The sequence below is a fragment of the Baia soyae genome (assembly GCF_004341445.1).
Classification (GTDB): domain Bacteria; phylum Bacillota; class Bacilli; order Thermoactinomycetales; family Thermoactinomycetaceae; genus Baia; species Baia soyae.
In genome coordinates this window covers 115,343-173,013 of record NZ_SLXV01000001.1, presented here as the reverse complement: position 1 = coordinate 173,013, position 57,671 = coordinate 115,343, and the positions used below count along the sequence as shown (strand labels likewise).

General features: G+C 43.3%; 58 protein-coding genes, 1 pseudogene and 1 riboswitch (2 of these 60 running past the window's edge). Of the genes and pseudogenes, 14 read left to right on the top strand and 45 right to left on the bottom strand.

The genetic code is table 11. The annotated features are described in order from the left end of the window. Positions 1–180, top strand: partial view of a YdcF family protein gene (locus EDD57_RS00845; protein WP_131847378.1) — the 3' end only. Its footprint begins 534 nt before the window's first position; the window shows 180 of its 714 coding nt (coding positions 535–714); its start codon lies beyond the left edge, outside the window; its stop codon occupies positions 178–180. Between the two features lie 15 nt (positions 181–195). After that, positions 196–756 (top strand): NUDIX hydrolase, encoded by a 561-nt coding sequence (locus EDD57_RS00840; RefSeq protein ID WP_131847376.1) that lies wholly within the window; start codon positions 196–198, stop codon positions 754–756. Positions 757–1,047: 291 nt separating this feature from the next. Here the strand turns inward: EDD57_RS00840 and EDD57_RS00835 are convergent, their stop codons facing one another. From EDD57_RS00835 to EDD57_RS00820, 4 genes are all read right to left on the bottom strand, one after another. Further along, positions 1,048–1,338: a hypothetical protein gene (locus EDD57_RS00835; protein ID WP_131847374.1), complete on the bottom strand. Its 291-nt coding sequence runs from the start codon at positions 1,336–1,338 to the stop codon at positions 1,048–1,050. 466 nt (positions 1,339–1,804) lie between these two features. Beyond that, on the bottom strand, positions 1,805–2,128 hold the full coding sequence (locus tag EDD57_RS00830; protein WP_131847372.1) for a YxeA family protein: 324 nt from the start codon (positions 2,126–2,128) through the stop codon (positions 1,805–1,807). Positions 2,129–2,295: 167 nt separating this feature from the next. Next, on the bottom strand, positions 2,296–2,925 hold the full coding sequence (locus EDD57_RS00825) for an acetylglutamate kinase (protein ID WP_131847370.1): 630 nt from the start codon (positions 2,923–2,925) through the stop codon (positions 2,296–2,298). An 86-nt stretch (positions 2,926–3,011) separates the two neighbouring features. Then, a complete protein-coding gene (locus EDD57_RS00820) occupies positions 3,012–3,878 on the bottom strand; it encodes an SDR family NAD(P)-dependent oxidoreductase (RefSeq protein WP_131847368.1) in 867 nt (288 codons plus the stop codon). 176 nt (positions 3,879–4,054) lie between these two features. Here EDD57_RS00820 and EDD57_RS00815 point away from each other — a divergent pair. The 3 genes and pseudogenes from EDD57_RS00815 to EDD57_RS00805 all read left to right on the top strand — a co-directional run. Then, positions 4,055–4,438, top strand: a pseudogene (locus tag EDD57_RS00815) (MerR family transcriptional regulator); the annotation flags it as partial. A gap of 130 nt (positions 4,439–4,568) precedes the next feature. Beyond that, the gene (locus EDD57_RS00810; protein WP_131847364.1) at positions 4,569–5,105 is read left to right on the top strand and encodes a VanZ family protein; all 537 of its coding nucleotides are present in this window, start codon (positions 4,569–4,571) and stop codon (positions 5,103–5,105) included. A gap of 133 nt (positions 5,106–5,238) precedes the next feature. Then, positions 5,239–5,730 (top strand): SpaA isopeptide-forming pilin-related protein, encoded by a 492-nt coding sequence (locus tag EDD57_RS00805; RefSeq protein WP_131847362.1) that lies wholly within the window; start codon positions 5,239–5,241, stop codon positions 5,728–5,730. A 118-nt stretch (positions 5,731–5,848) separates the two neighbouring features. Here the strand turns inward: EDD57_RS00805 and kdpDN are convergent, their stop codons facing one another. From kdpDN to EDD57_RS00725, 16 genes are all read right to left on the bottom strand, one after another. Next, on the bottom strand, positions 5,849–6,976 hold the full coding sequence (gene kdpDN / locus EDD57_RS00800) for a KdpD-like non-kinase potassium sensor (protein WP_131847360.1): 1,128 nt from the start codon (positions 6,974–6,976) through the stop codon (positions 5,849–5,851). Between the two features lie 4 nt (positions 6,977–6,980). Continuing rightward, positions 6,981–7,547 carry a potassium-transporting ATPase subunit KdpC gene (gene kdpC, locus EDD57_RS00795; RefSeq protein ID WP_131847358.1) on the bottom strand — a complete coding sequence of 189 codons (567 nt, stop codon included), beginning with the start codon at positions 7,545–7,547 and terminating at the stop codon, positions 6,981–6,983. A gap of 20 nt (positions 7,548–7,567) precedes the next feature. Then, entirely contained in the window at positions 7,568–9,604 is a 2,037-nt protein-coding gene (kdpB, locus tag EDD57_RS00790; RefSeq protein WP_131847356.1) for a potassium-transporting ATPase subunit KdpB, read from the bottom strand. Positions 9,605–9,623: 19 nt separating this feature from the next. Further along, entirely contained in the window at positions 9,624–11,309 is a 1,686-nt protein-coding gene (gene kdpA / locus EDD57_RS00785; RefSeq protein WP_131847354.1) for a potassium-transporting ATPase subunit KdpA, read from the bottom strand. A 28-nt stretch (positions 11,310–11,337) separates the two neighbouring features. Further along, positions 11,338–11,406, bottom strand: coding sequence for a K(+)-transporting ATPase subunit F (kdpF, locus tag EDD57_RS15065; protein WP_424204978.1), 69 nt, complete (start codon positions 11,404–11,406; stop codon positions 11,338–11,340). Between the two features lie 288 nt (positions 11,407–11,694). Further along, positions 11,695–11,854, bottom strand: a riboswitch (cyclic di-AMP (ydaO/yuaA leader). A gap of 204 nt (positions 11,855–12,058) precedes the next feature. Further along, positions 12,059–13,240, bottom strand: coding sequence for a NupC/NupG family nucleoside CNT transporter (locus tag EDD57_RS00775; protein ID WP_131847411.1), 1,182 nt, complete (start codon positions 13,238–13,240; stop codon positions 12,059–12,061). Between the two features lie 173 nt (positions 13,241–13,413). Then, positions 13,414–14,532 (bottom strand): M20/M25/M40 family metallo-hydrolase, encoded by a 1,119-nt coding sequence (locus EDD57_RS00770; RefSeq protein ID WP_131847350.1) that lies wholly within the window; start codon positions 14,530–14,532, stop codon positions 13,414–13,416. Between the two features lie 70 nt (positions 14,533–14,602). Continuing rightward, entirely contained in the window at positions 14,603–15,622 is a 1,020-nt protein-coding gene (locus EDD57_RS00765) for an alpha/beta hydrolase (RefSeq protein WP_131847348.1), read from the bottom strand. A gap of 146 nt (positions 15,623–15,768) precedes the next feature. Continuing rightward, positions 15,769–18,450 carry an alpha-helical endospore appendage domain-containing protein gene (locus tag EDD57_RS00760; protein ID WP_131847346.1) on the bottom strand — a complete coding sequence of 894 codons (2,682 nt, stop codon included), beginning with the start codon at positions 18,448–18,450 and terminating at the stop codon, positions 15,769–15,771. 135 nt (positions 18,451–18,585) lie between these two features. Beyond that, positions 18,586–19,209, bottom strand: a complete 624-nt coding sequence (locus tag EDD57_RS00755; RefSeq protein ID WP_243649387.1) for an FkbM family methyltransferase — start codon at positions 19,207–19,209, stop codon at positions 18,586–18,588. Positions 19,210–19,492: 283 nt separating this feature from the next. Next, entirely contained in the window at positions 19,493–19,708 is a 216-nt protein-coding gene (locus EDD57_RS00750; protein ID WP_207896776.1) for an NINE protein, read from the bottom strand. Between the two features lie 26 nt (positions 19,709–19,734). Next, positions 19,735–21,666 carry an ABC transporter permease gene (locus tag EDD57_RS00745; protein ID WP_131847342.1) on the bottom strand — a complete coding sequence of 644 codons (1,932 nt, stop codon included), beginning with the start codon at positions 21,664–21,666 and terminating at the stop codon, positions 19,735–19,737. 208 nt (positions 21,667–21,874) lie between these two features. After that, complete coding sequence (locus EDD57_RS00740) at positions 21,875–23,419, bottom strand: acyl-CoA carboxylase subunit beta (protein ID WP_131847409.1); 1,545 nt, start codon at positions 23,417–23,419, stop codon at positions 21,875–21,877. An 11-nt stretch (positions 23,420–23,430) separates the two neighbouring features. Then, positions 23,431–23,850: a methylmalonyl-CoA epimerase gene (gene mce / locus EDD57_RS00735; RefSeq protein ID WP_131847340.1), complete on the bottom strand. Its 420-nt coding sequence runs from the start codon at positions 23,848–23,850 to the stop codon at positions 23,431–23,433. Beyond that, positions 23,847–24,290: a cobalamin B12-binding domain-containing protein gene (locus tag EDD57_RS00730; RefSeq protein WP_243649386.1), complete on the bottom strand. Its 444-nt coding sequence runs from the start codon at positions 24,288–24,290 to the stop codon at positions 23,847–23,849. Before EDD57_RS00730 ends, mce begins: the two co-directional genes overlap by 4 nt. Positions 24,291–24,314: 24 nt before the next feature. Next, a complete protein-coding gene (locus EDD57_RS00725; RefSeq protein ID WP_131847339.1) occupies positions 24,315–25,952 on the bottom strand; it encodes an acyl-CoA mutase large subunit family protein in 1,638 nt (545 codons plus the stop codon). Positions 25,953–26,306: 354 nt separating this feature from the next. Between EDD57_RS00725 and EDD57_RS00720 the strand changes: the two genes are divergently transcribed. Beyond that, on the top strand, positions 26,307–26,492 hold the full coding sequence (locus tag EDD57_RS00720) for a hypothetical protein (RefSeq protein WP_131847337.1): 186 nt from the start codon (positions 26,307–26,309) through the stop codon (positions 26,490–26,492). A 46-nt stretch (positions 26,493–26,538) separates the two neighbouring features. Here the strand turns inward: EDD57_RS00720 and lipB are convergent, their stop codons facing one another. The 9 genes from lipB to EDD57_RS00675 all read right to left on the bottom strand — a co-directional run bounded on the left by lipB (position 26,539) and on the right by EDD57_RS00675 (position 38,204). Then, complete coding sequence (lipB, locus tag EDD57_RS00715) at positions 26,539–27,270, bottom strand: lipoyl(octanoyl) transferase LipB (RefSeq protein WP_131847335.1); 732 nt, start codon at positions 27,268–27,270, stop codon at positions 26,539–26,541. 717 nt (positions 27,271–27,987) lie between these two features. Further along, complete coding sequence (locus tag EDD57_RS00710; protein WP_131847333.1) at positions 27,988–29,310, bottom strand: dihydrolipoamide acetyltransferase family protein; 1,323 nt, start codon at positions 29,308–29,310, stop codon at positions 27,988–27,990. A gap of 41 nt (positions 29,311–29,351) precedes the next feature. Further along, positions 29,352–30,335 (bottom strand): alpha-ketoacid dehydrogenase subunit beta, encoded by a 984-nt coding sequence (locus EDD57_RS00705; protein WP_131847331.1) that lies wholly within the window; start codon positions 30,333–30,335, stop codon positions 29,352–29,354. Positions 30,336–30,349: 14 nt separating this feature from the next. Beyond that, complete coding sequence (locus EDD57_RS00700; RefSeq protein ID WP_131847405.1) at positions 30,350–31,288, bottom strand: thiamine pyrophosphate-dependent dehydrogenase E1 component subunit alpha; 939 nt, start codon at positions 31,286–31,288, stop codon at positions 30,350–30,352. A gap of 62 nt (positions 31,289–31,350) precedes the next feature. Continuing rightward, positions 31,351–32,775, bottom strand: coding sequence for a dihydrolipoyl dehydrogenase (gene lpdA, locus EDD57_RS00695; RefSeq protein WP_131847329.1), 1,425 nt, complete (start codon positions 32,773–32,775; stop codon positions 31,351–31,353). 17 nt (positions 32,776–32,792) lie between these two features. Beyond that, positions 32,793–33,875, bottom strand: a complete 1,083-nt coding sequence (gene buk / locus EDD57_RS00690) for a butyrate kinase (RefSeq protein ID WP_131847327.1) — start codon at positions 33,873–33,875, stop codon at positions 32,793–32,795. 30 nt (positions 33,876–33,905) lie between these two features. Then, positions 33,906–35,000 (bottom strand): Leu/Phe/Val dehydrogenase, encoded by a 1,095-nt coding sequence (locus EDD57_RS00685; RefSeq protein WP_131847325.1) that lies wholly within the window; start codon positions 34,998–35,000, stop codon positions 33,906–33,908. A 21-nt stretch (positions 35,001–35,021) separates the two neighbouring features. Next, on the bottom strand, positions 35,022–35,942 hold the full coding sequence (gene yqiS / locus EDD57_RS00680; RefSeq protein ID WP_131847323.1) for a phosphate butyryltransferase: 921 nt from the start codon (positions 35,940–35,942) through the stop codon (positions 35,022–35,024). A 201-nt stretch (positions 35,943–36,143) separates the two neighbouring features. After that, positions 36,144–38,204 (bottom strand): sigma 54-interacting transcriptional regulator, encoded by a 2,061-nt coding sequence (locus tag EDD57_RS00675; RefSeq protein ID WP_131847321.1) that lies wholly within the window; start codon positions 38,202–38,204, stop codon positions 36,144–36,146. Positions 38,205–38,337: 133 nt separating this feature from the next. Between EDD57_RS00675 and EDD57_RS00670 the strand changes: the two genes are divergently transcribed. The 4 genes from EDD57_RS00670 to EDD57_RS00655 all read left to right on the top strand — a co-directional run bounded on the left by EDD57_RS00670 (position 38,338) and on the right by EDD57_RS00655 (position 41,013). Beyond that, positions 38,338–38,655, top strand: a complete 318-nt coding sequence (locus EDD57_RS00670) for a DUF2627 family protein (RefSeq protein WP_131847319.1) — start codon at positions 38,338–38,340, stop codon at positions 38,653–38,655. 119 nt (positions 38,656–38,774) lie between these two features. Further along, complete coding sequence (locus EDD57_RS00665) at positions 38,775–39,533, top strand: TylF/MycF family methyltransferase (RefSeq protein WP_131847317.1); 759 nt, start codon at positions 38,775–38,777, stop codon at positions 39,531–39,533. 142 nt (positions 39,534–39,675) lie between these two features. Beyond that, positions 39,676–40,650 carry a superoxide dismutase gene (locus tag EDD57_RS00660; protein ID WP_243649385.1) on the top strand — a complete coding sequence of 325 codons (975 nt, stop codon included), beginning with the start codon at positions 39,676–39,678 and terminating at the stop codon, positions 40,648–40,650. A 102-nt stretch (positions 40,651–40,752) separates the two neighbouring features. After that, complete coding sequence (locus EDD57_RS00655; protein ID WP_131847313.1) at positions 40,753–41,013, top strand: hypothetical protein; 261 nt, start codon at positions 40,753–40,755, stop codon at positions 41,011–41,013. Position 41,014: 1 nt separating this feature from the next. Here EDD57_RS00655 and EDD57_RS00650 read toward each other — a convergent pair whose 3' ends face one another. The 4 genes from EDD57_RS00650 to EDD57_RS00635 form a co-directional block, all read right to left on the bottom strand. Next, positions 41,015–42,544 (bottom strand): YifB family Mg chelatase-like AAA ATPase, encoded by a 1,530-nt coding sequence (locus EDD57_RS00650; RefSeq protein WP_131847311.1) that lies wholly within the window; start codon positions 42,542–42,544, stop codon positions 41,015–41,017. 138 nt (positions 42,545–42,682) lie between these two features. Further along, the gene (locus tag EDD57_RS00645) at positions 42,683–43,408 is read right to left on the bottom strand and encodes a class I SAM-dependent methyltransferase (protein ID WP_131847309.1); all 726 of its coding nucleotides are present in this window, start codon (positions 43,406–43,408) and stop codon (positions 42,683–42,685) included. Position 43,409: 1 nt separating this feature from the next. Further along, positions 43,410–44,540, bottom strand: a complete 1,131-nt coding sequence (locus tag EDD57_RS00640) for a DegT/DnrJ/EryC1/StrS family aminotransferase (RefSeq protein ID WP_131847307.1) — start codon at positions 44,538–44,540, stop codon at positions 43,410–43,412. Positions 44,541–44,585: 45 nt separating this feature from the next. Next, positions 44,586–45,557: a glycosyltransferase family 2 protein gene (locus EDD57_RS00635; protein WP_131847305.1), complete on the bottom strand. Its 972-nt coding sequence runs from the start codon at positions 45,555–45,557 to the stop codon at positions 44,586–44,588. 286 nt (positions 45,558–45,843) lie between these two features. On the opposite strand from EDD57_RS00635, the gene EDD57_RS00630 reads away from it, so the two are divergent. From EDD57_RS00630 to EDD57_RS00615, 4 genes are all read left to right on the top strand, one after another. Next, complete coding sequence (locus tag EDD57_RS00630; RefSeq protein ID WP_131847303.1) at positions 45,844–46,584, top strand: SDR family NAD(P)-dependent oxidoreductase; 741 nt, start codon at positions 45,844–45,846, stop codon at positions 46,582–46,584. Continuing rightward, positions 46,581–47,615, top strand: coding sequence for an S-adenosylmethionine:tRNA ribosyltransferase-isomerase (locus tag EDD57_RS00625; RefSeq protein ID WP_131847301.1), 1,035 nt, complete (start codon positions 46,581–46,583; stop codon positions 47,613–47,615). The genes EDD57_RS00630 and EDD57_RS00625 overlap by 4 nt, the downstream gene beginning before the upstream one ends. A gap of 16 nt (positions 47,616–47,631) precedes the next feature. Beyond that, positions 47,632–48,021 (top strand): VOC family protein, encoded by a 390-nt coding sequence (locus tag EDD57_RS00620; protein ID WP_131847299.1) that lies wholly within the window; start codon positions 47,632–47,634, stop codon positions 48,019–48,021. Positions 48,022–48,110: 89 nt separating this feature from the next. Beyond that, a complete protein-coding gene (locus tag EDD57_RS00615) occupies positions 48,111–48,743 on the top strand; it encodes a helix-turn-helix transcriptional regulator (protein ID WP_131847297.1) in 633 nt (210 codons plus the stop codon). A gap of 50 nt (positions 48,744–48,793) precedes the next feature. Here EDD57_RS00615 and EDD57_RS00610 read toward each other — a convergent pair whose 3' ends face one another. The 12 genes from EDD57_RS00610 to smc all read right to left on the bottom strand — a co-directional run. Beyond that, positions 48,794–49,159, bottom strand: a complete 366-nt coding sequence (locus tag EDD57_RS00610) for a YraN family protein (protein WP_131847295.1) — start codon at positions 49,157–49,159, stop codon at positions 48,794–48,796. 87 nt (positions 49,160–49,246) lie between these two features. Continuing rightward, complete coding sequence (locus EDD57_RS00605) at positions 49,247–50,023, bottom strand: ribonuclease HII (RefSeq protein WP_131847293.1); 777 nt, start codon at positions 50,021–50,023, stop codon at positions 49,247–49,249. Then, positions 50,016–50,909, bottom strand: a complete 894-nt coding sequence (gene ylqF / locus EDD57_RS00600; protein ID WP_131847291.1) for a ribosome biogenesis GTPase YlqF — start codon at positions 50,907–50,909, stop codon at positions 50,016–50,018. Before ylqF ends, EDD57_RS00605 begins: the two co-directional genes overlap by 8 nt. 21 nt (positions 50,910–50,930) lie before the next feature. Further along, positions 50,931–51,542: a signal peptidase I gene (gene lepB / locus EDD57_RS00595; RefSeq protein ID WP_131847289.1), complete on the bottom strand. Its 612-nt coding sequence runs from the start codon at positions 51,540–51,542 to the stop codon at positions 50,931–50,933. A gap of 86 nt (positions 51,543–51,628) precedes the next feature. Continuing rightward, entirely contained in the window at positions 51,629–51,982 is a 354-nt protein-coding gene (rplS, locus tag EDD57_RS00590; RefSeq protein WP_131847287.1) for a 50S ribosomal protein L19, read from the bottom strand. A 93-nt stretch (positions 51,983–52,075) separates the two neighbouring features. Continuing rightward, positions 52,076–52,819 (bottom strand): tRNA (guanosine(37)-N1)-methyltransferase TrmD, encoded by a 744-nt coding sequence (trmD, locus tag EDD57_RS00585; protein WP_131847403.1) that lies wholly within the window; start codon positions 52,817–52,819, stop codon positions 52,076–52,078. A gap of 9 nt (positions 52,820–52,828) precedes the next feature. Beyond that, positions 52,829–53,356: a ribosome maturation factor RimM gene (rimM, locus tag EDD57_RS00580; protein ID WP_131847285.1), complete on the bottom strand. Its 528-nt coding sequence runs from the start codon at positions 53,354–53,356 to the stop codon at positions 52,829–52,831. 34 nt (positions 53,357–53,390) lie between these two features. Next, positions 53,391–53,642, bottom strand: a complete 252-nt coding sequence (gene rpsP / locus EDD57_RS00575; RefSeq protein WP_072330238.1) for a 30S ribosomal protein S16 — start codon at positions 53,640–53,642, stop codon at positions 53,391–53,393. 50 nt (positions 53,643–53,692) lie between these two features. Further along, complete coding sequence (gene ffh, locus EDD57_RS00570; RefSeq protein WP_131847283.1) at positions 53,693–55,039, bottom strand: signal recognition particle protein; 1,347 nt, start codon at positions 55,037–55,039, stop codon at positions 53,693–53,695. 25 nt (positions 55,040–55,064) lie between these two features. Then, a complete protein-coding gene (gene ylxM / locus EDD57_RS00565; protein WP_131847281.1) occupies positions 55,065–55,397 on the bottom strand; it encodes a YlxM family DNA-binding protein in 333 nt (110 codons plus the stop codon). Positions 55,398–55,607: 210 nt separating this feature from the next. After that, positions 55,608–56,600, bottom strand: a complete 993-nt coding sequence (gene ftsY / locus EDD57_RS00560) for a signal recognition particle-docking protein FtsY (RefSeq protein ID WP_131847279.1) — start codon at positions 56,598–56,600, stop codon at positions 55,608–55,610. Between the two features lie 11 nt (positions 56,601–56,611). Beyond that, positions 56,612–57,671 carry the final stretch of a chromosome segregation protein SMC gene (gene smc, locus EDD57_RS00555; protein WP_131847401.1) on the bottom strand. 2,534 nt of this gene lie beyond the right edge of the window, so 1,060 of the gene's 3,594 nt are visible here — the last part of the coding sequence; its start codon lies off the right edge, out of view; its stop codon occupies positions 56,612–56,614.

Genomic DNA, 57,671 nt, shown 5'->3' with positions numbered 1-57,671 from the left:
CGTACCTATCTCACTTTCGCAAAAGTCTTTCAGTCACATGGAATCGAAATCACTAACTTCTATGCAGACACGGGGGAATGGCATCCAGCAACTTGGTTTTTATCGAAGGAATATCGTAATTTAGTAAGTAGTGAAGTATCGAGAATTAAAATCTACCGAGAAAAAGGGGATCTTTTGTAGTAAAGGGGATGAAATATGAACAAGGAACTTTACTTCCAATACCAGTGGCGATATACCAAAGATGATTTAAAGTACTGCCCTCGATGTGGGCATCTTTTTTCGTTAGAAGACCTACATATCCCGAACCAACCACAGCTTCTGTGCCATAACTGTCAATTTGTCTTCTATTTAGATCCAAAGCTCGCTGTAGTGGCAGTTGTATTAAATAGGGATCGAAGTAAAGTTCTTTTATTACAGCGAAATGAAGAACCCGGAAAGGGCCTATGGGCATTTCCGGGTGGACATGTGGAACGAGGACAAGACCTTTTTGAAACGATCAACAATGAAATCGAAGAAGAAACAGGACTTACTGTTGAAGTGAAAGAGATTATCGACACATTTTCCTTCCCAGCAGAGGGGCTAATCCAGTTGGCTTATGAAGCGATCTCAACTCATGAAGAAGTTGTGGTCAACATAGAAAGCCAAAAGGGCTATTTCTTCCCCTTCCATGAAATTCCTTGGGATCACTTGGCCTTCCCTACAACAAAACAGCTGTTATGCTTATATACAAATGAAGGTTCTACCCTTAGAGAATAGCACCTTTTCTATGTCGTTCTTACTAATAAAATCTAAAAATACGTATTTTAGACAATAATCAATAAACAGAACAAGTAAAAAAAGAGTGGCTTACTCACTACCCTCTTTTTGCTTAAATAGTAATATGAAAATACTTGTGCTTTCCAACACGAATCGAAGCAAAAAAGCAATTAGGGAGTTATCTAGTTGCTTTAGAAACAAAGCATCTTGATGATGGATTAAAAGAACGAGAGCATTTTGAACGAAAGTACTCCAAACGTGAAATCACTGCAAATGATTGCATTCAACTCCCTACCACGCGGTGAAGTCGCCAATAATGAAATCAATGTGATGGCCAGCTCTTGCAAATTGATTGAGCAAAAGAAGGGGCACAATATGTCCTAAATGGATTTCGGCACCTGTTGGGTCAATCCCTAACTTTACCCGCAATTGTCTACCCTCTGAAAGTAACTCTAACAAACGATCCTGAGTTAAAATTTCTTGGCATTTCGTACGAACAAAAGATAAGAGCTCCTTAGGAGAGATCCCAACCCATGATTCTTGACTTCTTTTAAAGAAATGTTGATCATATCTCTTTTCCATCAAACATTCACCTCCAAGATGACTAGTTACATTTGTCCTGATATCAGTTTACTTGTTATGAAAGTGGAAAATCAACTTATCAAAGGAGAATTTTTTTGAATAGTATTAAAATTCTGACGGAGAAAGGGTTTATTTTAAAAGTAATCGGTGATTTTAGAGAACCTTTATATCCGGCTCTTGTTGTCTGGGCTCGTAATCAACCAAAGAAGCTTTTCCGTTGCCATGTGGCACTATCAAAAAACCGTTATCAGCACTTGTTTTTCAGAAGTTCACCCAAGAGCAGGACATTAAAGATTATATAGAGGGACTAGAAGTCACTTGAGAAATTGTAAGTAGTAGGCAAAACTGGCGGAGTGTGAGTAGAAATGAAAACAGTATTACTCCTTACCAGTTTCGTATTACTCTTACTACTAATCATTTGGTTAGCCTTCTATATAAATTTGGCTGACTCCTTAAAAGGTATTATTTACCATTTGATATTTTTAGGTACCTCATCTGGTTTAAGCTTTGTCCATTCCGCAGTATAAGAACCTTTAGCCAATACTTTTAGATAAGTCCCTTGTGACAATTCAGTACTTGTGGTAAAAACAACCTCTTTCTTTTCTCCCTTTTCGTTATAGCCAGTCAGTTCATACTTAAACCTATGATCCTCTAGTTTTGGTTTCTTATCATTAATTTGGACATATACATCCTCTTGTTTCAACAGCGGATTGAATTGATCGGGTGTAAGAAAATAGCAAAGCAAAGCGAGAGTAGCCCAAGCTAGTATTTTTATCATACCTTTTTTCATATTTTATCTTCCTTTCCTGATATCTAATGTATTACTAGGTCATCATATCAAGGGGTAAATTTCACCTACCATAGATTTATCTTAATGAAAGCTTACTCTTTTGTAATATTGACATAGAGAAGGTGCTACTCGTAAATCGTAGCACCTTCTCTATGTCATCATCTCTATTAAAATATCTGAGGAAATTGCTTCTCTATAGCAGCTGTCATTTGATCGGCCATCATTAACGCTTCCTGTTCAATTCTGTCGTACAATTGGATACTCGTTTGATAATCTTTTCTAAGAATCGCTTCAACTTCGGCTTTAATTAAAGCAAGATGACTGTGAAGCATTCTCTTAAACTCATTTTTTGATAAGGGTGGGAGTATCTTCTTTAAAAAGGTAGCAATTTCGTCTGCATTGGCATACCACTTTCGTTCTGCTATGGCTACATCTAATTTATCCCCTGCTTTTGCTGCCTTAACGAGGTCTGCGGCAAGGACAAGATGTTCTCTGATCAATTCGCTAAATCTCCGAGCCACTTTTTCACCGTATAGGGATTCTAGCATATCTCCCATATCGTGGGCATTTCTCAGAAGTCGTGTGGTAACAAATTTCGTATCGGGTAAATCAAACAGAAGACTAATGATCGTCATTCGGGTCCAAGCAACATGTTGCTCCCACAAGGAACGCATTTTGTTGCTCAGATCCATTCGATGCTGATGATCCTTTACAGGAACATGTCTATGCCCATATACATCTTTACCTGCATAGTAAGAATCGTAAGGATAATGATTGGGTTGCCAATATTGGTACATAACATAACCGCCCTTCCGCTTAGTTATATATCACAATATGACAAACACCCGTCTATCGTTCGGGCGCGCGCCCTTGGTAAGAGAACTTATGAAATCAGAGACTGGGTTTCAAGAAATTCATGCTCATAAATCACATGAACCCTTTCTAACACATTCCTCGCTTGATCACTAAATTTTAATCCCGTAACCCGATCTTTCTGTAGAAATACGCCCGTCTTATTACGATATTTCCCGAGAGCTCCTTCATATAACTGACTTGCACCGTGAGTAGGCGGTGCGTAAAAAAACTTCATCAACGGTTCGAGCCATATGGGTAGTCCAGATTTTCTCCCTTTTCGTAGTGTATTGTTGCCGCCTGGGTCGACACTGCGAATGTGGATGCCGTTCTTGGCAAGTTGCGGAGCGATGGCCTCCGTCCATAATGAAAGTGCCAACTTAGATGTAGCGTAAGGGCCTAGTAGCTTTCGGAATGTTTTAGGGCGTTCGAGTGTTTCAAGCGTAAACTCTTTCACAAACTGTATGGCTGAAGATGAAGTATTGATCACTGTTTTGAAGTGACCATTTTGTAAGAGTTCCTTTAATTCCATCAAGATGATGTATGGAACGACTGTCATTAGTTCAAAATGGCTTTCGCGTCCTTGTTTCGAATAGCTTAGTTCATGGAAGCTCCTGCCTGCGTTATTGAACAAAATATCGATTCGTTGTTCCTTCTCTTTCATCTCCCCTAGGGTCCTTCTTAAGCTGGTATAATCGGCGAGATCCTTTGTTTTATAAATGCGAAGAGATCCATTCTTGATCGCTCTTTGAATTTCCATATCTTCGGTCGAAAAATCAGAACGATTTAAAGCCACTACCTGCCAGTTCTCCGACAGTAACTTTCGAGCTAACTCCAACCCAATCCCGGCGTTTGCGCCTGTAATAAGTGCGATATTTTCCCGTTGACTTGTTTTCATTTGTCGTCCCCTCCTATTAATAGTTGGGATATTCCCCTTGACCAAACACATCGTATAACTTGGAGTCAACTCCATGTCAAGATACCAAAACACACATTTTTTAGGAGTAAAAAGCTTGACTTGGAGTTAGATCCAAGTTATATAATGCACAAAATAGCGCTCTGGGAGGGAACGGAATGAAGACGACAGAGTCCACTTTTACGATAAAGCAAATCGCCGATCAAACGGGAGTGTCCACGGATACGATCCGCTATTACGAAAAGATTTCATTATTGCCCCGTGCAGATCGGAAGGATAACAGACATCGCATCTATCGACAGAAGGATATCGATATGATCTGGCTGATTACTTGCTTGAAAAAAACAGGGATGTCACTGGAAGAAATGAGGCCTTTTTTGGCGGTCCCTACCGATTCTGATCCTGCACAATATCCCGAGTTAGTGGCGAAATTAAAGAATCATCGGGAAAATATCGTCAGCCAACTCGCCTCGCTACAGCAGATCATTGATTTTATTGACATGAAATTAGAAGAGGGAAGATACCGCCGAAATGACTTGGATAATCTTTAAATGATACGAAGACAAATTCTTTATCCGAAATTGTTATGATCTTTATCAAATCTTTATCTCCTTATCTTATTATTTAACATAGCTTTATATATTCGTCGTAAAGATTTAAAGGAGCTTTCATATGCTAATTCATTTTAAGTGGTTCTATCTTATTCCCATTCTCTTGACACATTTCATAATACGTAGCTTTCCTAGCAAGCGAGTTCCAATTAAAAGATTCATGATTGAAATGGTCTTTCTCTTTTACTTAACTCTCTTAGTTTGCGTGACTCTGTTTCCCATTCCAGTATTCATGCCAAACGAAGCAATAAGCTTTGTTCATGGATTTAATTTTATTCCTTTTTCTACGATCGAAACCTATATGGGTCGGGATAGCTTCTGGAAGCAAATCGGGGGGAATATAGCTCTATTAGCCCCATTTGGTTTCTTGATTCCTCTTATATGGATTAAAATAAATCGGTTCATAAAAATAGCTGGACTAGCTTTATGCTTAAGTGTACTAATCGAACTATTGCAGATGTTAAGTAATGAACTATCCGGATGGAGACTTCGTGTCATCGATATAGACGATGTGATCTTAAATGTTACAGGAGCTTGTATCGGATATGGTTTGTTGCAATTGATCTTATGGGGTGGAGCAAAGGGGATCCGCGAATAAAAGGTTATAGGGCTGAAAATAGCTTATAACCTTTTTCGATCAAAAAAATTTAATTAAGTTCATAAATTCCATAATTTAAAAGAAGGATATTCCACCTCAAATGTAGCAATTAATTTACTAGGAGGTAATTAGAATGAAGCGTATGATTCAATTTCTATCTATGTTCGTTTTAGTAGGTTCCTTGATTTTTGGTGGAATATCAAGTCCGGCACAAGTAGCAAATGCAAGTTCAACCGATAAGGTGAGCACGGGAACGTTAGAAATTACGGTGCTCGGCAAAGACTGGAGATACTCACCTAGCGCTCCTGACGGCTTTGAGTATTTTCTAAGCGAATTGTCAAATGTGGAATTCACGGTTTATCAGAATGGGAAGGAATATACCAAGCAAAGAACGGGGCGAGATGGGAAATTGAGTCTTCCACTCCCTGCTGGTTCTTACACGTTTACACAAACAACTGCATATCCCAATTATCCGAAATACCCCCCATATCCACAATTCCCGTTTGCAACATTTTTTCCTGACAAGAGCGAGTTCTCCATAAGGATTAATGAGGGAAGAGTAGCTAGCTATACCGTATATAACGAGCCTATATCATCGGAGATATATGGAATTAATCCGTGGTAAAAGCCAAAACAAACTCCTCTAGAGAACGAATCGCTTCTCTAGAGGAGTTTGTTTTTAGGAGCAAGTCCTCTTTACACTGCCCGTGCGGCGCTCTCCCAGCTGAGCTAATGCCCCACAACTATCGATCCGACACAATCAACACATCCACATACTGTAGTTGCTGCATAATGACGTTAATGATGGAGCCTTTCCAGATCTCTTCCCATCTGGTACGTGCGGACATCCCCATGATAATCTGGGTAATCTTATGTTGGCGGCAAACCTCTACCATTTGCTGAGCTACTTTTCTGGATTTTGCCTTTTGGACAATAAAGGAAGCACCGAACTGCTCGGCGAGTTGCTTCCATTCTTGAATCGTTTTTGGATTGGATTTATGAGAGCGGATATGAAGAATATAAAGTTCTGCATTTAAACGATTGGCAATGCGAGCCCCCCGGCGAATCAGCTTTTCAGCATTTGGGCCATATTGTATACAAACTAAAATTTTCTCATGTATACCGGATGGCTCCTCAATTCCTGATTCCATTCTCTCTTTTTCTAATCGCAAATCAATGTCATCCGCTATCTCCCGTAAAGATAACTCTCTCAACGCAACCAAATTCCCTCGGCGAAAGAAGTTGTTAAGAGATTGCTGGATTTTATCCTTACTATATACGTTCCCTTCTTGAATCCGGTCTCGCAAGGTTTCCGGACTCACATCCACAATTTCCACTTCATCTGCTTCGCGCAACATAGAGTCAGGGACTCGTTCGTTCACTTGAATCCCTGTAATTTGCTGTACAATATCTCGGACACTTTCTAAATGCTGGATATTCATGGCGGTCCAGACGTGGATGCCTGCTTCTAGTATTTCGTGTATATCCTCATACCGCTTCTTATTTTTTGATCCAGGCACGTTGGTATGGGCTAGTTCATCAACAATAACCACATCTGGATTACGCTTGATGATCGCTTCCACATCTAACTCTTGAAGCTCTTTTCCTTTGTAATGAATCGTTTGTTTCGCGATGATATCCAGATCTTTGATTTCAGCGGCAGTGGTCGCACGTCCATGGGTTTCAATTAACCCAACTACGATGTCTACGCCTTTGGCCTTGTGGTCATGTGCGTCTCGTAGCATGTGAAACGTCTTTCCAACACCAGGAGCCGCCCCAATATAAATCTTGAGACGGCCCTTCTTCATTTTCTCGATCTTCTGTAAGATTTCTTCTGGGCTTAAACGCTTATATTCTTTATCATTCTGCATCCAATCACGCCTTGGTTTGGATCAATTTATGAAGATCCAGATTTAACTTGAATACATTAACCCGTGATTCTCCAAACACGCCAAGAACTCGGCCTTCCACATGCTTCTTCACTAAATCCTCTAGCTGTTGATTGGATAAACCCGTTGTTTTAGCCACAGTCGGGATCTGAAAACGGGCGGACTCTGGGCTAATATGTGGATCTAATCCCGATCCAGAGTTCGTAATTAAATCTAGTGGAACATCGCCTACTGACTTTCCTGGATTTTGTGCTAACCACTTATCTGCTTCTTCTTTCGTTCTTTTGATCATTTCCTCGTTAGAAGGGGCATAGTTCGGGGTGCCTGATGCAGCCCCGTCATATTTGATCGAAGAAATACGTCCATGGAAATACTGTGGACTCTCGAACGATTGCCCGATTAACTCAGAACCTACTGCTTGTTTTTGATCATTATAAACCATACTCCCATTAGCTTGATGCGGGAAAACAAGCTGAGAAATCCCTGTCATGGCAAGCGGATAACCCAGACCCAAAATGACTATCATGACCACGGCTAAACGAATCACTTTCATCTCACGATTCCTCCTATGTGTTATACAAACAACCCTACAGCAAGGTCGATCAGTTTAATCCCGATAAACGGAGCAATCACGCCACCTAAGCCGTATATGAGTAAATTACGACGTAACAGCGCTGCAGCTGGCATCGGTTTATACGCAATTCCCTTCATTGCCAAAGGAATCAGCAGGGGAATAATAATCGCATTGAAAATCAAGGCTGACAAGATCGCACTCGTAGGCGAATTTAGATTCATAAAGTTTAATGCTTCCATCTGTGGAATCGCTACGGTAAACATAGCGGGTAAGATCGCAAAGTATTTGGCAATATCGTTGGCAATGCTGAATGTAGTTAACGCTCCACGCGTCATTAATAGCTGTTTCCCAATGGAAACGACTTCGATGATTTTCGTGGGGTCAGAGTCCAAGTCCACCATATTGGCCGCTTCCTTCGCCGCGATCGTTCCACTATTCATCGCTAATCCCACATCTGCCTGTGCTAGAGCAGGTGCATCGTTCGTACCATCACCTGTCATGGCTACCAATTTCCCTTGGGCTTGTTCATCACGAATTACCCGAATTTTATCTTCTGGTGTACTTTCTGCAATAAAGTCGTCTACTCCTGCTTCTTTCGCAATCGTTGCCGCAGTTAATGGGTTATCCCCTGTACACATGATGGTTTTAATCCCCATTTTGCGTAACTCGTCAAATCTTTCTTTCATCCCCGGTTTAACGGTATCTTTCAAGTAGATAAGTCCCACGATTTGATTTCCGGTCGAAATGGCAAGTGGCGTACCACCTAGCCCAGCGATTTGATCGCTTTTTTCTTTTAGATCAGCAGGAATTTCTCCGCCTAATCCTTGAACATATTTCTGGATCGAATCAACCGCACCTTTGCGATAAACGGCACCATTTACATCCATCCCACTCATTCGCGTTTCCGCCGCAAAAGGGATAAATTCTGCTTGTTCATAGGGAGCAGGGTCTACTGTAAATCCTTGGCTTTTAGCGAGTTCTATCACAGAACGACCTTCGGGTGTCTCATCTTTTAACGAAGAGAGTACGGCTGCTCCTCTTGCTTCTGTCTCTGTGCTAGAACCAACCGGGATAAATTGTGCGGCCATCCGATTTCCAAAGGTAATCGTTCCTGTTTTATCGAGAATCATGGTGTTAATGTCACCTGCCGCCTCGACCGCTTTACCGGACATGGCGAGTACATTAAAACGAGTGACACGATCCATTCCTGCAATCCCAATCGCTGAAAGAAGTCCACCAATCGTGGTGGGGATGAGACAAACCAATAATGCAATCAGAGTGGCGATTTGCAACTGGACACCCACGTAACCGGCAATCGGCAATAAGGTAACAACAACCATGAGAAAGATTAACGTCAAGGTAATCAACAACGTATTTAAAGCAAGTTCATTTGGTGTTTTTTGACGAGATGCCCCTTCTACTAAGGAAATCATCTTATCAAGGAATGATTCACCGGGATCAGCTGTAATTCGTACCTTGATCGAGTCGCTCACTACCTTGGTTCCGCCCGTGACAGAACTAAAGTCACCACCAGCTTCTTTAATCACTGGGGCTGATTCCCCTGTAATCGCCGATTCATCAATCGAAGCTAACCCCTCGATAATCTCTCCATCTCCGGGAACCAAGTCTCCTGTTTCGACTACTACCACATCACCTTTTCGTAATTCAGTAGAGGAAACCTCCTCGATTTCGCCTTTCTCATTCAACCGTTTCGCCAACGTATCTGCCTTAGTTTTTTTCAGGGAATCTGCCTGCGCTTTCCCTCTCCCTTCAGCAAGTGCTTCTGCAAAGTTAGCAAATAAAATCGTGAAAAATAAAATGACAAACACCGCTATGGTGTAACCCATCTGATCTTGTACTCCAAAATAATAAGGCATTAGAAGCATCAACAGAGTAATAAATGTCCCTACTTCTACCACAAACATGACCGGATTTCGCATCATGATAAGTGGGTTCAATTTTTTAAAGCTATCTCGTAACGCTTGACGAACAATCGGTCCTTGAAACATCGATTGATTTTTCGTTTGCGAATTCATTTTGTAATTTCTCTCCCTTTTAACGAATGGACAAAAACTCAGCAATCGGACCTAGAACGAGGACTGGAAAAAAGGTAAGGGCACCGATAATGAGTACTGTTCCGATCAAAATCGCCCCGAATGTTGCATTATCAGTACGGAATGTACCCATCGTCTCTGGTACAGGTTGCTTCTGTGTTAACGAGCCAGCTACTGCTAATAGAGCAATGATCGAAACATAGCGTCCGAGTAGCATCACAATCCCTGTGGAGATATTCCAAAAAGGCGTATTATCTCCTAAACCTTCAAATCCCGAACCATTATTTGCTCCCGCTGATGTAAACTCATACACTACTTGCGAGATTCCATGGAAGCCTGCATTGCTGATAGCATCCGTTCCGAGATGGGTCATAAAGGCAATCGCAGATGGTCCTAAGATAATCAGCGGATGAATCAGTAAGGCAATCACAATCAACTTCATTTCACGTGGTTCGATTTTTCGTCCTAAAAATTCGGGCGTACGACCTACCATGAGTCCCGCTAAGAAAACCGCCAGAATCGCATACATCAACAGGTTGACAAATCCAACACCTTCTCCTCCAAACACATTGTTTAGCATCATCAATCCAAATGGAACAAGGCTACCGATTGGAGTAAGCGTATCATGCATATTATTAACGGTACCTGTGGTGGCCGCAGTGGTTAATGCAGTAAAGAAGCTGGAAAGCGGTATCCCAAACCGTACCTCTTTTCCTTCCATACTCCCTTGAGCCGAGGAAAATCCTAGCTTATTTAATGCCGGGTTCCCTGCTTGTTCAGCACAATAAATCACAGTGAGCATAACTAAAAAGATAGCTAGCATGGTTCCAAATAATACCCAGCCCTGCTTCCGATTCTTCACCATCATTCCATAGGTGATAGGTAGAGCGGCAGGAATACACCACATAGCCAAGATTTGCAGAAGATTGGTAACGGCATTTGGGTTCTCAAACGGATGAGCCGAGTTGACTCCAAAGAATCCGCCACCATTTGTCCCGATGTGCTTGATCGACTCTAGAGAAGCTACAGGTCCCAACGCGATGTTCTGTGTATTTCCTTCTAGTGTCGTAACCGTGGTTCTTGCATCCAATGTTTGTGGTACACCGAATGCGACAAGAAACAATGTTACAACCACAGCAAGTGGAAGCAGAATACGAATAATGGCCCTAACGTAGTCTTGATAAAAGTTCCCAATCGTTTTTCCTTTGCTTGATAGGGCCCTAATCACGGCAATCGCTACCGCTAAGCCTGTTGCCGCAGAGGTAAACATCATCATCGTCACGAAAATCATTTGCGTTAAGATCGTAAGACCTGTCTCTCCGCTATAATGTTGCAAGTTCGTATTCGTCATAAAACTAACTGCTGTATTAAAAGAGAGAGTCGGTTCCATATTGGCAATCTTGCCGGGATTCAGCGGTAATAAATTCTGTAACCGCAAGAGCAGATAGGCAATCCCTAAAAGAGCGGCATTCGCAAAAAGTAAGGAAACTGAATACTTTTTCCAACCGGTCTCCTCTAAATTCTTAATCCCTGCCACTCGATAGATAAGCTTTTCAAAAGGGGAGAAAAAGCGATCTAACTTCGTTGTCTCCTTCGAAAAAGCGAGATGTAAATATTTAGCTAATGGCACTGCAACCACAAATAGTAACATCAAGACAAGCAGAAACTGCAAAGTAGCATTTCCCATTGTGCAAAAATCCTCTCATTGGTTATGTTTAAAATTTCTCAGGATAAAGTAATGCATAGACTAGATATACAAAAATTGCGAGCGTAACAGCACCCATAAGCCAAATCACTATTTTTCTCCTCCGCTCTCTACCCGGTGACACCAGATTGTAAATCCATAAAATAAAGCAAACGCTATGGCAAGTAACCCGATCATCGCAATATCTAACAAGAACAATCCTCCGCTTCCCAAATCGTATATTTTCTCAGTTATTTCATATATAAGTAGAGCTTTCGTACTAACATCAGAATCCATTCGTACCCATAGAAATAGTTTTTTTTTACACGCAAAAAGCCAACAGGTGGTTATCCTGTTGGCTTTAATCTAATATACCCACAACAAATAACCCCCCTCTCACTACGCTTACGAGGTTAGCTGACGGATTCGGGTGCTGAGAGTCACCCTACTCATCAAATAGGCTTCATTTGATAAGATTCACCCCTTGTGGTCCACAGTCCACCACAGTTGGTTCCCCCGTTTCCATTGGAATTCAGCGATTATAGGGAAAAGATGTTTATATGAAATTGAACTAATCTTACTCCCATAATAAGCGACTGTACAGACGCATTTAAGACGAAAAATAGGCACATTATATCCTCTATTGTTCGTTTTAACGCTTACATCAATCGTTTTCTTTTCTAATCTTCTTTTCTCTACTTAAAAGAACATCCTATCTAGACTCATCTAGACAGGATGTTCTTCTCTCATTCCTACAAAAACAATCCAACAATCGTACCCGATAAGATTGACGCTAAGGTAGAACCGTACAATAATTTCAAACCAAACTTCGCAACCTCATCCCCCTTCTTCTCATTCAATGCCTTAATCGCACCTGTAATAATCCCAATCGAGCTAAAGTTGGCGAAGCTGACTAGGAAGACGGAGACGATCCCGACGGTTTTAGCGGATAGTTGCTTGGATACATTTTGGAAGTCAAGCATGGCCACAAATTCATTGGTTACCAGTTTGGTCGCCATCACACTGCCTGCTTTCACTGCTTCTCCATAAGGAACTCCCATCAAGAAGGCAACTGGTGCAAAGATGTAACCGAGTATGGTTTGGAAGGATATGTGGAAAACGAACATAAACAAGTAGTTAATGAAGTTGATTAAAGCGATATAACCAACTAACATCGCGGCGACGATAATCGCCACTTTCAAACCATCCATAATGCTCTCGCTAATAGCTTGAAAGAGATTCATCTTCTCTGCTGATTGCTCGATTGCTAAATCGTCCTCATCTCCAATATCGTAGGGATTAATGAGATTGGCAATGATAAGCGCGGAAAAGATGTTGATGATAATGGCTACGACCACATACTTAGGATCCACCATCGTCATATATGCCCCGACAATCGCAATACTAACAGCACTCATCGCCGAGGTACATAACGTGTAAAGACGCCGCTTCGATATTAACCCAAGTTGCTTTTTAGTGGTAAGAAACACTTCAGATTGTCCCAATATCGCGGAAGAGACGGCTACATAGTTCTCTAGCTTTCCCATACCGTTTAACTTGCTTAAGCCGAGTCCGATCATCCGAATGATATATGGCAGTATGTGATAATGACTTAAGATCCCGATTAACACCGAGATAAAAATAATCGGCAATAGTACATCAAGGAAAAAAGTAGACGCTCCGTTGTTCTCTAACCCACCGAATACAAAATCGACACCACTGATTCCCAGCACCACTAGCTTGTGGAATGCTTTGGAAACACCGGACACAATGGTAATTCCAATTTTTGTACTCAACATGAAGAAGGTCAAAATCCCCTCTACCACTAACATCACAACAATCGGCTTCAGCTTAATATCTCTTCGATTATTACTAGCAATATAGCCTAATACAAACACCAAAAGTAATCCTGTAAAGAAAAAGACCACATTCATATTTTCTGTCTCCTGTTTCGTTGTATTAGCGTTATTTTTCCAAAGAAAGATTGGTTCATACACCATTTCCTCCTTTTCTTAAACAAAAGAAAAAAACCCTGCATAAGTCAGGGTTTAGTCAGGGTTTTTTACATGAAATAAGTCCATGAAAAAATGGAACATATCTTTTTTTCTTATTCAGCACATTCCTGGGCTACTGCTACAAACAACTCAGCCGCTTTGTTAAGCTCTTCGATCGGCATATGCTCTTCGGTGGTATGTATTTTCTTATATCCAATTCCAAAGTTGACAGTTGGAATGCCGTATCCGGCTATTACGTTGGCATCACTACCTCCGCCGCTTCCACCAATCGCTGGTGTACGACCAATCCGTTTCACAGCCGCAACTGCTTTTTGGACAACTAGGTCTTCTTCTGTGAAAGAAAAACCTGGATAGAGGACATTGGTTTCTACATCAGCTGTTGCACCGAAGTCAGCGGCTGCGGACTTAAATCCTTGTATCATTTTTTCTACTTGCTGCTGAAGCTTTTCTTCATTACGGCTACGAGCCTCCGCTAGGATTTCTACGTATTCTGTCACGATGTTGGTTGCAGTACCTCCATGGAAGCTACCAATGTTTGCTGTGGTTTCTTCATCAATCCGCCCTAGAGGCATACGGGAAATGGCACGGCTAGCCACTTGAATGGCACTAATTCCTGCTTCCGGATTCACGCCTGCATGCGCCGCACGACCGTGGATGCGAGCAAGAATCTTCACTTGGGATGGTGCGCTTACGATGATCTCTCCCACAGGCCCATTCGAGTCTAAAGCAAAGCCGAAGTCCGCTTTTACATATTGTCGTTCTAAGTGGCGGGCACCTACTAAGCCAGACTCTTCTCCGATTGTTAAAACTAATTGAATCGTACCATGAGCCACCTTCTGCTCTTTTAGCACACGAATTCCTTCTAAGATGGCTGCTAAGCCCGCTTTATCGTCACTACCTAGAATTGTGGTTCCATCAGAGTAGATATGGTCATCTTTGATGATAGGCTTGATCCCTTTTCCTGGTGTAACGGTATCCATGTGGGAAGTAAAGTAAATCGTAGGGGCATCTTCCACCGACCCTTTCAGAGTGGCAATCAGGTTACCTGCACCGTATTGGGTCACAGCTGCTGATCCATCTTCCACTACTTCTAGGCCTAGATCGGTTAATTTCTGTTTCAACAGGTCACAAATCGCACGCTCGTCCCCTGTTTCGCTGTCCACTTGTACAAGTTCAATAAATTCATCAAGTATTCTTTGTTGGTTAATCATAATGGACTTCCTCTCCTCGTCAAAGGTATGCGTATATTGTAACACCGTTTTCGGATTTATACAGAAGGGTTCATCGCTTTTTGCTTAAAAATTCTAGAACTTGATTAAAGGTTTTTTGTCCTGCTGGCGTATTCATTTTAAATTGAAATTCATGTGCTAACTCACCAAACTCTTTTTTATCAAAGAAAAGAGCATCTACATATACGCCTTTGCTTTGCAGTGCCTTAGCTAGTGCTCTTCCTTGATCTTCAAACGATCCCTTGTTTCCATCGGTGATAAAGGAAGGAGGGAATTTTTCGGTGACATGATTTAATACGGCCGCGATCTTTACTTCCGGTAACCCTTCCCAATCTTTTCGACCCAAGTACGCCCATCCAGTGGTACGTAAAAAGTCTTGTATCTTTTTACTCGTTTCCATCTTAGCTAGATTCGGCATATTGTACGGACCGCAAAATAGCAACATACCTTTGATCGTAGTCGGATCTACAACCGCATCTATCTTGTTTAATTTTGCATATTCGTTTGACGTCTGAATGTTAACGAATTGGCTTGATATTTGGGCTCCCGCAGAGTCTCCAGCAAAATAAACTCGATCTAGGTTTACGTTATATTTCTTATCATTTTTCTTCATGTATTCATATGCTTCACCTAGTTGCAGAACAGGTGTAGGATATTTTCTTTTTGGGGCAAGGGCATAGTTGATATTTACCACGGTATAGCCATGGGAGGCCAATTCTACCGCATAGCCAGTAATACTTGATTTATCCCCTCCGACAAATCCACCACCATGTACCCAAAAAATAGTTGGAGTTTCTCCTGTACGATTTTTCGGATAGATGATATCTAATGTACCATCTGGAAATTTGGAATCATAATCGATATCCTTGACGATTGTCGTCTTCGTTTCAGCATCGCCATGTACAGCAGATGGAGCAAATAGGCCACCTTCAAATGCTCGTTTAATCAAAAATGATTTTGGAACGGGAGAAAGGTTCCAATAACTAACTCCTGAAATAGCTAGTCCGATAATGGTGATGAAAGTGATGAGCATTCTTTTTTTCCATGCTCCTTTGGATTTGTTTGTTTTCATTTGTATGTAACTCCCACTCTTGAATAAAGTTTGTTTGTCGTCTAATAAAGGAGTATAACCAATTTGCCATAAAAAAATTGAAACTAGCCTGTAAATCGACAATACGATTTACAGGCTAGTTTTGTATAAGAGTGAAGTGATATTTACTAGGTCAAGCGATGCACAGACCAAACTGTGCCTGAAGGTAAGGCAGGATCTCCACCTAAATCTAAGTTAACAATTAATCCATCTGCGATGTAAACAATTGCAACCGTATCCCCTGCGTTAAGCTGGAAGTCTCCTGTTAGTGTAACGGAAGCATTCCCAAGAATCACTCTTAGGGTTAAAATCAATGCAACGTTAACGTTTAATAGTGGGAACAAGCCAGACACCAAATTTGTTATTGGTCCTGGAGACTGCCTTTGAATAGCAAAAGCCGGATCTACACCTGCACCAAGTGATACGGTAATAGCTGCCGTCGTCGTATAACTAATAACCGCCTTCATCGAGTATCTTCCAGTAGCTGGTACTGTGTATATTCCTGTTGTTGGATTGAAGCTACTTCCTACATAGTATGGAGTACCTGCTGGCGCTGTCCAACCAGCCAATGTTATACTCGCAGCAGTATTAGTACCAGTAGGACGGAAAACAGAGAATCCTTCTGCTGCAAAATCAGGTCCAGTCGGGCCAGTCAATCCCGTTGGGCCGGTGATTCCTGTTGGACCAGTGATTCCTGTTGGGCCGGTTGGGCCGGTCAATCCTGTCGAACCGGTTGGGCCAGTCAATCCCGTTGGGCCGGTAGACCCCGTCGGACCTGTTGAGCCGGTCTCTCCGGTCCCACCGGTCGGACCCGTTGCTCCGGTCTCTCCTACTCCAGTGGCTCCCGTCGGACCTGTTGGGCCAGTTTCTCCAGTCGGACCTGTTGGACCAGTCTCTCCTACTCCGGTGACTCCCGTCGGACCTGTTGGGCCGGTTTCTCCGGTGGCTCCTGTTGGACCTGTTGAACCGGTCTCTCCTACTCCAGTGACTCCTGTCGGGCCGGTTTCTCCCGATGGACCGGTAACTCCAGTGGCTCCTGTATTTGCTGCGAATCCGGGAACTCCCGTCGGACCTTGTGGGCCAGTATCTCCTTGTGGGCCAGTTACTCCGGTGGCTCCTGTATTTGCTGCGAAGCCAGGGACTCCCGTCGGACCTTGTGGGCCAGTTACTCCCGTTGGGCCGGTGTCCCCGGACGGTCCCGTAGGTCCAGTGGCTCCCGTTTCCCCGCTGGCTCCGGCAGATCCGGACGGTCCTGTAGGTCCAGTGGCTCCGGCAAACCCGGACGGTCCAGTGGGTCCAGTGGCTCCCGTTTCCCCGCTGGCTCCGGCAAACCCGGACGGTCCAGTGGGTCCAGTGGCTCCCGTTTCCCCGCTGGCTCCGGCAAATCCGGACGGTCCGGTGGGTCCAGTGGCTCCCGTTTCCCCGCTGGCTCCGGCAAATCCGGACGGTCCGGTGGGTCCGGTGGGTCCAGTTTCCCCGCTGGCTCCGGCAAATCCGGACGGTCCGGTGGGTCCAGTGGCTCCGGTTTCCCCGCTGGCTCCGGCAAATCCGGACGGTCCAGTGGGTCCAGTGGCTCCGGCAAACCCGGACGGCCCGGTGGGTCCGGTGGGTCCAGTTTCCCCGCTGGCTCCGGCAAATCCGGACGGTCCAGTGGGTCCGGTGGGTCCGGTTTCCCCGCTAGCTCCAGCAAATCCGGATGGTCCGGTGGGTCCGGTGGGTCCGGTTTCCCCGCTAGCTCCAGCAAATCCGGATGGTCCGGTGGGTCCGGTGGGTCCGGTTTCCCCGCTAGCTCCAGCAAATCCGGACGGTCCGGTGGCTCCGGTGGGTCCGGTGGCTCCGGTGGGTCCGGTTTCCCCGCTAGCTCCAGCAAATCCGGATGGTCCAGTGGGTCCAGTGGCTCCCGTTTCCCCGCTGGCTCCGGCAAACCCGGACGGTCCAGTGGGTCCAGTGGCTCCCGTTTCCCCGCTGGCTCCAGCAAATCCGGATGGTCCGGTGGGTCCAGTGGGTCCGGTTTCCCCGCTGGCTCCGGCAAATCCGGACGGTCCGGTGGGTCCAGTGGGTCCGGTTTCCCCGCTGGCTCCAGCAAATCCTGACGGTCCGGTGGGTCCAGTGGGTCCGGTTTCCCCGCTGGCTCCGGCAAATCCTGACGGTCCGGTGGGTCCAGTGGGTCCGGTTTCCCCGCTGGCTCCGGCAAATCCGGACGGTCCCGTAGGTCCCGTGGCTCCTGTAATACCAGTAAGACCTGTAAGACCCGTAATACCGAGTTGTTCAAGAATGTCCTTAATAATATTTATAATGGTTCCAGAAGCTCCAGTAGAAAATTCTAAATTCACATTGGCTGAACCCTGTACTACACTGACTTCCAATGAACTCGATATAAAGTTTAGATCCTCGCCAACAGCCACCGTAGCAATTCCATCTGCACCTGAATTGCCTAGGACTCGGAATAACCCAGTCCCTGTTCCAAATGTGGGTCCAGCAGGACCTTGAGGTCCCTGTGGTCCTACGCTAGTAGTCGCTTCTAAAACAGTCTCTAACTTCTCTTGCAAAATCCACTCTTTCTTCGCCACTTCACGGATTGTATCCCGAACACTGCTATTGATTAAGAGCAAATCAGTGATAGTAGCAACCTGAGGAGCACTAATTCCTGGTAGAGTTCCTAAAATATACTGTAACTTTTCACCTTCAGCGTTGATAATATGACTTAGCCCTAACTCCTCAAGTGCAATAGAGGATAGCAAGAGATTGATTGCATCGTCTCGTGTAATAGAAATAGTGGGGGTAATATTAGGTATATTAGATTGAGACACATTTACACCTCCCTAGAACTTCTATTTTTCTAGCCTAGGATATTCCAAACGCTATTAGTGTGACGATCTTTTCGCCACTTAAAAAACCAAGAATATCTTATATCTTGGCCTCGTATCCAATTAAGTCCAATCGTATTACCAACGTTCGTCCGTAAATACAAACTCGCCATTATAATCTCTGTCCCGTATATCCTCCTCATTAAGCAAATTCCCATGATTATCATATATATACTTATACATACGGAGGACTCCCAACACATTTTTACTTATTTGTTCAAAGCGGTTTTGTGCTTCCATTCCGCTAAGTCCTTGTAGACTAATATTTTCTTTGAGAAATGGAGCGTGAAATGATACATAGAAAGTGGGTCTTTTCTCTTCTAAAAATTCCTGCAAACATAGAATTAAGGTATATTCACCACCTTCGATATCCATTTTCACAAAGTTCACATCTCGGATATTATACTGGCTAATTAAGTCAGCTATTGTAATACACTGTACTTCACATGAAACATCAGAAACGGTGGGCATGAGACTTGAAACAGCGTTACCGAACATACCTCTTGTGTACAACTGTGAAGCTCCAGTCTTTCCAGACATAGCCGAATTAATCAGTGTTACTTTAGAAGTGATCGGTGAATTTAAACTTACATTTATCTTCAATTCTCCAAAAGCAACTGGATCTGGCTCTACTGCATATACATGCTTGGCCCTATGGGCCGCGTACAACACAGTAGGTCCGATAAACGCACCAAAATCCAAATAAGTATGGTCTAAATCTAGAAAGCGATCAAAAATATTAAATGTATATTCTTCCTAATTATTCTGGTGCATACTTTGCCATAACCAAGCATTCCGTTGGTTGATTAAGACATCGAAGTGAGCATTTTCGTTTCGAGATGGATAATACAGTCTGCTCCAAAAGGTACACTCCCTTAGATTTATTTGTACATAACCCATTTCTATTCGCAAAGACAGCTCTCATGCATGCCCATATAAAAAAATGGTGTGATCATAATGATCACACCATTTCACAATTAATTCTCTACGCAACTCGATTTCGATATGCAAATCGAACGTTATAATCATCTACTTGTCTTCCAAGGGTAAATAGATCGTAAAGCCAGCCGATCCCGAGCAATCCACCTGTCAGCAGATAGAGAATCCCGGTTGCTACTTTTCCCAAATAAAAACGATGCAATCCGATGAAACCACCTAGAAAGATGAGCAAAATATAGGCAACTGATTTATCTTTTTTCATCATGTGACCTCCGTTATCATGCTGTGTTATTTTCCAGTCGAAATCATAACTTTACTTACTTGTCTTAGATAAATAGCACGTACAATGAAGAAGTAGATAACTTGAACTACAAAGAATCCAGAGATCCCAATTATGGATGGGGTTACCATATCCATTACAGATATAGCACCCATATGTTTATTTAAAATCTGTAAGCCAATTCCAGCTTCCACTCCAGCAACGATAATCGGTATGAAGAACAACATCGCAATTTGAATCGTACTGGTTCGTTTCATATCTCTTGTGCTTAATCCCACTTTGGAAAGCATATGGTACATTCGTTGATCCTGATTTAGATCTGTATACAGCTTAAAGTATAGGAAACTAGCTGAAGCAACGGAGAACACAGCTGCCATAAAGAGACCGATAAAGGAGAATATACTACGTGCTTGTTGGAAGCTAATATACATCCCTGCCCGAGTGTCAATAAAGCTATCTTCCTGCTCTTGGCCCATTTTTTGCAACTTGTTACTCAGTTTCGCTTGAACAGAATCGGAAGTAGGAAAGTCTTTATTAGACCAAGCAGGAACATGATAATACACAGATGTACTTTCCTGTGGACGATCGTCTTCTTTTGCTTGCTCTGCTTTTTCTACTTGATCTGCTAGAATTTGTTTATAGGTTTCATCACTTACCACTAATTTAGAAGCGTAATTTATCGACTTTTCAATGTCTCCTACGATTTGGAGATTATATGTCGATACTTTTTGTCCGACTTTTACTTTTTCCGGTTCCTTTGATTGTGTACTAGCTAGGAAGATCGCCTCGTTAGACTTCAATTTTTGTGGAGCTTTTCGCCCAAGCACCTTAGCCAATTGAGTATACTCAGACTCTTTTATAACCGTTACATACTGTTTATTACCAAGCTCAAGACCTACCTCTTTACTAATCACCTTATCAAATTTGAGTCCTGCACCTTGTAGTTCTTGATCAATCTTCTTCATTTCACCTTCCCAGTTTTTATACTCTTTAAACAGATTAAATTCAATAGCAAACGGTGTCTCTTTAAATCGGGTTTTCGCATCTTGATCAAAGGAGTAAACAAGCCCTACTCCAGCAGAAGCCATCGCGGTCACAATCGTAACCATAAAAAACATCCGAGCATTATCTTTGATCTTATAAGCCATCTCAGAAACCCATAACATTCTCGTACCCTTCCAAAAGAAGGATTTACTCCTTTTCAATAGTCTCATCAAGTACACACTTAGTTGAGTAAAGAAGAAATAAGTTCCGATGATCCCAAGCCCAAGAGCCCAGAAGATATTCTCAAATTCTTTATACAATAGGTAGTATGCAGAGCCGATTAAGCCAACTGACAACAGAACAAGTAAGATATGAGCTTTCGGTTCTGTCTTCGGTTTACTTGTCCCCATCAACAGCTCAAGTGCTCTTTTTTGCCGGATGAAGAACAGGGTTATGAAAGAAATCACGATATATAAAGCTGCAAATGATGCTACTGTAAGTCCCATTGCTTTAAGTGGTAGGTACAGTGAAAGCTCCTTCTCTACTACCTTAGATCCGTAGATAAGAAATATTTTCGAAAAGAGAAGCCCACCTAAAATTCCTGTCACAATCGCCCCAAAGCCAATCAATATATTTTCTAGGAAAACTAGCTTATTAATCTGATTTCGCTGTGCTCCTAAAATCGTTAAAACACCAAACTCTTTATTCCTGATTTTCAAGAAAGCACTAATCGAATAAAGGACAAATAAAAATGAGAATACAAATGTCACATAAGACGCTGCTTTCATCCCCATCTTCGTAGCCTCACCGAGGTCTGACTTTGCTAATTCGGGATGATAAATAAATAACGCATAAGTAAAAAAGATCATAACGGCAAACGCACTACTTAAAAAGTAAGCAGAGTATGCACGTGAGTTACGTTTGACATTATTAAATGCAAACTGACGAAAATTCATGTTGTAGTTCCTCCTAGAGTAACAATTAGTACATGTTGCTACTATGTTCCTGTTATTTGGTTGATGAAATTAGTGTAGCAGGAGAGGAAAAATGGGAGAATAAAATTACCTTACATGAACCTTAAACATTTGTAAGGATTGGATAGACACTTCCATGTAGAGCACAAAAAAATGCCTCTCCATTTATGAAGAGACATCTTCTCGAAATCTACAAAGGAATATTTCCATGCTTTTTATAAGGCCTTGTATCTTTCTTATCACGCAATAACTCTAGTGCACTCATTAACTTAGTGCGTGTCTCCCGTGGATCGATCACATCATCAACCATGCCATAAGCCGCGGCAACATAAGGGTTCGCAAACTTCTCTTTATACTCGGCAATCTTAGCTTGACGAACGGCTTCAGGGTCCTCGCTCTCGTTAATCTCTCTACTAAAGATAATATTGGCCGCCCCTTCTGGCCCCATCACCGCTACTTCAGCAGATGGCCAAGCATACACGATATCTGCGCCAATCCCTTTGCTATTTAGTGCTACATAGGCACCTCCAAATGCTTTCCGTAATATTACAGAGATACGTGGCACGGTCGCTTCGGAGTACGCATATAAGATTTTGGCTCCGTGGCGAATAATTCCTCGATGCTCTTGGTTCACACCGGGGAAGAATCCAGTGACGTCAATCAACGTGATAACGGGAATGTTAAAGCAGTCACAGAAACGGACAAACCGACTCAGTTTATCGGAAGAATCGATATCGAGTCCACCTGCCATCACCTTAGGCTGATTCGCTACGATCCCCACACTCTCCCCGCCGATTCTGGCAAAGCCGACGACGATATTCCGAGCGAATTTCTCTTGTACTTCCATGAATGAGTGATCGTCAACCAACTGATCGATTACCTTACGAACATCATAAACCTTGGTCCCCTCAACCGGTACAACCTCTGCCAGTTCCTCGATCCATTCATCTTTGACTTGCTCGTACTTTTTCCTAGCAGGCTTCTCTTGGTTATGAGATGGAAGATAAGATAATAATTTCCGAACTTGGTCTAACACTTCCGGCTCGCCTGCGGCTGTAAAGTGTGCATTTCCACTAATGCTACTATGGACAGAAGCACCGCCTAATTCCTCCGAGCTGATCTTCTCCCGAGTAACGGTCTCGATCACTTTTGGACCTGTGATAAACATCTGTGAAGTCTTTTCTACCATAAACACGAAGTCCGTAATCGCTGGTGAATATACGGCTCCACCAGCACACGGTCCCATGATCACCGAGATCTGAGGTACAACCCCCGAATAGATCGAGTTACGATAAAAGACATGGCCATAGCCATCCAGCGACATAACACCTTCTTGGATACGAGCTCCTCCTGAATCATTTAGCCCGATAATAGGACATCCATTTTGGGCGGCTAAATCCATCATACGGGAGATTTTCAAGGCATGCATCTCTCCCAATGCGCCACCAAACACCGTAAAGTCTTGTGCAAATACGTAGACGATTCTGCCGTGCACTTTCCCGTATCCTGTAACGACGCCTTCTCCCGGTGCCTCCATCTGATCCATATCAAAGTGGCTAGAGCGGTGTTCAATAAATGGATTTAGCTCTACGAATGTGTTTTCATCAAGTAAAAGGTCGATTCGCTCCCGTGCTGTCAGCTTCCCACGCTTATGCTGAGCTTGGATTCGTTTGTCTCCCCCGCCCATTTCAATCTTACAACGTCGCTCGTACATTTCATTGATCTTAGTATGCATGTCCACAAGGATCACTCCGTTTCAGCAAGGGTCTGTTGACAAAGTTCCATGAGTGTTCCATGGGTTGATTTCGGATGTAAAAAGGCAATTTGCATCTGATGTGCGCCGGCCTTTGGCTCTTCGTGTATGAGTCTGGTTCCTTGCTCTCGCAAGTTTTGTAAGCATGTGCGAATGTCCTCTACTTCTAACGCGAGATGATGAAGCCCTTCTCCACGTTTCTCGATGAATTTCGCAATCGCACTTGACGAAGACGTAGGTTCCAGCAACTCGATTCGGCTCTCTCCGATATCAAAAAAGGCGACTTTTACTTGCTCACTCTCCACCACTTCAATCGAAGTAAGAGGAAGGCCAAGTTGCTGTTCATAAAAGGGAATGCTTTCTTCCAAACTCCGAACCGCGATCCCAATATGACTAATCTTTTTGGGTTTCACAGCTGGGCACCTCCAGAGTTGGTTAATGAACCTTCCCAGCCTTTTTCTTCTTTCATCAGTTGGCGAATAAACTGTGCCGTTTGTTGGATCGTTGTCCCTGGGGTGAAGATTTCTCGAATTCCCTGTTGCTTTAAGATTGGAATATCTTCTTGTGGAATTACGCCTCCTCCAAAAACCAAAATGTCTTCTGCTTTTTGTTCTGTCAGTAACCTTACTACCTCTGGAAATAATTCCATGTGAGCTCCTGATAAACAAGATAATCCAATCAAATCCACGTCTTCTTGAATCGCCATCGCCACGATTTGTGCAGGTGATTGTCGTAATCCCGTATAGATTACTTCCATTCCCTCATCACGTAGCCCCTGCGCAATGATGAGTGCTCCACGATCATGGCCATCTAAGCCCGGTTTCCCGATCAATATCCGTATGGGTCGCAACAAAATAGATATCCTCCTTCAAACGAATCAATATGGTTGGTATTCTCCAAATACTTTTCGCATCGTATGGCAAATCTCGCCCACAGTCGCATAATTTCGCACCGCATCGATGATAAACGGCATCAGATTCTCCGTCCCTGAAGCGGCTTGCTGTAGGGCCGCTAAGCAACTTTCTACTGCTTGATTATCGCGTCGTAAGCGTAGGTCTTGTAAATCAGCAATTTGCTTCTTTCCAAGCTCAGGATCGACTCGTAATAGCTCAGGCTGGACTTCATTTTCAATCTGATATTGATTCATGCCCACGACAATCTCTGTTCCATTTTCGATATTTCGCTGTGTTTCCAGTGCCACGCGGTGAATCTCACGTTGCATAAACCCTTGTTCCACAGCAGAGACTGCACCACCTAGCTGCTCGATTTTCTCTAGATAGCGATTCGTCTCTTCTTCCATCGCATCAGTAAGTGCCTCCACATAGTAGGACCCGCCAAGTGGGTCTACAGTATCCGCGACACCGCTTTCCAACGCGAGAATTTGTTGTGTTCGAAGGGCGATCCGAGCTGATTCTTCCGTAGGCAATGCGAGTGCTTCATCGCGTGAATTTGTATGTAGGCTTTGGGTTCCGCCAAGCACAGCGGACAACGCTTGTACCGTGACACGAACGATATTGTTATCGGGTTGTTGCGCTGTTAATGTGGAACCGCCTGTTTGCGTATGAAAACGTAACTGCCAAGAACGCTCATTTTTGGCGCCAAATTTATCTTTCATAATTCCAGCCCAGATACGACGCGCGGCACGGAACTTAGCGATTTCTTCAAAGAAGTTATTATGAGCATTGAAGAAAAAGGACAACCGCGGAGCAAATTTGTCTATCTCTAACCCGGCATCGATCGCGGCTTGTACATAAGCCATCCCATTGGCTAAAGTAAACGCCACCTCTTGCACAGCAGTAGAACCTGCTTCACGAATGTGATATCCACTGATACTAATCGTATTCCATTTCGGCACATGCTCTGTACAGTAAGCAAATATATCAGTGATAAGTCGCATAGATTGCTTCGGAGGATAAATATAGGTACCTCGTGCGATATATTCCTTTAAAATGTCATTTTGGATGGTTCCCGTTATCTGACTAGCAGGAACGCCTTGCTTCTCTCCCACAACGATATACATCGAAAGCAATACAGCGGCAGAGGCATTAATCGTCATCGATGTACTTACCCGATCAAGCGGGATTTCGGCTAATAACCGCTCCATATCCTCTAAGCTGTCAATCGCAACCCCGACTTTTCCCACTTCCCCAATCGACATGGGATCGTCGGAATCGTAACCAATTTGCGTTGGCAGGTCAAAAGCAACACTTAATCCAGTCTGGCCTTGCTCTAACAAATAACGAAAACGCTTATTCGTCTCCGTTGCGGAGCCAAATCCGGCATACTGACGCATCGTCCATAGACGGCTTCGGTACATATTGGGGTGAATGCCTCTTGTATACGGATATTCCCCGGGAAAACTTACCTTTTCGTCTACATTCTCTACATGTTGGTAGTAGAGTGGTTCTACCTCAATCTCAGAATGCGTTGTAAAAACAGGCTTACGCTCTGGTGTTTTTGTACGTACCTTCTCACCTTTTTCTTGCCACGACTTGTGACGGTCATGATGCGTCATTCGTAACTCCCCCCTATATACGTCCATTTTACAAGTTTTACAAGATTTATTAAGAAGTTACTCCATTTATAATCCTACATTTATTGTTACCCTTCTTATAATATCATGCATTCTGACATTTAATAAAAAAGTCTTTACAGTTTAAATGCGACTAGATTTCATCCATTTAGGCTATCCTTTTTACTATATCAGAAAGAGAAACATAACAGGAGTACCCATCAAAGTTTGTGAAGCCATAGACAATCATGAATCCATTGGGTACAATAATACGTGTATTTTTCAACTGGACCTACTAAATAGGTTTTCCTTCACATGGATAATGGCTTTGTGATAAACAGAAGGCAGGTGTTATGTATGTCCGTATTCTGGCAATATTTTATGGTACCGATTATGGTACTCATCAGTGTGTTTGCTGTTCGTGGATTCCTCTTTAACAAGAGAACCGGCAATAAAGGTGGAATTATCCTAGGTGGTGGATTTGCAGCCGCAACTTTATTGGTAACTGCATTATCCGTATATGACTTACTTATTGGTTTATAAACTTATTACATAACCTCCACTCGAATATTCAAGTGGAGGTTTTGCTTTACTGATACTCTCTTCGAATCCAACTGAGTACATCCTCTTCATCCTCTACTACATAGGAAGACAAACGCCTCTCGTCTTTCGCTTTCCAACCAAATACTTCTTCCACTGCTTCAATCACGTAATCCATCACGAGGGAAAAATCGATTTCTTTCCCCAGCAGCTTTTCAAGAGAGGTAACACTGTATTCTTGAATACCACATGGGATGATGGTTTCGAAAAACTGAAGGTCACTGTTTACATTTAACGCAAATCCGTGGCTGGTGATGTATCCTTTTCGTGTGCGAGCACGATTAAATTTTACTCCTATAGCCGCCACTTTCTCTTCTCCAACCCAGACCCCTGTATACGGCTCTTTTCGTCCTGGCTGCAACCCAAAGCGGCGCAGTGCAATGATGAGGACTTCTTCTAATTGACGCAAGTACGCATGGGCATCATTTCCCTGTGTGGCTAGGTCAAAAATGGGATAACCCACTAACTGGCCCGGTCCATGATACGTAACATCCCCACCGCGGTCAATCTCAACGAGGTCCATTCCCATCTCGGCATACTGCTCTTTGGAAAAGAGTAAGTTCTCTGTATGGCTTCCTCTGCCCAGTGTGAGGGTATGAGGATGTTCTAATAAAAGGAGCTGGCTGGGCAGTCCTTCGTGGTCGATTTCGTGTACGAGTTTTTTTTGTAGGTCCCAGGCTTCTTGGTATGGAACGAGACCTAGTCGTTGTACTTCAAACATATTGCTCACATCCTAGTAAGGCTTTGTGTGATATGTATCGTATTGTATTGTACCATAAGTGATTTAAATAGATCTAAAAGCTGGCTTACATAATGGACCTGTGAATACATCAGAGTCCCGGGTCATGTATCTGACCACAGCTCAAATAGTGAGCCTGCGAGGATGTGAAAAGCAAGTCCGCTCCGTCCTTCTTCGCTTCGGGCAAGTGACAAAACTCGCAAAGAACGCTCAAACATTGCCACAAAACGCCCTTGCTTCGAAGGACTACGCTAAGCAGGCTCACTAACATCGCAGTGGTCAGACACATTGCCCCTGTTCCTCTCACATTCTTCAAGAACCTTTTGCTAGTAGATTTAACATAGATCAAGCAAAGAAATGTTGTTCAAACCTACGAAAAAAACCACACAGCTTGTGTAAGAAGGAGGGAGTGTCTATTCGATACCGGCGATGTTAGCGATCCGACCTAGCGGAGCCATCCGTAGCATGGGGCGCTTTTGGTGCAACTTGTTTGAGCGTTCTTTGCGGGTTTTGCACCTGCCCCAGCGAAGGATGGCGGAGCGGACAGTTTTACATCTCTGCAGAATCGGTATTGAGCAGGTATCGAATAGACACTCCCTGCTCTCACCCACCAACCAGCCCCATCACTCCTTTCCTCGAACAATGAACAGGCACTCCCTACTCAGAGCACCTGTTCATCATCATAAAATAACCCTTATATTAAAAAGTCGAGTCAACCGTATATTCCTCTAAAAGCTCTTTCACACGCGCTAAGAAACGTCCTGCCACCAGACCATCTAATACCCTATGATCCAACGACATACAGATGTTCATCATATCTCGTACAGCAAACATATTATTCACCACTACAGGACGCTTCACAATCGCCTCAAAAGAGAGAATAGCCGCTTGTGGCTGGTTAATAATCGGTTGGGACATAACAGACCCAAAGGATCCTGTGTTATTAACCGTAAACGTTCCGCCTTGTAGATCACTTAAATCTAGTTTACCAGCACGGGTCTTCTGAGCTAAGGTGTTCACTTTCTTAGCGAGTCCTAAGATCGAAAGCTCGTCCACATCTGGAATCACTGGCACATAAAGTGCATCATCGGTTGCAACTGCGATGGAGATATTGATCCGCTTCTTTTGGATAATCTTATCTCCACCCCACATGGAGTTAATAACCGGGAATTCCTTTAATGCGTCACTAACTGCTTTGATGAAAAATGGCATAAAGGTTAACGATACGCCTTCACGCACTTTAAAATCATTTTTCATCTTATTACGCAGTTCAACGAGACCGGTTACATCTACTTCCATCATCGTCCATGCATGTGGTGCCTCGTGTTTACTCTGCACCATGCGACTTGCAATCGTTTTACGGACACTGGTAAGAGGGATCTCGATATCGCCTTCTTCTGTCACAACTCCCACGGCTGGTTTGCTAGCTATCGGGGTCGTAGAGAGTGCTGTATCTACATCAACAGTAGGCGTTGGCACTACAACTGGCTCCTCCACTGAAACAGCCCGTGGAGTTGGCGCACTTCCTACTTTGCCAATGCCTTGTTCAATAGCGGCCAAGATATCCTTACGAGTAATTCGGCCACCTGCACCTGTACCAGTAAGAAGAGTAAGATCGATATCATTTTCCTGCGCTAGGCGTAAAACAGCTGGAGAAAAGCGTCCACTACCAGAACCACGCTTACCAGTCGGGGCTGCCTTTTCTGGAGCTGGGGCTGAAGTATTCGTTGCTGCTGGTTTCGATTCTTCTACAGCAGGAGTGGCTGGAGCTACTGGCTCCGCACCTTCTTCCGCCATTTTACAGATAATCTCTCCAACCGCTACGGTTTCCCCTTCCCCCGCCACGATTTCGACCATCGTTCCCTCAAACGTAGCAGGTACCTCTGCATTTACTTTATCGGTCGAAACTTCACAGATTGCTTCATACTTGGCTACAGGGTCACCCGGTTTCTTTAACCACTTGGCAATGGTGCCTTCTGTGACACTCTCACCAAGCTGAGGCATTTTAATTTCAGTTGCCATCGCTAATCCTCCTTCAATTTCGTCTGCTTACATGATGAAAATTAGAATTCTGCTAGTTCACGGATTGCTTTGGCAATTTTATCTGGATTCAAGATAAATTCCTTTTCCAATGTTGGGCTATACGGCATAGCAGGAACATCTGGACCGGCAAGACGGCGTACAGGCGCATCTAGCTCAAAGAATGCCTCTTCTGCGATAATCGCCGATACTTCACCACCAAAACCACCTGTCAGGTTATCCTCATGAACCACGAGTACTTTACCCGTCTTGGCAACTGCTTCTAAAATCGCTTCTTTATCTAGTGGAACGAGAGTGCGCAAATCAAGAACATGTACACTAATTCCGTCTTTTTCTAGCTGTTCTGCAGCTTGCAGAGCAAAGTGAACCATCATCCCGTAGGTAATAACCGTCACATCTGTCCCTTCGCGCTTCACATCAGCCTTGCCGATTGGAATCGTATAATCATCAGCAGGTACTTCACCTTTAATCAGGCGATAGCAACGTTTATGCTCAAAAAATAGAACTGGATCGTCATCACGAATAGCAGATTTCAACAGACCTTTTACATCGTAAGGAGTAGATGGGGTTACGATTTTCAAACCCGGTACCCCTGTAAAGATTTTCTCTACACTTTGGGAATGATAGAGAGCACCGTGGATTCCTCCGCCATACGGTGCACGTACTACCATAGGACAAGACCACTTATTATTGGAACGATAACGGATTTTTGCCGCTTCACTTATAATCTGGTTGATAGCTGGCATAATAAAGTCAGCAAATTGCATCTCGGCAATCGGACGTTTTCCATAAGCGGCCGCCCCGATCGCTACACCCGCAATCGCAGATTCTGTAAGTGGAGTATCGAGTACACGATCCTCTCCAAACTCACTATATAAACCGTCTGTAGCGCGGAATACTCCACCACGCACACCTACGTCTTCTCCTAATACAAATACCTGAGAGTCTCGTTGCATCTCTTCACGCATCGCGAGTGTTACTGCTTCGATATAAGACATGACTGCCATGTTGATGGTTCCCCCTATTCCGCAAACACGTATTTATAGGTTTCTGATGGATCTGGATAGGCTGCTTTTTCTGCATAATCTGTAGCAGCATCTACTTCTTTTTTAATCTCAGCTTGAATTGCCTCATCCGACTCTTCTGTTAAGAGACCATGATCCAGTAAGTACTGACGATATTGGAACAACGAGTCTTTTTTCTTCGCCTCTTCCACTTCTTCACGAGAACGATAGGTACGATCATCGTCGTCACTGGAATGCGGAACCAAACGATAGGAAATGGTTTCTACCAAGGTTGGTCCTTCGCCACGACGTCCACGTTCCACTGCTTCTTTCACAGCACGATATACTTCTAATGGATCATTTCCATCTACCGAGACGCCCGGCATACCGTAACCAGCACCACGTGCGGCGATACTTCCACCCGCTACTTGCTTCTCTAGAGGAACAGAGATCGCATACTGATTGTTTTGTACCATGAAAATAACTGGCAATTTATGAACACCCGCAAAGTTCATCGCTTCGTGCAAATCCCCTTGGTTTGCAGAGCCTTCACCACATGTCGTAAGAACGACAAAATCTTTTTTATCTAGTTTCCCTGCATAGGCAATTCCGGTAGCATGTACCATCTGAGTGGTTACAGGAGAAGAACCTGTAAGGATCCGATAACGATGATCACCAAAGTGACCCGGCATTTGACGTCCACCACTATTTGGATCTTCAGCTTTCGCAAAGGAAGAAAGCAAATAATCTTGAGCCGTTTGCCCCATTACCATCACAAGACCCATATCACGATAGTACGGACATAGCCAATCCTTCTCGGTATCGAGTGCAAATCCAGCGCCTATTTGTGCTGCTTCGTGTCCTTGACAAGAAATAACAAAGGGAATCTTACCTGCACGGTTTAATAACCAAGTACGCTCGTCTGTTTTACGCGCTAACGACATATATCGATACATACTAACTGCTTGCTCATCTGTTAACCCTAACTCTCTATGTTTCAAGGAAATCCCCCCTCAAATTAACCATGAATCGCCTTTCCATCTACAGCAAGTGCTACTTCTCCAAATACCTCTGACAACGTAGGATGTGGATGAATTGCCCGCGCTATCTCCCATGCCGTAGCATCGAGAACCTTAGCCAGTCCAGCCTCACCGATTAGATCCGTCGCATGTGCACCAATAATATGTACACCTAGCAAATCATCTGTTTTCGCATCGGATATCATCTTAATAAAGCCATCTGTCTCACCAAATACAAGCGACTTCCCTACTCCACGGAATGGAAACTTGCCAACTTTTACTTCATGTCCGCGATCTTTTGCTTCTTGCTCTGTAAGACCGATGCTTCCTACCTCTGGTCGGCTGTAGGTACAACGCGGCACCATCGCAGCATCAATCGCATGTACATCGTTTCTAGCCATATGTTCAACAGCTAAAATTCCTTCATGGGAAGCCACATGAGCCAATTGATAACCGCCGTTTACATCCCCAATTGCGTAAATATGAGATTCTGCTGTTTGCATAAAGTCATTTACTTGAATAACGCCTTTTTCCACTTTGATAGAAGTGTTTTGTAAACCGATATCTTCAATGTTAGCCTGACGACCCACTGAAACAAATACTTTCTCTGCTTCAAATGCCTCTGTCTTACCATCTTTTTCAGCCACAACGGTTACAGAGCCATCTGTTACCTTCACTTCTTCGGAAAGAACCTTCGCATTTGTCACTACTTTTACTTTCCGTTTTTTGAAAATACGAGTCATCTCTTTACTAACATCTGCATCTTCAAACGGTAAAATGCGATCTGCATATTCGATCACGGTTACTTCCACACCAAAGTCGCTTAGCATCGAAGCCCACTCGATCCCAATCACGCCGCCACCGATAATAATCATTGATTTAGGAAGCGTTTCCATTTGTAGGGCATGATCAGAATTTAGGATATGAGTGCCATCGATCTCCAAACCCGGTAGAGTACGCGGGCGAGAACCGGTTGCGATCATCACATGTTGGGGAATGAGCATATCGGATTCTCCGCCATCTTCTCTCTCCACAGAAATGGTGCCTGGCATAGGAGAAAAAATAGAAGGTCCTAAAATACGGCCAAATCCTTTATAAACATCTACTTTATTCTTCTTAAGAAGTCCTTCGACTCCTTTATGAAGCTGGGAAACGATTTCATTTTTTCGTTTTTGTACTAAGTTCATGGAAAGCTGGACATCACCTGCTGTGATTCCATAACTCTCACTATTTTTCATTTCATGATATACTTCTGCACTTCGCAGCAGAGACTTACTTGGTACACAACCTTTATGTAAGCATACTCCACCCACATTTTCTTTTTCGACTACAGCCACTTTCATTCCTAGTTGCGTAGCCCGGACAGCTGCTACATAACCGCCCGGCCCCGCACCAAGGACTACGAGATCATAATTTTCTGCCATGCTCTTCTCGTCTCCTTTTACTGTGGTGGATATTGTTTTGCTTCCTCTTCTTGACGTAACACACGAAGAGCACCTTCTGCAAGAGCTTGTAGTTCATCTTCACCTGGCACAACGCTAACTGGAGCAATCCACTCTACTCGTTCTTGAATCATCGAGGTAAAGAGTTGTCCGTAAGCCAAGCCACCCGTCAAGATGATCTGATCTACTTCCCCTTTTAATACAGCGGCATACGCGCCAATCTCTTTCGCTACTTGATAGGCCATAGCTTCATATACGAGTTTGGCCCTTGTATCTCCTTCTTGAATCCGCTCTTCCACTTCCCGTGCATCCGTCGTTCCTAGATACCCCATTAGTCCACCTTTGCCCACGATCATCTTCATAATCTCGCTGGCAAAGTATTTCCCTGAATAACTAAGAGCTACTAAGTCACCCACAGGCAACGTCCCCGCACGTTCTGGTGAAAAAGGCCCTTCTCCTGCCAGTCCGTTATTTACGTCGATGACGCGCCCTTTTTGATGGGCCCCAACTGTAATTCCGCCACCCATGTGTACAATCAAATAGTTTACATCTTCATAACGCTTATTTTGCTCTTTCGCTACACGACGTGCAACTGCTTTTTGGTTTAACGCATGGAAAATACTACGACGTTCAATCTCTGGGACACCTGAGATTCTTGCTACTGGTTGTAATTCGTCTACCACCACAGGATCGACGATAAACGCAGGAATCTGTAATTGCTTAGCAATATCACTTGCAATCAATCCAGCTAGATTGGAAGCGTGCATTCCGTAGCGACCTGATCGCAAGTCTGCTAGCATCGTGTCATTAATAGCATAAGTGCCGCCAGGGATAGGACGTAGTAAGCCCCCCCTAGCAACTATGGCATGAAATCGGGTTATGTTCATACCCTCTCGATCCAATGTATCTAAAATCACTTGTTTACGAAAAGGATATTGACTCACTAACTCCGGAAATTGAGCCAGCTCTTTTGCATTATGGCGCAGGGTAATATCTAAGATCGGTTTCTCATTATCAAATACCCCTATTTTGGTCGAGGTAGATCCAGGGTTTATCGTCAGAACCCGTAAGACTTCATGCACTTCAAACACTCCTTACCAATCCCGAACATATTATCGTTGATTGAGCGAATGACGCTCTGTTTGTAAAAAGGTACTACGAGATTGGCGCAACGAAGCGATTCGCTCTTCTGCCATACGGTCAGCCGCTTGATAACTTGGAATCCCATCACGTTTCGCAATCTCAAATACACGTAGGATGCTGTCATAGATCGCTTCTACTTTTTTCATCGCACGCTCTGGATTATACCCTTGTAGCTCATCTGCCACGTTGATTAAGCCACCTGCGTTAATCACATAGTCTGGAGCATACACCATTCCACGCGCTTCTAGCATGTCACCATGGCGATCTTCGCGTAATTGGTTATTTGCAGAACCAGCAACCACTTTACATTTCAAACGCTCAATGGTGTTATCATTGATGATCCCACCTAAAGCACATGGAGCAAAGATGTCACATTCTACATCGTAAATTTCTTCTGGAGACACACGAATCGCCCCAAAATCATTTACAGCCCGTTGCAGGTTTTCTTCATTAATATCTGTAACGATTAATTTTACATTTTCTTTATGGAGATATTCACACATGCTGTAAGCTACATTTCCCACACCTTGAACGGCTACCACAAGACCGTCTAGAGAATCAGAGCCAAATGCTTCTTTCGCTGCTGCTTTCATTCCTTTGTAGACTCCAAAAGCCGTTACAGGAGACGGATTACCGGAAGAACCGAATGCTGGAGAAATCCCCGTGACATACTTCGTTTCCAGGTGGATGAGATCCATATCTTCCACGTTGGTTCCAACGTCTTCGGCCGTAATGTAACGTCCATTCAACCCTTCAATATAACGACCTAGTGAACGGAACAATGCTTCGCTCTTATCTTTTTTAGGATCTCCAATCAAAACTGTTTTCCCGCCGCCCAGGTTAAGACCTGCTGCTGCCGCTTTATATGTCATGCCTCTTGCTAAACGGAGTGCATCTTCAAAAGCCTCTTCTTCCGAAGCATATGTCCACATGCGTAAACCACCAAGTGCAGGCCCGAGTGTTGTATCATGAATCGCAATAATCGCTTTTAATCCAGAATTTTTATCTTGGCAAACTACGACTTGCTCATAATCATATTTCTCCATGTAGTCAAACAGTTTCATCAGACTATCCCCTTTCAACTATTACCGTTTTTTGAAATGGTCGGCTTGTAATACAGCCATAGCGATCGAATATAGCTTTGCTTCAGCGGAATCAGCTCGTGACGTTAACACAATCGGAGCTTTGGCACCGAGTACGAGCGCTCCAATCTTCGCCTTTGCAAAATAAACCATCGATTTGTAAAGAATATTTCCTGCTTCAATGTCAGGCACTAATAAAACGTCCGCTTTACCTGCTACTGGGCTATGGATGCCTTTATGTTCAGCAGACTCAACCGATACTGCATTATCCAGTGCAAAAGGTCCGTCTACAATCGCGCCTTTAATCTGTCCGCGGCGATTCATCTGAGACAAGGCCGCTGCATCCAAAGTAGGTTGCATAGAAGGATTTACAACTTCTACCGCACCTAATACAGCTACTTTCGGCTCTGGCAAACCTAATGAATGACAAAAATCAATTACATTTTCTAGAATTTGTACTTTGTCCTTTAATTCAGGAGAGACATTTAACGCTGGGTCTGTCACGTGGATCAGATGATCAAAGCCGGAAACTTCAAACGAAGCAACATGACTTAACACCTTTCCAGCACGCAAGCCCTTTTCTTTATTTAGTACGGCGCGAAGAAAGTCAGCAGTTTGTACCATACCCTTCATCAGTACATCTGCACGCTTTTCACTAACAGCCGTCACTGCTAATAAGCACGCCTCCGCAATCGAAGTAGCATGTACCACTTCCCCTGGCGCTAGATCTAAGCCAATTTCTGAGCCGATCGAGCGAATCTTCTCTTCATCTCCAAACAATAAAAAGTCGGCAATTCGATGCTTCTTAGCATCTAGCACAGCCTCTAATACTTCTTGATCAGCTGCTGCCGCGACTGCTACGGTTACAGAAGGAAGAGATTCTGCATACTTCACTACTTGCTCAAACGTTGTTAACATTTTCATGATGACCTACACCTCTTTGACCAACTAAGTGGCTAAATGTAATTCATTTGGTAAAACAAGATAGGAGCCTTTGGTCATCCTTTATATATGCAAGAACAATGCCAACTCCATAAAACGAAGAAACACCTACATAACAGCCATACCCTCTGCATTATTTTGCAAAAACGCACGTTTTTACATGCAAGAAATTGCAGAAATGTTTTACGTAATACCTGCGCGCTCCAATTTATAATATAAACTTCGTATCGAGATCCCTAACTGTTTCGCTGTTTGAGTCTTATTTTGTCCACAAGCCTGATAAATTTGTGTCACATAGCGATTTTCTGCATCTGCTAAATAACCCTTTAGGGGCCTGTTTACATCATCAGCTGATTCTTCTTTGACCACATCATGGACTTGATTTCGTTGAAATTCAAATTTTGGCAGATGTTCCGGGGCTAACTTCTGCTCTTGTACCGTCATATGAATCATAGCTCGTCCTAAGAAATTTTCTAATTCCCTCACATTACCAGGAAACGAATACTGAGATAGAAGCTGAATAGCCTCTGGTGAAATCATACGCACATTCCGTCCGTACTCTTGATTAAACTTTCGAATGAGATGGATCGCTAAAAGCTCTAAATCTCCATCACGTTGGCGGAGAGGGGGAATCATAATCGGGAATACATTTAAGCGGAAGAAAAGATCTTCTCGAAATTTTTTCTCTTCCATCGCCCGTTCTAGGAAAACATTCGTAGCCGCGATGACTCTAACATCGACTGGGATTGACTTGGTTCCACCCACTCGAATTACTTCACGCTCCTGTAAGACACGTAGCAACTTAGCTTGGATACTTGGTTGCAGCTCCCCAATTTCGTCTAAAAATATAGTGCCCCCACTCGCCTCCTCAAATAAGCCCTTTTTTCCACCGCGCTTTGCTCCTGTAAAAGCTCCCTCTTCATAACCAAATAGCTCACTTTCTAATAATGACTCGGACAAAGCAGCACAGTTTACTCGAATAAACTGGTTATATTTCCGATTACTAGCATTATGTATCGCATGCGCGAACAACTCTTTCCCCGTTCCCGATTCTCCGCGTAAAAGCACAGTAGCGCGAGTGTCCGCCGCTTGCTTAGCAAGTTGCATCGCGATTTGCATCTGCTCACTCTCACCAATGATATCATCAAAGGTATACTTTGCTTCTAACTTTCGAATGATGCTTCGCGCTCGCTCTAGGTCTTGCGTTAATTGCTTTAATTCAGAGGTATCGTGAACGATTGCTACGCTCCCCTTTAACTCACCCTGTAAGATAATCGGGGCTACGTTCACTATCACATCTCGATGGTGAGGCCCTACCTCCATCTGCACACCTCGAACCACTTGTCTCGTTCGAAGCACCTTCATATGCATACTCTCCGCACCTTCTGAGATATCTACCTCTGCGGGCTTCCCGATGATTTCCTCTGGCTGAAGCCCTGTTAACCTTGTATAGGCTGGATTAATTAACAGACCAATCCCATTTACATCTACAACGGAAATCGCATCATCCGATGAGTCAATGATCGCTTGCAAATAGCTTTTCATATCCTCTAAATCCATGATTTTTTGGATAAAGTGTTGTAGTTCGCTAACCTCGCGGAAAACAGCCACTGCTCCCATAACTTTGCCTTCATGATTTTTCACTGGAACCCGGTTCGTAACAATCTCTGTCCCACTTGGAAGTTGAAACGTTTGATTTAGCTCTGATTCCCCTGTCCGTAGCACTTCTTCTAAGCGAGTATGCCCAACCACCTCGCGAAGAGGCCTCCCAATTAATTCAGTTCTATGTACTTTTAACATTTTCTCTGCTGAAGCATTTAAAATCGTAATCTGTCCTCGAGCATTTACCGCAATCATCCCATCATGGGTAGAATCGATAATCGCCTCTAGCTCTTTTTGTCGCTGAATCCAAGCTTGAAACCAGCTCTCTTTCTCCTCTATCAACTGCACCATCAAGTTCGCCGTATCTCCGGAGACCAGAAGGGTTTTCTCTGATTTCGATGCGTAAATCTGATCATACACAATCGAATCGCCCGTCACCTCAATCACCACATCTGGTGCGAGCTCTAAAAACGAATTCATATCGGTTCCAGTAGCGATTCCTCTACGCTTCGCTTCTTCAATAGCTGGTGCATCAGGCAGTATGTCAACAATCCCAATCAATTCGATAAAGTCTACATCCGATAAAGTTCGAAGAAGAGCTGCTCCACCCTTTCCTCCACCCACAACTAACACTTTCTGCATAGATTCGCCCCTTTCCCGTAACCGAAACCTTCTTCCTGCCTATCTTATCATAGAGAACGATACATACAGGACTAGTAATCACTTGGCATTTAAGGTAACATAACACTTGGAAAAACGAAAGGCGGTATTTTTAATGAAACCAGTCTACCAACGTATCATCGCCATTCTCCTCCTCTGTCTCCCTGGCGTCGCAGGGATCTACGGCTGGACAGAAATCAGGGAGGTAATCTTTTACTCCGCTGCTGGTGAAGGCTTTGGATGGCTTCGCTTTCTCTGGGGTTTGCTTTTATTAGTAGGTAGTTTATACATTATTGGTGGGTTTATCTTTTACCGTGATAAAAAAAATAACCGAATTTCCCCCAAATTTTTAACTCCTGAAGAACGCGCCGAACGAGAGCGCCAAAAACAAGACCCTAGCTATAAAAAACCGGAATTCCTCGATAAAGTATAAGAACATAAGCATGCTATCCAGAAATGAGTCGCATTTCCGGATAGCATGCTTTTTTAGTCTCACCATAGTCTCACATTTTTCATTCATATTCATAGATTAAAAAGAATGGAGGAGATGGTATGGAGAGAAATAATGCGGAAGATCTATATTTAGAGCTACTGAAAAAGGCGCTTTTATATGAAATATGGATTGAGCATGAAAAATATTATCACGACCCAAGTAACATTATGTTTAATCCAACAATGGAAACAAGACAATACGGACTCGATTGGCCCCCGATTGCTCACAGTATGATTGGCAGAGAACGGATGAATAACCTACACCAATGCATGGAGTCAGTCATAACGGATAACATCGAGGGAGATTTTATCGAAACAGGAGTTTGGCGAGGTGGTGCATGTATTTTTATGCGAGGCTTTTTGAAATCTTACGGCATTACGAATCGAAAAGTTTGGGTTGCTGATTCATTCGAAGGACTGCCTCCCCCTGATCCAGATTATCCAGCTGATACACACTCACCTTTTCATACTATGGACTATTTAAGAGTTTCCTTAGAAGAAGTGGCAGATAATTTTAAAAAATATAACCTACTGGATGATAACGTATGCTTTTTAAAAGGTTGGTTCAAAGATACTCTTCCCACCGCACCGATCGAAAAGATTGCTATAGCTAGACTGGATGGGGATATGTATTCTTCCACATGGGAGAGTTTAGCAAATCTTTATCCTAGGGTTTCTGTAGGTGGCTATATCATTATTGATGATTACGATGTGGATCAATGTAAAGCCGCGGTACATTATTATCGGGATTGTATAGGTGTCCATGATGAAATAAAAACGATTGATCAAAATGGTGTTTATTGGAGAAAAACAAAATAACATCTCAAACATACAGAAACATGGAAGACTTTTTGTCTTTCTTGTTTTTGTTTGTTTTCTTATTCGTACTCTCCACTTCCCATACATGCTCCCTTTCCTTCAAACATACACATAAGAACAGAGATGGAAAAGGAGCATAATGATGAACAACCCTTATTATGTATACGTGTTTGATTGGATTAAAACGTGGATTATCAATACCTGTCGAATCCATCAACATTGGCTAAAACATCAAAGAGATCTTACTGAGCACGATGATGTCTCAATCAAGCATCTAACAGCGATCGAAACCGCTTATCGTCAAATTGAACAAATGGCTAGTAGTCCTCATTCGTCCATTGGAGAATTGGACGCTTATTTCCATAAAGTCTTAAACGCCCAAAACAAATACGAGAAGTACCTTCAAATTCGTCAAACAACTGACAACCATAATCAACCCCATATGTACACGAACAATAGCTTTCCTACATCCAGAGTAAGCAACACCACCATTCCCACAGTCCAAAGAGTTCCAATGGGTCAACACCAACTTCCCTCACTCCCGTATCCCTACCATGCATTAGAACCCTACATTGATGAAGTAACGATGCGTATTCATCATGGTGAGCACCATAAAAAATACGTAGATAACTTGAATACCGCTGAAATTGAAATCGAAAAAGCTCGCCAGACTCTTAACTTTGATCAAATAAGGCACTGGGAGCGAGAAGCCTCCTATAACGGTGTGGAACATTATCTACATACTATTTTTTGGGATTGTATCAAACCAAACAGTGGCGGAGTACCTTCAGGATCACTCCTCAAGCAAATTCAGACTGATTTCGGGAAATTCTCTGCTTTAAAAAGCCACTTCTCTACCATAGCCGAAAAAGTAGCAGGAGGCTGGGTCATCCTTGTTTGGAACCCTCGTACTGCGAGACTCGAAATCTTACAAATGGAAAAACAGCAAAGCCTCTCCCAATGGGACGGTGTTCCCCTCCTCTGTCTAGATGTCTCGGAGCACGCTTACTACCTCAAATACCCAAATCGCAAAAAAGAATACATTAAACATTGGTGGAATGTTGTCAATTGGGATGCGGTAAAAAGACGTTTTCATCAAGCCCGTAACTCTACTTAAAAAATAGTAATAAAAATAACAATATTCTCTTTTCCATAACATAAATATGGTATAGGTCATTAGCTAGATCTATTAGTTTGACATTTCAGGAGGCGTATAAGCATGGCAAAAAAGGGTTCAAAGGCCAAAAATACCCCAGCAAGTGAACAGCAAGTCGCGCGACCAAAAAAATCTCATTTTACGAATCGAGCCAATTACTACTTTCAGGAAGTAGTGGCACCCATCGAGAGATCCTATCGACAAGCGATGGGCATTGGAAACTATGCAGAAGGAGTGAGGATTTTTGAAACACTCCAAGCCGCTAGAAAAGAGTATCGCCTTCTGTTGTATCGGAATGAATGGGTAAAGGTCAAAGCCAAATAGCTTAGCCCCAGAACTTCCGATCCAGTGCCCGATATTGAATCGCCTCAGCAACATGGGCCACCTGGATTTTCTCTTCACCTGCAAGATCAGCGATCGTACGTGCCACCTTTAGAATTCGATCATGTGCTCGTGCACTTAATCCAAGTCGATCAAATGATTGATGTAATAGTCCTCTTCCAGCTCGATCTAACTCGCAATGTTTTCGAATTTGGGCCGGTACCATGCTACTGTTACAAAGAGTTGCTGATTCTTTAAATCGCTCTTGTTGAATTTGTCTCGCTTGATTTACTCTCAACCGAATCTCCAGTGACGACTCAGGTACAGATTTAGAAGATATCGTCTCGAAGTTTACTCGGGGTACCTCCACATGCAGATCAATTCGATCGAGCAGGGGCCCCGAGATACGAGAGCGGTATCTTTGTACTTGATGAGGAGTGCATGTGCAACTTCGATCTTCCTCGTACCCATAAAATCCACACGGGCATGGATTCATAGACGAAATAAGCATGAAATCAGACGGAAAAGATAATGTTATCTTCGATCTACTAAGAGTAACCTCTTTATCTTCTAGAGGCTGGCGAAGAACCTCTAAAGCTGCCTTGGAGAATTCAGGTAGTTCATCTAAAAACAACACGCCTCGATGGGACAAGCTTACCTCTCCAGGCTTTGGGATTTGCCCACCTCCTACGATCCCAACTGAGGATACTGTATGATGAGGAGAGCGGAATGGGCGCTCTTGGACAAGTTTACCTCGCTCAGATAATAAACCAGCTATGCTATAAATCTTCGTTACTTCCAGAGATTCTTGACGATTCATACAGGGAAGAATGCTGGGAATCCGTCTGGCAAGCATCGTTTTGCCTGAACCGGGTGGGCCAATTAACATTAAATTATGACCACCTCCAGCGGCCACTTCCATCGCCCGTTTTACATGTTGCTGTCCTTGGACATCCTTCAAATCGGGTTGGATCGATTTCGTTAGTTCAGTGGTGGTAGCGATTTCTCCAGCAGCTGGCTGCCATTCTCCTTTTAAGTATGCTACTGATTCTTTCAATGTCTGTAGTGGAATAATCTCAATTCCATCAACTAAGCGTGCTTCTTGGTCATTCGCACTAGGTACTAACACCTTGGCAAATCCCTGTTCTTTTGCACACATAACCATGGGCAAAATTCCATGAAGAGGTCGTAAACATCCATCTAGAGATAATTCACCTAAAAAAATCGTTTTATCTATGCTTGCCCCTACCATTTGATCACTAGCTAGAAGAATCCCCAACGCAATTGCTAGATCAAAGCTGGCGCCCTCCTTCTTAATATCCGCTGGAGCTAGATTCGTCGTAATACGCTGTAAGGGGAAGTTTACTCCACTATTTTTAACAGCCGCCCGAACCCGCTCCTTGGACTCCCGAACAGATGAATCAGGAAGACCAACTATATCGAAAGCAGGTAATCCATTACTAATATCTACCTCAACCTCCACGATAAAACCATGGATTCCTAATACAGATGCACTATAGATCTTTGCATACAAATGATTATCCCCCAAACATTTGTTCCATAATATGGTAATCATTCGGGTTTTTTTCATATAATCCTGCTAATTTATTCAAATAAAGACAAAAAAGATGACTCTGTCTCAAGAAGTCATCTACATGGTAAGAAGAATGGATCATGCATCTTTATGCACAATATAAAGATTATCTTCTTTTGAAAGTCCTAATTTACATGCTTCTTCGATCGAATATCTCTCTGCAATATTGTACAGTTCCACTCTAAAGCCAACTGACTCTAGCCTCTGTATATAATCTTCTTTCGCATATACTCGCACACGATCTTGATGACCATAGGCTCTAATCCGATCTTCTGGAGTTACGACTTGCTCATCCTCAAAACTCGTCTCGACATTCGTAGCCAGCGGCACTTGCATAATCCCCCAGCCTCCTACTTTCATTACCCTGTAAAACTCTCTCATCGCCTTACGATCATCCGGAATGTTCTCAAGTATATGACTACATAAAACGACATCAAACGCTTGATCCCCAAAATAAAGATTTGTGGCGTCTAATCCCTTGGTCCAAGGGTCTAGAGGTTTCGAATCTCCACACACGTAATGGAGATTCGCGCATGTAGACATCCTATTTTTTACATGTTTTTCTCTTTCAGGATCAATATGCAAAACACTTACATTCGCCCGTAATAAATCAGTTTCTCTTTCAATAAACCATACGTAAAGCCTTTCACGATCCATAGCCATACAGATCGAACAAATTCCTGTTTCTAGATTCCAATTTTCCAATTGAAATGGTTGTGGTTCAAAAGAACCAGCAGGCCAAGGAATAAATTGTGAAACGTGATTCTTACAACATGGACAATAATAGGAAGATGTATTTTCCAACCTACCCACCCCTATGCAAAGTATTTGCTAGCTCTTTAACTATTTGGCTTACAAGCATCGTGTCCATCTCTTCCCAAAACGGTAGACTGATGATGCGATCTGATATGCATTCCGTCATGGCCATAGTAGATTGATTGCTAGTAGCAAATTGTTTTTGCCTGTGGCAAGGCGGAGAAAAATAGCATCGCGTCTCAATCCCTTGTTTATCTAAACGATCTATGAGTTCATGTGCTTTTTCGTCCCGTGGACTGAGAATGGAAAGGAGTTGAGTAACGATCTGACCAGAGCAATTTTGAACTCTCCATCCTTTCTCAAATAGATTCCATTTATTCATCTGCTCTAAGTACCATTGTTTAATCTGCTTTCGGGATTCCATTTTCTGTTCAAATACATCCAACGTTGCCAGACCGATGGCAGCCATATATTCGGACATCTTACTATTGAGCCCTTTTAAAGTTGATTCTCTACTCCCCTTATAACCGAAATTCCCCGCTTGCCGCACATTTGAGATGATCCCTTCATCACCGCTGTATACCAATCCTCCCTCTCCAATTCCAAATCCCTTGGTAGCATGGAAGCTATAGATGATGCTCCCTAAAAAACCCTTACCAAAATGACCATGCTTATCTCTTGCTCCAAAGCTAGCTGCTGCATCCACTACTACTGGGATACCTTTCTTCTGCAACTCGTTGTAGTATGTCAGGTCTATACATGTTCCAAATGTTGCATAGGGAACAACAACTGCAACCTGGTCCCCTAGCTTTTTCAAAGTATCCTCTACTATGTCTACATTCATAGACCATTCGTCTTCATAAATATCGATAAAATAAGGCTCTAGTCCACACCAAATAGCAGCTAAAGGGGTAGCTGAGAAGGTAAAGCTAGGCATTAGCGCATATCGACCATTCGGCCTCATACATTGAGAAATGGCAAGCATTAAACCAATTGTTGCATTATTAACGGTGCTTACCGCACCCTCCCCTTCGAAAAACTCTTGCAGGATCCGCTCTTCGAAAGTGTCATTCAAGGGTCCGTAGTTGGAATAAATTCGATTTTCATCAATTTGCGAAAGATACGCTAGATATAATTCGCTCTTCACTACATTAGGACGGAGAAATGGTATCGGTTTAATTAGCGAATCCCCTCACTTTATCTATCAAATTCACAGCAATGGTGGCTATAAGCTATATATCTGCGGAATGTCTTCCAATAGTCTCAAGCATTTCTTACGCACTCCTTGCAAAATAAAGGAATGATTTTCACTTGCAATTAATTCATGCATACGAGAATTCCAACGTTCATTCCACTGTTTGAGATAACCTTGGTACTCAGCCATCTCGATAAATTGGTTTTCAAAAGAACTCAACAAAATACTTGCCCACTCAGCTACACGTCCTAACTCTAAATCTGCTGTATTCATCCGATCTTCTAGGTGAATCCTGACGTAACTTAACGGTTCTGCTATATATACCGCATCTCCTTGAGAGAGTAGAGACATCCAAGTAGCTACATCACTCAACACAACATGATGAAAGCCTCCATACCTTGCCCAACCTTCCTGGAGATCACTTTTTTTAAATAAAACCGTCGTACATCCCCCTATTGAATTAGTGAACTGGCTAAGCATGTGCTTCCCAAGCTCTTTTCCATTAATAAGTGAATCTTTATAAAGCAATTTAGATGTACTTACGACTGGAGGTAATTCATTTCCATCGTCGTCAACTACCTGTCTGTAAGAAGTAACTAATTTGACATTAGGAAGGCGAAGAAAGTAATGGACCATTTTTTCGATTTTCTCCCGATGAAAAAAATCATAATCATGTAGAAAGTTAACAAACTCTCCAGTAGCCATACTAAACAGGGTTAGGGTATTACCCAAGTCAAATGAGTTTCGACCTGTCTCTACATTTCGAACATACTTAATATGATCATAATCCCTTAAATAGGGCTCAACCAAAGCCTCCACTCCATTATCAGTACTATTATCACCGATAATGATCTCAATATTGGGATATGTTTGGGCTAATACACTCTCCAATGCCTGCTTCAACATATGAGGACGATTACAAGCAGATATTAAAACACTTACCTTTGGAAGATATAAGTTTTTTTCTTGATCCATAAACATTCTCTTTGGTTCCTGACTCATAAACAACCCTCCTGATCATCCATGTTTTTATAGTATTTATTCATTTACCTCCAAGAATATTCTAAGAGCTAGAGCAAAGAATCAAACCTATTTTTTAGAAAAAATTCTATATTTATCATTCACATAAAAAATTGAAATATCATGTTCATTTCCTCTTTACAGATTGTTGCGAAGGGGCTAAGATGTAGATGCAACTTATTTAACTAAAAGATTAACTAAGTTTATAAAATAACTAAAAACGCACATAAGAAAATGCAATCCATGAAGACCAAAGGAGCGGATTTATATGTCAACCTTTTCGAATCAGGTTATTATGATTACTGGCGCATCAAAAGGGTTAGGGCGTGCCTTGGCGCTAGCATTTGCCAAAGAGAGAGCGAAATTAGCCATTTGTTCTCGAGAGGAAACGAAATTACTTCAAGTAAAAAAGGAAGCGATTGAGCAAGGAGCAATGGAAGTATTAGCCATTACGGCCGACCTATCACTCTCTCGTGATGTAGAACGATTTATCGCATTGGCTGAAGCAACCTTTGGCACCATTGACGTCTTAATTAACAATGCATCTATCCTAGGCCCTAGTCCTATGCCCCTTCTGGCCGATTATCCCGAAGTTGACTATCAAGAAGTTCTTCGCGTAAACGCAGTAGGCCCTTTTCTCGTAACGCGAAGAGTGGTGGCGAGGATGCTACAAGAGAAAAAAGGTTCTATCATAAATGTAACGTCAGAAGCAGGGCATACGGGCTACAGCGGTTGGGGGGCTTATGGAATCTCCAAATTTGCATTGGAAGGATTAACTGAAACGTGGGCTGATGAGCTAGAAGGGACTGGAGTTCGCATGAATATGATAGATCCGGGTGAGATGGATACAGAAATGCATGCTTTAGCCGTACCAGATTGCGATTACGACCTCACTGATCCAAATGATGTCGTCGATGTGTTTCTACACTTAGCTTCAGCCGAATCAACGGAAAACGGAGAACGAATACAAGCGGCTGAGTTCTTACAAAAAAGGGGGGCTTTATCATGACCGCACCCCTTTCCTTCTACCTACCAGACTCCCTTCATGCATCTTTGCCACCTGAGCGTCGCGGCATTCGTCGTGATCATGTAAAGTGTATGGTTTTAAATCGCCAAACGGGGGAGACCACACATACCCAGTTTCAACATATCGATTCCTATCTGGAGAAAGACGATCTATTAGTACTAAATGCAAGTCGAACAATTCCAGCTGTTTTTCAAGTTGATTGGAAGCGGAATGGGACACTCCTACAAACCCAAGTAGAAATTAGACTGGCACGACGAATCGATTCGACTAACTGGGAAGCGTTAATCGTGGCCGCTGGGGTGAATCTAGGAGATGAATTTATTTTCTCATCTTATCTCCAAGCACAAGTTATTTCACTATCAGAGGCTTCCATTGTAACCCTACAATTCTCCCAATCTGGCAATCATCTACTTGAATCGTTCTATGCTTTAGGCGAACCGATTCGCTATGAATACATCGACCATCCATGGGACTTAGATTATTATCAAACCGTTTATGGAACCGTTCCAGGATCTGTTGAAATGCCTTCTGCGGGAAGAGCTTTTAGTTGGGAACTATTACTGAAATTACAGAAAAAAGGAGTGAGAATTGCATATATTCAGCTCCATACAGGACTTAGTTATCTACTTGATGACCAAGCGTATCTGGACCCCAAAAAGCATGCCGAGGAATACTTAGTTCCCGTTAGTACCGTTCAAGAAATCAAGAAAGCCAAGAAGCACGGTAAGAGGGTCATTGCAGTTGGCACAACCATAGTGAGGGCCTTAGAGACATCTATCGACGGGGATGGAGAGCTTATCCCCCAGACTGGATGGACTAGTCTACACATAACTGCTAATACAAAGCTCCTTGTCGTAGATGGGTTAATAACAGGATTTCATGAGCCAGAAGCAAGTCATCTCGACCTTCTTTCATCTTTGATCAATCCAGAGCACCTCCTTCATGCTTACCAAGAAGCGATTGAGCACCAGTATTATTGGCATGAATTTGGCGATATGAATTTAATTCTGTAAAAAGGGAGAAGCATTTATGTATCATGCGATTCCGACACCCACAAACGTACACCTACACCACGTAGCGATCCAAGTTAGCAATCTACACGTATCATCTCAGTTTTATCAACAACTATTTGGTTTACAAGTCCATCAACATTTTTATCTAGAAGAAGAAGAAATCCTCTGGCTTCAAGGAGATGGATGGAGATTAGAGTTAATATCCATTAACCAAGAGACAACATCCCCTCCCTCCACCTATCATTTCGCTATCGAAGTAAGCCATTTGATCGAATGGGAACGCATTTGTATTCAAACCCACATACCCATTATGGAGGGGCCGATTACACTACCGAATCAGACCAAGATCTTATTTATCGAGGGACCTGATGGGGAGCAGATCGAATTAATTGAAACTACTTCTTGAAGGGATCCCTTGACAGATTTTGTAGGGAGTCTAAACTAAAGTGGAGGTTATGACTGAACGAGATTATTTAGTAGGAGGATGCGTTTGTTATGTCTGAACCAATGAGTTATACACGTCAACAAATCCTAACCCTACTTCGAAAAAGTGGATCCATGAGTGCACAAGAGTTAGCAAATGCCTTAGAAATCTCCAATATTGCTGTGAGAAAACATCTACAAGTTCTTGAAAAAGATCATCTACTCAAAACAACTTTGGTACGTCAAGCGATGGGGAGACCTACATCCGTCTACTCCCTTACCGAGGAAGCGGAAGCGTTTTTTCCAAAACATTATAGTGATCTAACACTCGATTTTTTACAAGACTTAGAGTCTCTTCACGGCAAAGAAACCATCGATCAATTATTTCGCCTCCGTGAAGAACGCTTAAAGGAAACCATTCGACCTCTTATGAAAGATCTTCCTCTCTCAGAGCAAGTAGCCCAACTAGCATCGATTCAGCAGGAAAAGGGCTATATGGCCGAGTGGGAAGAAGGTGTGGAAAAGGGTACTTATACCATGACAGAATATAACTGTCCCATTCACACAGTCGCACATCAATATCTTCAAGCATGTGGAAGCGAACTCTCTTTGTTCCGTGGTATTCTGGACGCTGATGTAGAGCAAGTGGAGTGTAAGGCCAAGGGCGGGAAACAATGCATATACCAGATCCGTCCTCATAAATAAAGCAAGGAGACCTATCAATATCCGGTCTCCTTGCTTTATTTATTCCTTTTTCAAAACGCTCCTTCAAAATGCTCTGTCTCGATGGCTTGTCCTGTTTGGCGATTTAAGAGAACTGAAATGACATCGAATCGCAAGGAATAAGGGCGTTTTACGTGGTTGAGAACGTATTGAAGCGCAATCTTTCGGACTTGTTGTTGTTTCTTTCCATCTACAGACTGAAAGCCATAGCCAAAACGAGTGCTTGTGGTCGTCCGTACTTCGACAAATACTAAATCTCGTTGATTCGTCACAATTAAATCGAGTTCACCTAATTGGGAGCGCCAATTACGTGTTAGAACCTCATAACCCTTTTCTTCTAACAACTGTGCTGCAACTTCTTCCCCTAGGGTTCCTATTTGTTTACGCACATCTTTCATACATAGCGCCTCCGAAGAAAACCGTTATAGGGGTAGATTACCAGAAGTTGTATAATTCTGTCAATTATTTGATGAAATGGGGTCCCGTTATCTTGAACGTAGTACTGCTTGAACGGGTGCAAAAGAAGATCGGTGCTCAGGAGTAACTCCGAGTGCTTCGATCGCTTGTAAGTGCTCAGGGGTTCCGTATCCCATATGTTTTTCAAAGCCATAGCCTGGATATTTGTCTGCCAGTTGGGTCATATATTCGTCTCGAGTCGTCTTGGCTATAATGGAGGCAGCTGCGATGGAGTGGCTTTGAGCGTCACCTTTTATGATGCTGTGTTGGGGAATGGTTACTCGGGGAATCTTGACAGCATCACCTAAGATAAAGTCAGGGATCGGTTGTAGCTGGCTGAGAGCGATGCGCATGGCCTGATAAGTAGCTTGCAAAATATTATATTTGTCTATGTAAGGTACATCGATTACTCCAACACCAATCGTAATGGCTTCTTGTTCAATCTTTTGGCGCAGTCGATTCCGTTCTTCCTTTTTCACTTGCTTGGAATCATTTAGTCCTGTTGCATCAAAGTCGGATGGTAAGATAACAGCAGCTGCTACCACAGGACCTGCTAAAGGACCTCGACCTGCTTCATCTACTCCAGCAATCCAGCTCTTCCCCTGGGCCCATAATTGACGCTCAAACCGCCACATTCCTTCAACCCGAATCTGCTCAGCCTGTATTCTCTCTTGCTGTTTCAGGTAGGATTGAAGGAGTTTTTGAACGCCCATTCTTGAATCTATGCGTAGTTCAGCCAGTTCGTCTTCCGTTATTACCTCTGAAGATGAGAGCCTCTCTTTCCAATCTGCGATGGTTCTACTCATCTCGTTGTACACCCTGTTCTGCTGTAAAGAATTCATCGCCCGGATATTCAAAGGAGATTCTTCCAATCATGCCGCCTTGTAAATCATTGAGGAAAATCTCAGCTGCTTTTTCGGTATTTACAACTCCGCCACGCTGGATACAGCCGCGCTTTTTTCCGATCTCCTGTAGTAAATCATAAGCTTCTTCTTCCATAGCAGAATCCTGTAGCTTATAACGCGTCATCAGCTCTGTAGCATAACGCTCTTTGAGATAAGCAATCCCATGTACTGCCACTTCTTCAATCGGCAAAATCTCTTCTTTGATCGCACCGCTTAGTGCAAGGCGAAGCCCAACCCCATGATCTTCAAACTTCGGCCATAAGATCCCAGGCGTATCTAACAGCTCTAGATTTTGGCCAATTTTAATCCATTGCTGAGCTTTGGTAACACCAGGACGATCACCTGTTACAGTTGCTGCTCTCTTAGCCAATCGATTAATCAAAGATGACTTTCCAACATTGGGAATCCCTAAAACCATCGCCCGCACACGACGTGTTAGAATTCCTTTGCGCTGGCGTGTTTCAAATAATGGTTGAAGGAGTTTATCCGTAACGGATTGAATCAAGTTTACTCCTTTGCCTGTCTTTGCATCGACTTCTAGTACGCCAACACCTTGTTCACGAAAATACTCTACCCACATCTTATTCGCTTTTGGATCTGCCAAATCACATTTGGTTAAGAGAATCACTCGTGGCTTTTGTGACACAATCTCACCCATCATCGGGTTACGGCTAGAAATGGGTAAACGCGCATCTAATAATTCAAATACCACATCGACCAACTTTAGTTTTTCTGTCACTTGCCGGCGTGCTTTCGCCATATGGCCCGGAAACCATTGAATACTCATATTTCCACATCCTATTAAAAACTATAAACCCTTAAAATGGGACATCGGCCAATATACGAAGGATGCCTTCCCTACAATTTCACTCGTGGAAACGGGTCCGAAAACTCGACTATCCGTGCTATTGGAACGATTATCTCCTAGGACAAATACTTGTCCATTTGGCACTTTAACAGGAGCAAAGTCAGTGGTTTTGGTAGAGGATCCCAAGTACGATTCTTTCACTTCTTTTCCGTTTACCAACAACTGATTGTTCTTCACTTCTACCGTCTCTCCTGGAAGAGCCACAATCCGTTTAATTAAGTCAACCTTGTCTTTACTGTGAAAAATAACGACTTCACCCTGCTTCGGGTCACGCACCTTGTAGATCAACTTATTTACCATTACTTTATCATTAGAAGCTAAAGTATCTTGCATAGAGGGACCTGAAACATGAAATGGCTCCAGTACAAATCCTCGAATTAGAAGAGCAAGAGCCAGAGCAGCAATGAGCGCGATCGCCCAATCTCGGTATGCACTCTTCCCTTTTCCATTTCCTTCCCCACGATTACGTCGTGAACGCGAAGGAAGAGAAGACTGATTCTGAGGTTGCTGTTTCGTACGCTCCGAACGTGGAATAAACTTTTGACCGTCCATAGATCCCTCCTATATAGCATTAGTAAGTAAATATACAGTAAAAGGGCTGGATTAGAAACCCAAGCCCTTTTCTATGTGTGATCTTATTATTTCTCAGTACGGATTTCTTTAATACGTGCTTTTTTACCACGTAGGCTACGTAGGTAGAATAATTTCGCACGACGTACTTTACCACGGCGCAATACTTCGATCTTATCGATACGTGGTGAATGGATTGGGAAAGTACGCTCTACTCCCACTCCGTAAGAAATTTTACGAACGGTGAAGGTTTCAGAGATACCGCCACCACGACGTTGGATTACCACGCCTTCAAAAAGCTGGATACGCTCGCGTTGTCCCTCTTTTACTTTCACGTGCACTTTCAAAGTATCACCGGCACGGAATAAAGGAATATCTTGACGAATTTGAGATTCAGATACGCTTTTCAAAATTGGATGCATAATCGTTTGTGCCTCCCTTCCTTAAGGTATTTTTATCCGCTTCAAGAAATCATGAACGGAGATATTTTAACATAAGCCACTACTGAAACACAATTATTCAGATCGCTTTCTTTGCTCTAACATTCGCAAGAACTTCCGATCTTCTTCTGTCAACGGAGCTGATTTCAGAAGGTCGGGCCTTCGTGTCCATGTTCGCTTTAGTGACTGTTCTCTGCGCCATTTCTCCATATTTGCATGATGACCCGATAATAAAATATCAGGTACTTCCATACCACGAAATTCAGATGGTCTCGTGTAATGTGGATACTCTAAAAGCCCGTTTGAAAACGAGTCCATCGCTGCCGAATCATGATTGCCAAGTACACCAGGGATTAATCGACTCACACTGTCAATGATGACCATCGCTGGGAGTTCTCCACCGGTGAGTACAAAATCCCCTACGGAGATCTCTTCCGTCACCAAGTTTTGACGAATCCGCTCATCAAATCCTTCATAATGCCCACAAAGGAACATCAGATGCGAGTGTCCTGCTAACTCCTCTGCCTTCTTTTGCGTAAAAGGAGCTCCTTGTGGAGACATCAACAGAATCGGTGGACGCTTCACAGCATCCTGAAGTAGATGATCGACTGCATCAAATAGAGGTTGTGGCTTTAACACCATGCCTCCACCGCCGCCATACGGAGTATCGTCGACAGTCTGATGCTTATCGGTGGCAAACTGACGAAAATTGGTTACATTCGTCTCAATGAGCCCTTTTTCATGAGCTTTACGGATGATACTAGTAGATAAGAATCCATGAAACATCTCAGGAAAAAGAGTTAGTACATCAAAGCGAATCTGTGCCAATTATTCCAGTCCTTCCATCCACTCAATCGTAATCTGTTTTGAAGCCACATCGATCTCGTTAACAATGTCATCAATATAAGGTAAAAGGATCTCTTTCCCATCCGCTGTCGCCACGACCCAAACATCATTGGCTGGAAGGGTTAAAATTTCCTTTACCTTACCCACCCTGCGTCCCTCTGTTGTGAATACTTCGCAGTGAATAATATCTTTAAAGTAGTACTCGCCTGCTTCCATATCAAGAGAGACCACATCTGTTACAGGAACGACAAAGGTTCCCCCCTTGAAAGGTTCTGCTTGATTGATGTTATCCCATTCTTGGAACTTCACTAAGTAAGCATTTTTATGAAGGCGACTCTTCTCCACAGTCAAAGGGAGTGGCGTTGTAAGTGTTGCATGTTGTAGCAGTAACACCTGTCCAGGTGCAAAGCGATCTTCCGGAAAGTCAGTCTCTGAGAGTAGCTTCACTTCACCGCGAATACCATGTGTGCCCAGAAAACGGCCTACTTTTAAAAACTCTACTTCTTTCAAATCGGTTCACCTATTCCGCTATCGGATCGGATCATTATTTTGATTCAAGGATACCTTCTTTACGGAACAAGTTACGTACGGTATCAGATGGTTGAGCACCAGTAGCTAACCATTTTTTCGCTTTTTCAGCATCAATTTTCACTTGAGCTGGTTGAGCAATCGGGTTGTAGTAACCGATTTCCTCGATAAAACGACCATCACGTGGAGCACGAGAGTCAGCAACTACTACACGGTAGAAAGGAGCTTTTTTCGCACCTATGCGTTTTAGACGGATTTTCACTGCCATTGATTCTTCACCTCCTAATTAGGGTTTCACAAATTCACCATTATATCACGCTATCCAAGGAAAGGAAACTTAAATCCTTTTCGCTTTTTCTTTGATTTGGTCATTTGCGCCATTTGCTTCATCATCTTTTTCATATCTTCAAACTGCTTGAGAAGACGATTCACTTCTTGTACCGAAGTACCGCTACCAAGTGCAATCCGTTTTCGTCTGTTTGCATTGATAATCTCTGGTTGTTCACGCTCAGACGGGGTCATCGAACGAATAACGGCTTCGATTCGTCCAATTTTTTTCTCATCGATGTTGAGATCTTTGACCCCTTTCAACTTATTTGCACCTGGGAGCATCGCCAACATATCTTCAAGCGGTCCCATGTTCTTCATCTGTTGAATTTGATCTAAGAAATCATCAAGTGTAAAGCTTTGTGTCCGCATCTTCTTTTGAAGTTCGCGTGCTTTCTCTTCATCGACAGCTGATTGCGCCTTTTCGATCAAGCTGAGAACATCACCCATCCCGAGAATTCGAGATGCCATGCGGTCTGGATGGAAAGGCTCGATTGCGTCCATCTTCTCACCCAAACCAACAAACTTGATCGGACAATCTGTAACTGACTTAACGGAAAGTGCCGCTCCCCCACGAGTGTCACCATCAAGCTTAGTGAGGACAACCCCTGTCAGACCTAACTCTTTGTTAAAGTGATCCGCTACATTTACCGCATCTTGACCTGTCATCGAATCGACTACTAACAAAATTTCGTGAGGCTCGGTTTGTGCCTTGATCTGACGAAGCTCGTCCATCATTTCTTCATCAATATGCAAGCGACCTGCTGTATCGATAAATACGTAATCAAAGCCTTCTGCTCTCGCCTTCGCTACGCCCTCTGTGGCAATCTTTACTGGGCTTTCCTTGTCACCAAGAGTAAAGACGGGAGCACCAATTTGTTCACCCAGGACTTGTAGCTGCTTAATCGCCGCTGGACGGTATACGTCTGCTGCCACTAAAAGCGAACGTCGATTTTGTTTTTGCAATAACTTTGCAAGCTTTCCTGTGTGAGTAGTTTTACCTGCCCCTTGTAATCCGGACATCATAATAATCGTTGGAGACTTAGGTGCTGTATTTAACTTAACTTGCTCTCCACCCATTAAAACGGTCAACTCTTCATGGACCACTTTAATCACTTGTTGACCGGGTGTTAAGCTTTTTAGTACTTCTTGTCCAACCGCACGTTCTTTCACCCGATCGATAAACGTTTTTACTACTTTAAAATTTACATCGGCTTCTAGTAAAGCGAGACGTACTTCACGCATTGCTTCTTTTACATCGGCCTCGGTAACTTTTCCTTTACCTCTTAGCTTCGACATAACTGATTGCAGTCGCTCAGACAATCCTTCAAATGCCATCCGTACACCTCCCTAGCTTTTATTTTCAATCAATCTCTAATAATCTTGTTATGATCGGTTCAGCCACAGCTCGGGCATTTGCATCAGCGTCTAGCTGAGTGCGTAGTTCTGCAATGAGCTCTTGGCGTGTTCTATGTTTCGTTACTAAGGATAGTTTATTTTCTAGATCAGTAAGGGTCACTTGTGCCCGTTTAATCGCTTCAAACACCGCTTGACGTGAAGTCCCTTGATGTTCGGCAATCTCGGAGAGCGACCAGTCTTCTAAGTAATATAGCTCGAGGAGAGATTGTTGTTTCTCCGTGAGAAGTGAGCCATAGAAGTCATACAATAGATTCATCTTAGTGGTTTGCTCCAGCATGGGAGTCACCTCATTTATGCCTGTCAAGGCAATCACATTTACAGGTATTAACTATAAAGGATTGGAATATAGGTGTCAAGTGTTTTGGGTTTACAGTTGTTGGGTAGTGCTGAGAGGGATTTTGAAAGGCTTGACTTAGACCTGAAGACTGTCCCGGGACAGTTCAAAGAGCTCCGCTTTAGTAGGAGCCCTTTGGACTTGGGTTTATGATTACTCTAAACTCTCATCTTCTTCAATTGTATCTTTAAACAATGCATGTAAAAACTGATCTCGGTCAAATTCTTGTAAGTCATCAGCTTTTTCTCCGAGTCCGACGAACTTGACGGGAATCTTTAATTCGTTGCTGATGGCGATAACGATTCCACCTTTTGCTGTGCCGTCGAGCTTGGAAAGCACTAGGCCGGTAACGTTTACGGCTTCACCAAAGGTTTTGGCTTGTACCATGGCGTTTTGCCCGGTTGTGGCATCTAAAACGAGAATAACTTCATGGGGGCCATTCGGAATTTCGCGTTGGACTACACGGTGTACCTTTTTCAGCTCTTCCATGAGATTTACTTTGTTTTGTAGACGGCCAGCTGTGTCGCAGAGGAGAATGTCTGCTTTTCGGGATTTGGCGGCCTGAATCGCATCGAAAATCACGGCGGCTGGATCCGAGCCTTCTTGATGCTTAATCACATCGACTCCAGCTCGCTCACCCCAGATTTCTAACTGTTCGATCGCTCCGGCACGGAAGGTGTCTCCAGCGGCTAGAACCACTTTTTTGCCTTCTTGTTTGAAGCGATGGGCCAGCTTTCCGATGGTCGTCGTCTTCCCTACACCGTTTACTCCAACAAATAGGAGAACGGTCATGCCGTCTTCTTGAATTTGTAATTTACTACCGGCATATGCTTCTTCTAAGATCTCAGCAATCATTTCGGACATGAGCGGTTGTAATTCCGTCGGTTCAGTAATCTTGCGAGCTTTTACCTCACCACGTAATCGCTCCACGAGATCCATCGTGGTGGTAACGCCTACATCTGCACTGATTAAAATTTCTTCTAGTTCTTCAAATAAATCTTCATCAATCTTTTTTCGATTGCGAAATAGGTCCCCCATCGCACCTACTAAATTGGTGCTTGTCTTACTCAAACCTGATAAAAACTTTTGGGTAACGGATTCCGTGCTTTTTGATACACTTTCTTTTAATCGTTTAAAAAAACTCACACTTGTGCCTCCTAACTCATCGTTGCAGCTACTTCTTTACTACTATCATCATAATCTTCCATCCGCACAGATACCAGACTGGACACTCCCGATTCTTGCATGGTAATTCCATACAGTACGTCTGCACCTTCCATCGTGTGTTTGCGGTGGGTAATGAGGATGAATTGGGTTTTCACAGCAGCTTCCTTCATATATTGGACGAAACGGGTTAAGTTTGCCTCATCCAGTGCCGCATCCACCTCATCTAAAAAGCAAAATGGGACAGGTTTCACTCTTAATACGGCAAATAGTAAAGCCAACGCTACTAGAGAACGCTCCCCTCCGGATAACAAGGAAAGTTGTTGCAACTTCTTCCCCGGCGGCTGAGCCACGATCTCAATCCCAGTTTCTAACAGGTTCTCCTCATCCGTTAATTGCAGATCGGCGCGACCCCCGCCAAACATCTTCACAAACACATCTAAAAATTCTTCTCGAATAAGCTGGAACACGTCTAAGAAGCGTTTCCCCATCTCCGATTCGATTTGGGCGATGAGATCGTAAAGGGAACGTTTGGCATCTAGCAAATCGGCTTCTTGTGTTTTCAAGAACTCTAGGCGCTCACTAAGTCGCTTGTATTCTTCGATCGCACCTAAACTTACTTCCCCTAAGCCAGCGATTTGTTGTTTGAGGGAACGTACTTTTCGCTCCGCCTGATTCGGCTCTTCTGGCGCGCCGTACATCTCTTTCGCACGTTCGAAACTGACCTCATACTCCTCTGCAAGCTTCTGTAACAGGTGATTAAGCTCTACATCTAGACGATTCACTCGGATTTCGAGATCACGGAGTTGCTCTTCTTGTTTTCGAATGGTCGATTGAGCTTGATGAACCTCGTGTTCTAATTCATTCCGCTCCCGCACTTGCTCATCACGAGTCCCGCGCACTCCACTCAACTTTTCCTGGATAGCTATTTTCTGCTCGCGAAGCTGATCGATTTGCACGGATAGTTGATCCAGTTCCTGTTGATTTAACTCACCCCGCTCACCAAGCTCCATTTGTTCTTTCTCAATCTGTTTTTGTTGCTTTTGGTTACGT

Bases quoted from the DNA above. Each gene is read 5' to 3' on its own strand.
- EDD57_RS00840 (WP_131847376.1), top strand. From the start codon at position 196: ATGAACAAGGAACTTTACTTCCAATACCAGTGGCGATATACCAAAGAT.
- EDD57_RS00835 (WP_131847374.1), bottom strand. From the start codon at position 1,338: ATGGAAAAGAGATATGATCAACATTTCTTTAAAAGAAGTCAAGAATCA.
- EDD57_RS00830 (WP_131847372.1), bottom strand. From the start codon at position 2,128: ATGAAAAAAGGTATGATAAAAATACTAGCTTGGGCTACTCTCGCTTTG.
- EDD57_RS00825 (WP_131847370.1), bottom strand. From the start codon at position 2,925: ATGTACCAATATTGGCAACCCAATCATTATCCTTACGATTCTTACTAT.
- EDD57_RS00820 (WP_131847368.1), bottom strand. From the start codon at position 3,878: ATGAAAACAAGTCAACGGGAAAATATCGCACTTATTACAGGCGCAAAC.
- EDD57_RS00810 (WP_131847364.1), top strand. From the start codon at position 4,569: ATGCTAATTCATTTTAAGTGGTTCTATCTTATTCCCATTCTCTTGACA.
- EDD57_RS00805 (WP_131847362.1), top strand. From the start codon at position 5,239: ATGAAGCGTATGATTCAATTTCTATCTATGTTCGTTTTAGTAGGTTCC.
- kdpDN (WP_131847360.1), bottom strand. From the start codon at position 6,976: ATGCAGAATGATAAAGAATATAAGCGTTTAAGCCCAGAAGAAATCTTA.
- kdpC (WP_131847358.1), bottom strand. From the start codon at position 7,547: ATGAAAGTGATTCGTTTAGCCGTGGTCATGATAGTCATTTTGGGTCTG.
- kdpB (WP_131847356.1), bottom strand. From the start codon at position 9,604: ATGAATTCGCAAACGAAAAATCAATCGATGTTTCAAGGACCGATTGTT.
- kdpA (WP_131847354.1), bottom strand. From the start codon at position 11,309: ATGGGAAATGCTACTTTGCAGTTTCTGCTTGTCTTGATGTTACTATTT.
- EDD57_RS00775 (WP_131847411.1), bottom strand. From the start codon at position 13,240: ATGAATGTGGTCTTTTTCTTTACAGGATTACTTTTGGTGTTTGTATTA.
- EDD57_RS00770 (WP_131847350.1), bottom strand. From the start codon at position 14,532: ATGATTAACCAACAAAGAATACTTGATGAATTTATTGAACTTGTACAA.
- EDD57_RS00765 (WP_131847348.1), bottom strand. From the start codon at position 15,622: ATGAAAACAAACAAATCCAAAGGAGCATGGAAAAAAAGAATGCTCATC.
- EDD57_RS00750 (WP_207896776.1), bottom strand. From the start codon at position 19,708: ATGAAAAAAGATAAATCAGTTGCCTATATTTTGCTCATCTTTCTAGGT.
- EDD57_RS00745 (WP_131847342.1), bottom strand. From the start codon at position 21,666: ATGAATTTTCGTCAGTTTGCATTTAATAATGTCAAACGTAACTCACGT.
- EDD57_RS00740 (WP_131847409.1), bottom strand. From the start codon at position 23,419: ATGCATACTAAGATCAATGAAATGTACGAGCGACGTTGTAAGATTGAA.
- EDD57_RS00725 (WP_131847339.1), bottom strand. From the start codon at position 25,952: ATGACGCATCATGACCGTCACAAGTCGTGGCAAGAAAAAGGTGAGAAG.
- EDD57_RS00720 (WP_131847337.1), top strand. From the start codon at position 26,307: ATGTCCGTATTCTGGCAATATTTTATGGTACCGATTATGGTACTCATC.
- lipB (WP_131847335.1), bottom strand. From the start codon at position 27,270: ATGTTTGAAGTACAACGACTAGGTCTCGTTCCATACCAAGAAGCCTGG.
- EDD57_RS00710 (WP_131847333.1), bottom strand. From the start codon at position 29,310: ATGGCAACTGAAATTAAAATGCCTCAGCTTGGTGAGAGTGTCACAGAA.
- EDD57_RS00705 (WP_131847331.1), bottom strand. From the start codon at position 30,335: ATGGCAGTCATGTCTTATATCGAAGCAGTAACACTCGCGATGCGTGAA.
- EDD57_RS00700 (WP_131847405.1), bottom strand. From the start codon at position 31,288: ATGTATCGATATATGTCGTTAGCGCGTAAAACAGACGAGCGTACTTGG.
- lpdA (WP_131847329.1), bottom strand. From the start codon at position 32,775: ATGGCAGAAAATTATGATCTCGTAGTCCTTGGTGCGGGGCCGGGCGGT.
- EDD57_RS00685 (WP_131847325.1), bottom strand. From the start codon at position 35,000: ATGAAACTGTTTGACTACATGGAGAAATATGATTATGAGCAAGTCGTA.
- yqiS (WP_131847323.1), bottom strand. From the start codon at position 35,942: ATGAAAATGTTAACAACGTTTGAGCAAGTAGTGAAGTATGCAGAATCT.
- EDD57_RS00675 (WP_131847321.1), bottom strand. From the start codon at position 38,204: ATGCAGAAAGTGTTAGTTGTGGGTGGAGGAAAGGGTGGAGCAGCTCTT.
- EDD57_RS00670 (WP_131847319.1), top strand. From the start codon at position 38,338: ATGAAACCAGTCTACCAACGTATCATCGCCATTCTCCTCCTCTGTCTC.
- EDD57_RS00665 (WP_131847317.1), top strand. From the start codon at position 38,775: ATGGAGAGAAATAATGCGGAAGATCTATATTTAGAGCTACTGAAAAAG.
- EDD57_RS00660 (WP_243649385.1), top strand. From the start codon at position 39,676: ATGAACAACCCTTATTATGTATACGTGTTTGATTGGATTAAAACGTGG.
- EDD57_RS00655 (WP_131847313.1), top strand. From the start codon at position 40,753: ATGGCAAAAAAGGGTTCAAAGGCCAAAAATACCCCAGCAAGTGAACAG.
- EDD57_RS00635 (WP_131847305.1), bottom strand. From the start codon at position 45,557: ATGAGTCAGGAACCAAAGAGAATGTTTATGGATCAAGAAAAAAACTTA.
- EDD57_RS00630 (WP_131847303.1), top strand. From the start codon at position 45,844: ATGTCAACCTTTTCGAATCAGGTTATTATGATTACTGGCGCATCAAAA.
- EDD57_RS00625 (WP_131847301.1), top strand. From the start codon at position 46,581: ATGACCGCACCCCTTTCCTTCTACCTACCAGACTCCCTTCATGCATCT.
- EDD57_RS00620 (WP_131847299.1), top strand. From the start codon at position 47,632: ATGTATCATGCGATTCCGACACCCACAAACGTACACCTACACCACGTA.
- EDD57_RS00615 (WP_131847297.1), top strand. From the start codon at position 48,111: ATGTCTGAACCAATGAGTTATACACGTCAACAAATCCTAACCCTACTT.
- EDD57_RS00610 (WP_131847295.1), bottom strand. From the start codon at position 49,159: ATGAAAGATGTGCGTAAACAAATAGGAACCCTAGGGGAAGAAGTTGCA.
- EDD57_RS00605 (WP_131847293.1), bottom strand. From the start codon at position 50,023: ATGAGTAGAACCATCGCAGATTGGAAAGAGAGGCTCTCATCTTCAGAG.
- ylqF (WP_131847291.1), bottom strand. From the start codon at position 50,909: ATGAGTATTCAATGGTTTCCGGGCCATATGGCGAAAGCACGCCGGCAA.
- lepB (WP_131847289.1), bottom strand. From the start codon at position 51,542: ATGGACGGTCAAAAGTTTATTCCACGTTCGGAGCGTACGAAACAGCAA.
- rplS (WP_131847287.1), bottom strand. From the start codon at position 51,982: ATGCATCCAATTTTGAAAAGCGTATCTGAATCTCAAATTCGTCAAGAT.
- rpsP (WP_072330238.1), bottom strand. From the start codon at position 53,642: ATGGCAGTGAAAATCCGTCTAAAACGCATAGGTGCGAAAAAAGCTCCT.
- ffh (WP_131847283.1), bottom strand. From the start codon at position 55,039: ATGGCATTTGAAGGATTGTCTGAGCGACTGCAATCAGTTATGTCGAAG.
- ylxM (WP_131847281.1), bottom strand. From the start codon at position 55,397: ATGCTGGAGCAAACCACTAAGATGAATCTATTGTATGACTTCTATGGC.